The organism is Dinoroseobacter sp. S375 (assembly GCF_049800775.1).
GTDB lineage: Bacteria > Pseudomonadota > Alphaproteobacteria > Rhodobacterales > Rhodobacteraceae > Dinoroseobacter.
In genome coordinates this window covers 304,015-358,467 of the sequence record NZ_JBNAFR010000004.1, presented here as the reverse complement: position 1 = coordinate 358,467, position 54,453 = coordinate 304,015, and the positions used below count along the sequence as shown (strand labels likewise).

Genomic DNA, 54,453 nt, shown 5'->3' with positions numbered 1-54,453 from the left:
GCAGCTGCGCGCGCCGATCTTTGAAGACAAGGTCGTGGATTACGTGTTCGAGCTGGCCACGCTGACCGAGAAAGAGGTCACCAAGGACGAGCTGCAAGCGGCTGTCGAGGCGCTCGAAGACGACATCTGAGCCGAGCGCTCACATGAATGACAAAGGCCGCCCTTCGGGGCGGCCTTTTGCGTTTCTGAGCCGGTGCCGATGGATCAGAGCGAGATGCGGAACTGGGCGAACCCTTCGGGGCCTTCGCCCGCAGGCGAGATCTCGAGCCCCGTGATGTCATCGATATAGCCCGCGGCTTTTGGCCCGGTCTCGAACAGGACCGATGTGTCGGCCATCGGCGCAAAGCGCCAGTTGCCATCGGCGCGCGGGCTGATCGTGCCTTGCTCGACGATGTAGCGGACGATCACGTCGCGATTGGTGTCCGGCCCCTCGAAGATGATCGTGTCGCCCGTGCCCGGGAAGCTGCCGCCGCCCGAGGCGCGGTAGTTGTTTGTCGCGATGACGAACTTGGCCTCTGGATCCAGTGGCGCGCCCTGATAGGTCAGGTTGACGATCCGGCTCGCGGTCGGGTTGAGCGGCCCACCCTTGGCGTCAAAGCGCGAGGGCTGGCTCAGGTCGATCTCGTAGCTGACCCCGTCGATCACGTCGAAATTGTAGCTGGGGAAATCGGGGTTCAGAAGGGGCTGGTCGGCGGCGCCGGGCGTGATCTGGTTGAACATCCCCGCCGAGCGTTCCAGCCAATCCTTGACCTGTGCCCCGGTGACCAGCACCGCGCGGGCGGTGTTGGGATAGAGATAGAGGTCAGCCACGTTCTTGATCGCCACATCCCCGGCGGGAACATCGGTGTAATACTCCGGCCCGCCCCGGCCCCCGGCCTTGAAGGGGGCGGCTGCCGACAGGATCGGCAGGCCTTCATACTCGGTGCCCTTGAGCATCTCGGCGATATACCAGCTCTGCGCGATCGAGACGATTTGCACCGAGGGGTCATCGGCCACGAGCGCAAAGTAGGAATGCAGCGGCGCATCGGTCTTGCCCACGGCGCGCCGGACATAGGCGAGCGTGTCGTCATGGTCCTGTTGCACCGCATCGAGCACATATTGCTGGCTCTCCACCAGCGGCGTGATCGAGCGGTCCTCGTTGCGCTTGGAGATCGGGCGCGCCTCGGTCTCGGACGAGACCACGCGCCAGACACCGCCCTCATGCTCGAGCATCAGGTCGATCAGACCCATATGGGAGCCCCAGAACCCGCCCATGGTGGCGGGCTTGCCATGGATCGTCCCGGCCTCGGCATCCACGGCGGCGTAATCCGCATAGGTGGGCGAGGGGAAGACCAGATGGCTGTGCCCGGTGGCGATCGCGTCGATCCCGTCCAGCGCGGCCAGCGGCACCGAGGCGTTCTCCATCCCGTCGGTCTCACGTGCGGAGCCGATGCCGGAATGGCTCAGCGCGATGATGATATCGGCACCTTGCTCGCGCATCTGCGGGACATAGGCCCGCGCAGTCTCGAGGATATCGCGCGCCTGCACGTTGCCCTCCAGATGCTTGCGGTCCCAGTTCATGATCTGGGGCGGCACGAAGCCGATCAGCCCGATCTTGATCGCATGCTCTTCGCCCGCGCCGTCGGTCACCATCCGATCCAGGATCACGTAAGGCGGGATCAGCGTCTTGTCGGCGGTCGGGCTCGCGCCCATCTCGCGCACCACATTGGCCGAGATCACCGGGAAGTCTGCACCGGCGAGGGATTTCATGAGAAAATCGAGCCCGTAATTGAACTCGTGATTGCCAAGGGTCGAGGCGTCAAAGCCCACCGCATTCATGGCGGCGATGACCGGGTGCATGTCGCCTTCCTTCATGCCGCGCTCATAGGCAATGTAGTCGCCCATCGGGTTGCCCTGCAGGAAGTCGCCATTATCAACCAGCAGCGCATTCGTCGCCTCGGCTCTTATTCCGTCGATCAGCGCCGCCGTCCGGGCGAGGCCCACCGTGTCGCGCGGGCGGTCCGCGTAATAGTCGTAGGGAAACACATGCACGTGCAGGTCAGTGGTTTCCATAATCCGCAGATGCGCCTGATTTGCGGCGGCGCGGGCGGAATAGGGGTGCAAGGCGATCAAGCTGGCTCCAGCGGCTGTGCCGAGAAAACTCCGGCGGGAAAGTCGAGCAATCATAAGGTCGATCCTTTGGCTGTACTCGCCTGATGGTTGCACGAATTAACCCTTTGCCGTCATCAAAAAAGAGCCTCCTTCGGGAAAACTGTTACCAATGTGGCATCTATTCGCCCAAAAAAAACGCCGCCCGGAGACCGGACGGCGCGAATGCCTCGGAGGAGCGCCCGATCAGGGCTGCTCGTCCTCGCTCTCGTCGGCGGCCTTGTCCTCGACCGTCTCCACGAGATCGCTGTCCTCGGACGCGGCAGAGCCGATATCGTCGAAGAGTTCCGCGATCTCGAACTCGGCTTCGGCTTCCGCTTCGGCGGCGAGTTCCTGGATGGATTTGCCGGAGGCTTGCAGCTCGGCTTCCTCGGTGGAGCGGGCCACGTTCAGAACGATGTCCGCAGTCACTTCGGGGTGCAGGGTCACGTGCACGGTGTGCAGACCCAGATCCTTGATCGGGCGGGCCAGAGCGACCTGCTTGCGATCGAGGGAGAACCCGTCCGCGGTGGCGGCGTCGGCGGCGTCACGGGTGGTGACGGAGCCATAGAGCGCGCCGGAGTCGGAGGCGGAGCGAATCACGATGAACTGCTGTCCATCGAGCTTCTCGGCCAGATCCTCGGCTTCTTTCTTCGTCTCGAGATTCCGGGCCTCGAGCTGGGCTTTCTGGGCTTCGAACTGCTTGATGTTGGCGTCCGACGCGTTCAGCGCCTTGCCCTGGGGCAGCAGAAAGTTGCGCGCATAGCCGGGCTTGACGTCGACGACTTCGCCCATCTGACCAAGCTTGGCCACGCGTTCAAGAAGGATGACTTGCATGTGCTCGGCTCCTTATTTCACGGCGTAGGGCAGCAGGGCGAGGAAGCGGGCGCGTTTGATGGCACGGGCCAGTTCACGCTGCTTCTTGGCCGAGACGGCGGTGATACGGGACGGGACGATCTTGCCGCGCTCGGAGATGTAGCGCTGCAGAAGACGGGTGTCCTTGTAGTCGATCTTGGGTGCATTGTCGCCAGAGAACGGGCAGACTTTGCGACGGCGGAAAAATGGTTTTGCAGCCATGGGTTAGCGTCCTTTTCTCAAGCGTTGATCAGCGGCGTTCGCGACGGTTGTCACGCTCTTCGCGCTTCTGCATCTGGATCGAGGGACCCTCGGGATGCTCGTCGACCTTGATCGTCATGACGCGCATCACGTCATCATGCAGACGCATCAGGCGCTCCATTTCCTGCACGGCCGGCGCCGGGGCGTCGGTCTTGAGGAAGGCGTAGTGGCCCTTGCGGTTCTTGTTGATCTTGTAGGCCATGGTCTTGAGGCCCCAGTACTCGCTGTCGACGACCTTGCCGCCATTGTCTGCGAGGACGGTTCCGAAATGCTCAACCAGGCTTTCGGCTTGCGCGTTGGACAGGTCCTGACGCGAGATAAAGACATGCTCATAAAACGGCATGCGCTCTCCAGTTCTGATACGCGTGTTTCATAGGGCGGCTTGCGACGGTCCCGGGCCGCACACGAGAGGCCACGCAGGGTCATGTGATCGGGACCCGCGCCTTATAAGCCTTGTGCCTGTGAACGCAAGGGTCCGCGACGCCGCTGGGCCCCGCGTCGCGCGGGCAGACATCCACATGGTCCTTACACGGGCCAAGCCCGGCTGTCCGTCGCGAGATCTCTGCGCGCTGGTGCAGAGAAACTGTTGAGGTGGTTGGAATTGTCCCCGGGGCCGGGCGGGGCCATTTTCTGCGCATAACTCCATATCAAGGTGCTGACCATGAAACTCCTTTCCTCCACGATCGCTGCCGCCGCTCTGGCGCTGACCGCCGGTGTCGCCCATGCCGAGGCGCAGAAATACGTGCTCGACGCGAGCCACAGCCAGATCGTCTTCAGCTATAACCACTTGGGCTATTCGACGACCTATGGCATGTTCTCCGGGTTTGAGGGCGAGATCTCCTTTGACAAGGAAAGCCCCGAGAATTCGACGGTGAACGTGGCCATGCCCGTGCGCTCGATGATCACGGGTTGGGAGAAGCGGTTCGACCATTTCATGGCCGAGGATTTCTTCGGGGCGGATGATGACAGCGAGCTGGTGACCTTTGCCTCCACGGGCATCGAGGTGACGGGCGAGGATACGGCGCTGATCACCGGTGATCTCACCCTGAACGGGGTCACCCAGTCGGTCGTGCTCGATGCCAAGCTGAACGCCATGGGCGAGCATCCGATGGCCAAGACCGATTGGGCCGGGTTTGACGCGACCACCACGCTGGTGCGGTCCGATTTCAATGTCGGCGCCTTTGCGCCCTTCGTCAGTGATGAGGTTGAGGTTCTGATCTCGATCGAGGCGATGATCGCCCAGTAAGACCGGCTCTGCCGCAGGATCACAGGCGCGCCCCTCGGGGCGCGTCTTTGCGATTCAGAGGTCCAGAGCCGCGCGGGCCCGGTTCGCCTCCAGGAGCTTGTCGCGGATTTCATGGGAGAAGCTGAGCGACAGCATATGGTCGAGCCCCTGGGTCCGCCGGCAGAGCTGTCGCAGCCCGCGCGCATCGATCTGCATGACCCGCGCCGGGCCCCGCAGCACCACCGTGGCCGAGGCCGGGCTGTCGCGCAGGCAGCTGATCTCGCCGATCAAGGCGCCGGGCCCGAGCTCTGCGATGGGTTTGCCGTCAAGAAAGACGTCCGCCGTGCCGTCGACGAGATAGGTCAGGTGAGAGACCGGCTCGGCCTGGTGGGACAGGGTCGTGCCCGCGGCCATGTCGCGCCACTGGGCGAGGTTGAGCACGCGCCGGGCCCAATGGGGTGGAAAGCCGGGCAGCTTGCGGTCGAGAAACCCGCGCTCCTGCTCGGAGAAGCGGGTGTTGTGCGCGATCACATAGAGCCGGGTGATCCCCAAAAGGCTGATCGCGATCCAGCTGAGCTGGATCACGGCGGAGGCGAGGTTGAAATGGGTTTGCAGGCTGTAGAGCACGTATCCGGCCGCCAGCAGGTTGAGCACCGGATAGGTGTAGCGGTCGCTGGCCAGCACGCCGATCTGCAACAGGAAATAGGACAGGATATAGAAGAAGACGCCAGCCAACCCGGCCATGTCCGCAACGGCGAAAGTGGTAAAGTCATTCATGCCGATATGGCCAAGCCCCGAAAAATCGATTTTCGGAGTTTGGCGGGTCGGGTTGGGCGACGCTATCCAGTTTGCGACATGTCCAGCCGGGGGCGGAGGCGGGCGGGGTCAGCCCTCCTGCCGCCGTGCGGTCAGGGTCACGTCGATTTCGACCGCGAACCCGACGCTGGCCTCATCCGGATAGCTGGGCCCGATCCCGAAATCGAGGCGCTGCACCGTGGCTCGGCCCGTCATCTCGGCCAGCCCCTCGGTCACGCTCAGATCGAAGGGCAGGGCGAGGGGCAGTTCGACCCCTTTGAGCGTCAGAAGCCCCGTGGCCATAAGCGGTGCATCGGAGCCCTCCGGTGCCGGGGCGATGGTGGCCGTGTAGGTCGCGGTCGGATGGGCCGTCGCGTCGAAGAACTCTGCCTCCAGCGCCTGTCCCGTGACCGAGCCGAGCGTCAGGCTGGGAATGGCCACGGTCACAGTTGTCTCGCCGGTCCGGGTCTCGGGGTCATAGGCGATCTCGGCGGTCCAATCCTCGAACGCGCCGGTGACCGGGGCGCTCAGCTGCGACACGGTGATGGACAGGGTGCCCGTCTCGACCTGCCAATCCGACGCCACCGCGGCCAGCTCCGCCCGGGCCACGGGCGCGGCGTCCTTGCCGTGATAGATCCCGAGCAGGCTGCCGACCCAAATCGCGAGGGCAAAGCCGGCGATCGCGCCGAGCGGCGGCAGGATATGGGTTGCGCGGTGGCTCGGCGCGGTCGGGGCCGGTGCCACAGCGCCGCCGCCAGGCAGCATCCGCGCCAGCGTGCCGTCCTTGTCGATGATCCGATGCTTCAGCGCCCCGGCAATATGGAGGGCCAGCGCGATCACCAGCACCCGTTCGAACACGATATGCAGCCCGGCAAAGAGATGCGCGACAGTTTCGGATTTCGGCACCATCGGCAGGTTTTGCCCAAAGGGCCACCAGATCGGCGCAAAACCCGTGGTGGCCGCGTGGTGGATCCAGCCCGAGAGCGGGACCAGCACCAGCGCGCCATAAAGCGCCCAATGGACCATCTCGGCGGCGAAGGTTTCCAGCCGCCGCTCGGGATGCAGCGGCGCGGGCTTGGGCTGCCGGATCATCCACGCGATCCGCACAAGGGCGAGGAAGAACACCGTGACGCCTAGGGTCTTGTGCACCGAGAAGAGCAGGGCCTTGCGGGCCAGTTGCTCACTGGTGTCGAAGGGCAGACCGTTGGCGATGATGCCCAGGGGGATCAGGGCGAGGATCGACAGCGCGGTCGCCCAATGGAGGGCTTTGGAAAGGCTGCCGTAGCTCTGGGCGGTGTTGCTGAGGGCCATTGTCCGTGCTCCGTTTCTGACTTGGCGGCAACCTAGTGGCTGCACGGCGCGGGATAAACGCCGGTCAGGCACAGACATTGTGCGGCGATAGCGACCTGTCGCCACCGATTGCACCAGCGCACGGGCTCGGGTAAGAGGCGGGACGCCAAATTCAGGGCCACATTCAGGAGTTCCCATGAGCCGAGCCTTCGTTTTCCCCGGACAAGGGGCGCAGACAATTGGGATGGGCCGCGACCTCGCGGAGGCCTATCCAGCCGCCAAGGCGGTGTTTGAGGAGGTGGATGACGCGCTGGGCGAGGCGCTCAGCACGCTGATCTGGGAAGGTGAGGCCGAGACGCTGACCCTGACGGCCAATGCCCAGCCGGCGCTGATGGCGACCTCGCTGGCCGCGTTGCGGGCGCTGGAGGCCGAGGGGCTCGATTGGGCCGAGACCGGGTTTGTCGCAGGGCATTCGCTGGGCGAGTATTCCGCGCTGGCCGCGGCGGGCGCGCTGAGCGTCGGCGATACGGCCAAGCTGCTGCGCACCCGCGGTCAGGCGATGCAGGAGGCCGTGCCCGTGGGCGTCGGCGCCATGGCGGCGCTGCTCGGGCTCGATTTCGAGGCAGTGACAGAGGTGGCCGCCGAGGCTGCCCAGGGCGAAATCTGCGAAGCGGCCAATGACAATGATCCGGGCCAGGTCGTGGTCTCGGGCCACAAGGCCGCCGTGGAACGCGCGGTGGAGCTGGCCAAGGCAAAGGGCGCCCGGCGCGCGGTTCTGTTGCCCGTGAGTGCACCGTTCCATTGCGCCCTCATGGGGCCGGCGGCCGAGGTGATGGCCGAGGCGTTGACCGCCGTTGATATTCAGGCCCCCCGCGTGCCGGTCGTGGCCAATGTCCGCGCGGCGGGCGTGGCCGATCCGGCCGAGATCCGCGCGCTGCTGGTTGAGCAGATCACCGGCTCGGTCCGCTGGCGCGAAAGCGTGAGCTGGATGGCCGGGCAGGGCGTGTCCGAGATCTGGGAGATCGGGGCAGGCAAGGCTCTGATCGGGATGGTCCGGCGGATCGATCGCGCCGTGGCCACCAAGGCGATTGGCACCTCGGCGGATGTCGTGGCTGCCCTCGGCGACAAGAAGGAAGACGCATGATGTTTGATCTGACCGGAAAAGCGGCGCTGGTGACCGGCGCATCCGGGGGTATCGGCGGCGCGATCGCACGGGCTCTGCACGGGCAGGGCGCGGTGGTTGGCCTGAGTGGGACACGCACCGAACCGCTCGAGGCGCTGGCCGCCGAACTGGGCGAGCGCGCCCATGTGCTGCCTTGCAACCTGAGCGATGCCGAGGCGGTCGAAGCGCTGCCCAAGGCGGCGATCGCGGCCATGGGCTCGGTCGATATTCTGGTCAACAATGCCGGGATCACGCGGGACAACCTGTTCATGCGCATGTCCGACGAGGAATGGGCGACCGTGCTCGAGGTGAACCTGACCTCGACCATGCGCCTGTGCCGGGGCGTGATGCGCGGCATGATGAAGGCCCGCTGGGGCCGGATCGTGAATGTAAGCTCGGTGGTGGGCGCCACGGGCAATCCGGGACAGGCGAATTACGCGGCCTCCAAGGCGGGTATGGTGGGGATGTCGAAATCCCTCGCCTATGAGGTGGCCAGCCGCGGGATCACCGTGAATGCCATCGCGCCGGGCTTTGTCACCACGGCCATGACCGACAAGTTGACCGATGACCAGAAGCAGAAATTGCTGGTGCAGGTTCCCTCTGCGCGGATGGGCGATGTGGATGAGATTGCGGCCGCGGCCGTCTATCTCGCAAGCCCCGAAGCAGGCTATGTGACGGGCACGACCCTGCATGTGAATGGCGGTCTCGCGATGCTCTGACGCGGGCTGCCGGTCTCCTGCGAAAGCGTTTGCCTTTGCCAAGTCATGTGTTATAGGCGGCGCAGTTTCGGAGCGGGGAACCGATCCAGCCGCTCGCGCGGGCTACCATCGTCGCCGATCGAGCGACATTGACGACACCGGGCAAAGACCCAAGAACACGAATGAGGACTAGGACATGAGCGACGTTGCGGATCGCGTGAAGAAGATCGTTGTTGAGCATCTGGGCGTGGAAGAAGGCAAAGTTGTCGAGAACGCTTCCTTTATCGACGATCTGGGCGCAGACAGCCTGGACACCGTTGAGCTGGTCATGGCCTTCGAAGAAGAGTTCGGCATCGAGATCCCGGACGACGCAGCCGAGACGATCCAGACCTTTGGCGACGCTGTCGGCTTCATCAGCAAAGCCAGCTGATCCTGTCAGCACACCGAGTTTTTCGAAACGGCGCCCTTCGAGGCGCCGTTTTCCATTTTTGAAGCGGGCTCGGGGCCCGGTTTCGTTCGCGTGATACCGCTGTTGCGGCGGCTTGCGCCTTGCCCCTCGGGGGGCGGCACGTGTATCAGGTGGCGAAACGAGAACACCTTTGAGGAATGCGCATGCGTCGGGTCGTCGTCACTGGATTGGGAATGGTTTCACCGCTGGCCAGCGGGGTCGAAGAGACATGGACACGTCTTCTGGCCGGGCAGTCGGGGGCGGGCACGATCACGCGCTTTGACGCGAGCCATCTGGCCACCACCTATGCTTGTGAAGTCCCCCGGGGCGATGGCAGCGACGGCACCTTCAACCCTGACGACTGGATGGCGCCGAAAGAGCAGCGCAAGGTCGATGAGTTCATCCTCTATGGGATGGCCGCCGCGGATCAGGCCGTGGCCGATAGCGGCTGGGCCCCCGAGGACGAAGAGGGCAAGCTGCGCACGGGTGTGATGATCGGCTCGGGCATTGGCGGGTTGCAGAGCATTGCCGAGACGGCGGTTCTGTTGAAAGAGCGTGGTCCGCGCCGGGTGTCGCCCTTCTTTATCCCGGGCGCGCTGATCAACCTCGTCTCCGGGCAGGTTTCGATCCGGCACGGGTTCAAGGGGCCGAACCATGCAGTGGTCACGGCCTGTTCCACGGGCGCCCATGCCATCGGGGACGCGGCGCGGCTGATCATGCTGGACGATGCGGATGTCATGGTCGCGGGCGGCGCGGAAAGCCCGATCAGCGAGATCGGGATCGCCGGCTTCAACGCCTGCAAGGCGCTGAGCACCAAGCGCGGGGACAGCCCCGAGACCGCCAGCCGCCCCTATGACGCCGATCGCGACGGGTTCGTGATGGGCGAAGGCGCGGGTGTCGTGGTTCTGGAAGAATACGAGCACGCCAAGGCGCGCGGGGCCAAGATCTATGCCGAGATCGTGGGCTATGGCCTGTCGGGCGATGCCTATCACATCACGGCCCCCTCCGAAGACGGCGAGGGCGGCGAGCGGGCCATGCGCGCAGCATTGGCGCGGGCCGGGATCGACGGATCGAAGATCGACTATATCAACGCCCATGGCACCTCGACCATGGCAGATGTGATCGAGCTGGGCGCGGTGGAACGTGTGCTCGGCGATGCGGTTGGTTCGGCCACCATGAGCTCGACCAAATCCGCAGTGGGTCATCTGCTGGGCGCGGCGGGGGCCGTTGAGGCGATCTTCTCGATCCTGGCGATCCGCGATCAGGTGGTGCCGCCGACCATCAACCTCGACACCCCTGCGGTGGAGAGCGCGCTGGATCTGGCCCCGAACGTCAAGCGGGAGCGCAAGGTGGATTACGCCCTGTCGAACTCCTTTGGCTTCGGGGGCACGAACGCTTCGCTTGTGATGGCGCGGGTCACAGACTGATGTGGCGCGCCCTCGCGTCCAACATGATGACGCTGCTGATCGTGGCGGCGGTCATGCTGATTGCGGTGATCGGGTGGGGGCAGCGGAGCTATGTGAGCACCGGGCCTCTGGACGCGCCGATCTTCTTCGAGGTGCCGCGCGGCGCGTCCCTGACCCGTGTGGCGGATGCGCTGGAGGCGGAGGGGGCGATTTCCTCGGCCACGATCTTTCGCCTTGGGGCGCAATATACCGAGCAGGCCGGGGATCTCAAATTCGGGAATTACGAATTGCCGGCGGGGGCCTCCATGGCGGAGGTTCTGGATATCCTGACCACCGGCGGGGCGGCGTCGTTCCGCTATGTGGCGACCTATTTCATCCGGGTGGATAGCGCCGAGACGCGGCTGACCGAGCGCAGCGCCGGGGATGGCAGTGCGGAGTTGGTCGCGCGGTTCGCGCCCGAGGACCCCTTGCCGGAGCCCTATGCGGCGCTGGTCGCAGCGGGCACGCCCATGGCGCACCGGATCTCGATCGCGGAAGGGGTCACCAGTTGGCAGATCATGGATGCGCTGCAGAAGGCGGATTTCCTGACCGGTGAGATCGGCGCGGTTCCGGCGGAAGGTAGCCTTGCACCGGACACCTATGAAGTGGAGCGCGGCGCGTCGCGGAGCGCAATTGTTGCACGTATGGCTGAGGCGCAGACACGGATCCTCGCCGCGGCCTGGGAGGCACGTGACCCGGAGATCCCGCTGGAGAACGCGGAGGAGGCGCTGATCCTCGCCTCGATCATCGAGAAGGAAACCTCGGTGCCCGAAGAGCGCGATGTGGTCTCGTCGGTCTTCGTGAACCGGCTCAATCGCGGTATGCGCCTGCAGACGGACCCGACTGTGATTTACGGGATCACCAACGGTGTCGGCACGCTTGGCCGGGGTTTGCGGAGAAGTGAATTGCGTGGGGCAACGCCCTATAATACTTATGTAATTCCCGCTTTGCCGCCGACCCCCATCGCCAATCCGGGGCGCGATGCGATCTTGGCCGCAGTGCAACCGGCGGAGACCGATTACATCTTTTTTGTCGCCGATGGGACCGGCGGCCACGCCTTTGCCCGGACCCTCGTGGAGCACAATGAAAACGTTGCCCGGTGGCGGGAAATCGAGCGGAGCCGTCAGGCAAACTAGGGGTGTTGCGCCCGGATGCGTTCGGTGGTGTTGCTACAACCTAAAGCAGAGTGCTTGACTTTGCGAACGCTCGAAAGTATACATTGTGTCAAGCTAGAAAAAGTGGGTAAGCGATCGGAGCCATCTCCGGTCGCTTTTTCTTTTACTCGTGCGGAAAGCCTGAGAGGCCTTTCAGCATGTACCAAGACTCCGAAAGCGGAGCATGCCGACCCGGCAGCTTTCTTGACGCGGCAGCAGACGAAGTCGTCTACCTGCGAAACTGTGTTCAATGCGCGATCGCGAAGGTCGAGCAGATGACACATACCGGTGAGCCGGATGGGACAGTCACAAAAGAGTTGCGCATCGTCCTCAAGGACCTGCGCGAGATATCCAGGATTGCCCTGAAAGAGGAGGATCGTCTTGCAGACGAACTCGCAAAGACAAACGGTGGCCTCCATGCAGGTGCCCTCGATCTCGAAGCAGCCAACGCTGAGATTGGGCGCCGACTGGCTGAGCTCCGAAGAGCCCGAAGTTACGGAGACGTTCCTGTCGAGCCTGAGTGAGCATGCCATTGCGGCCTTGCCCTATCTGTTCGAATTCTGGGCGTTGCCCCATCAGTTGCCGCCAGCCGATGTCTGGCGGACTTGGGTCGTGCTTGGGGGGCGCGGCGCGGGCAAGACCCGCGCAGGCGCCGAGTGGGTGCGCCGCGAGGTGGAGGGTCCGCGTCCGCTGGACCCGGGCCGCTCGCGGCGCATTGCCCTGGTGGGGGAAACCTATGACCAGGTGCGCGACGTGATGGTGCAGGGGGAGAGCGGGATCCTCGCCTGCTGCCCGCCGGACCGGAAACCGACCTGGGTCGCCACCAAGCGCCAGCTGGAATGGCCCAACGGCGCCACGGCGAAATGCTATTCGGCCAATGATCCGGAGGCCTTGCGCGGGCCGCAATTCGATGCGGCCTGGGTTGATGAGTTGGCAAAATGGCCCAAGCCCGATGAGACCTGGGACATGTTGCAGTTTGCCCTGCGGCTGGGGGAGCGGCCACGTCAGGTCGTGACCACCACGCCGCGGGCGGTGCCTCTGCTCAAGCAGATCATCAACCTGACCTCGACGGTGATGACCACCGCGCCGACGGAAGCCAACCGCGCCTATCTGGCGGCGAGTTTCCTCGAAGAGATCCGGTTGCGCTACGCAGGCACGCGTCTGGGGCGTCAGGAGTTGGACGGGGTGCTGCTCGACGATGTGGAGGGCGCGCTTTGGACCAGCGAGGCGATCGAGGCCAACCGGGTCGAGACCGTCCCGGTTCTCGACCGGATCGTGGTCGCGGTGGACCCGCCGGTCACCGGTCACAAGGGCTCGGATGATTGCGGGATCGTGGTTGCGGGCCTGATGGCCCAGGGCGATCCGCGCAATTGGAAGGCTTATGTCCTGGAGGACGCGACCGTGTCGGCCAAGACCCCGCTGCAATGGGCCGAGGCCGCCGTTGAGGCCGCTGCGCGCCATCAGGCGGAGCGGGTTGTGGCCGAGGTCAATCAGGGCGGCGATCTCGTCGAGACCGTCCTGCGTCAGGTCGATGACCTGATGCCTTATCGCGCCGTGCGCGCCACCCGTGGCAAGGCCGTGCGCGCCGAGCCCGTTGCCGCGCTCTATGAGCAGGGGCGGGTGAAACATGTTCGGGGGCTGGGGGATCTGGAAGACCAGATGTGCCAGATGACCAATCACGGGTTCAAGGGCAAGGGCAGCCCGGACCGGGTCGACGCGCTGGTTTGGGCGCTGACCGAATTGCTGCTGGATGCGCCCAAGCCGAAAGCAGACCCGCAGATCCGCACGCTGTAGCCGCCTGTCGCGGCGCGGTCGCACTTCATAAATCCCGCTCGGCCTCGGCCCGATCCCCGCTTGGGGACCGGGGTGTCGCCCTGCGCGCTCGTAAAAGGGAGCATCCTCGATGGTGTTCAATCTGTTTCGACAAAAGCAAGGCGTTCCGGCGACGGACGTTGTTCCCGAGACCAAGGCCTCGGCCACCGGCCGTGTCGTGGCCATGGGCAATTCCGGGCGCGTGGCCTGGACGCCCCGGGATTCCGGGTCGCTGACACGAAACGGATTTGCCGGGAACCCGGTCGGGTTTCGCGCGGTCAAGATGATCGCCGAGGCGGCGGCGGCCTTGCCGCTGAGCTTTCAGGATGCGGAGCGCCGTTATGAGCAGCATCCGCTGGTCTCGCTGCTGGCCCGCCCAAACCCCGGGCAGGGGCGTGCGGAGTTCTTCGAGGCGCTTTACGCCCAACTGCTGCTGAGCGGTGACGGGTTTGCCGAGGCCGTGTTCGGCAGCGCCGAGCTTCCGGCGGAGTTGCATGTGTTGCGCTCGGACCGGGTGCGGATCGTTCCCGGCGCCGATGGCTGGCCGGCGGCCTATGACTATAGCGTGGGCGCGCATAAGCACCGCTTCAAGGTGGAAGAGGGGCGCACGCCGATCTGCCATCTGCGCGCCTTTCACCCGCTGGACGATCACTATGGTCTCTCGCCGATGCAGGCGGCCGCCAGCGCGCTGGACGTGCATAATGCGGCGACCGCCTGGTCCAAGGCGCTGCTCGACAACGCGGCGCGGCCCTCGGGCGCACTGGTCTACAAGGGCGTCGATGGCGACACGACCCTGTCGCCGGAGCAGTATTCCCGCCTCGTCGACGAGATGGACAGCTACCATATGGGGGCGCGCAATGCCGGGCGGCCGATGCTGCTGGAAGGCGGACTCGACTGGAAACCCATGGGGTTCAGCCCGTCGGATATGGAATTCCAGAAGACCAAGGAGGCCGCCGCGCGCGAGATCGCGCTGGCCTTCGGCGTGCCGCCCATGCTTCTGGGGATCCCCGGCGATGCGACCTATGCCAATTACCAGGAGGCGCACCGGGCCTTTTATCGCCTGACGGTTCTGCCCCTGGCGCAGAAGGTCACGGCTGGGCTGGCGAACTGGTTGTCGGATCTGTCCGGTGAGGCGATCGCGGTGGCGCCGGATCTCGACAAGATCCCCGCGCTGTCCGCGGAGCGCGACGCCCAATGGGCGCGCATCGGCAACGCGGATTTCCTGAGCGACGCGGAAAAGCGCGTCCTGCTGGGCCTGCCGGCGGAAACGGATAGCGCGTCATGACGGACCGGCCCAAATCCTTTTCGGGGTCGCGGTTTCTCTATGACGCTTTTGATTGCCGGGCGACCAATTGCGCGCCCTCGCACAAGATCGAGGCCAATGAGCGCGTCGCCCAGGAGCGTTGGGACGCGCTGGAATACCGGCTCAACGCCATGAACGCGCTGCTTGCGCGTCTCGAGAAACGGCTTTGGCTGACGATTGTGGGGGTGGCGAGCGCAGTTCTCGCGGATGCCGTGCAGTCGATCCTGAGCACGCAATAGGAGCACTCCATATGACGCATGCGGAAAACGGGCCGGAGCTGTGCTCCGGGCTGGAGATGAAGTTTTGCCAGTTCGGTGACAACCCGCAGGACGGGGCGGTCGCCGAGGGCTACGCGATCGAGGGCTATGCGAGCCTGTTCGGGGCCGTGGATCAGGGCAATGACATCGTCGAGCGGGGGGCCTATGCGGCCTCGCTCAAGAAGCTCGCGGCGGGTGGTCGGCAGGTCAAGATGCTCTGGCAGCATGACCCGGCCCAACCCATCGGGATCTGGGACGAGGTCCATGAGGACGAGACCGGGCTGTATGTCAAAGGTCGTCTTCTGCCCGAGATTGCCCGGGGGCGCGAAGCGGCCGAGCTGATCTCGGCCGGGGCCCTGGATGGTTTGTCGATCGGCTATCGCACCAAGCGCGCCAGCAAGGACGCGCAGGGGCGACGCCATCTGACGGAGGTGGAGCTTTGGGAGGTGTCTCTGGTGACCTTCCCGATGCTTCCGGAGGCGCGGGTCGGCCAGAAAGCGGATGAGCTTTCTGGCGACTGGCGGTCTTTGGCGAGCGCGCTGCGTGCCGCTCGTGTGGCGCTGGGTGATCCGATCCTGGCGGATACCGACTTCGAAAAGGAGTGAAGAATGAGCGACAGCAATCCTACTGCCGTTCGCGCAGGACAAGCGGCTTCGGACGCCGTGGCGGACGGGACTACTCCGATCGCTGAAGTCACCGCAGAACTGACCGCCTTTGTGCGCGAAGTGACGGCCCAGAAAGCCGAGTTGAAATCCCGACTGAAACAACAAGAAGAGCGTCTTCTCATGCTTGATCGCAAATCCATTTCGCCTGCGCGTCCCGCGCTGTCCGGTGCCATCGAAGAGGCGGCCCCCCATCAGAAGGCGTTCGACGCCTATCTGCGCTCCGGCGACGACGACGCGCTGCGCGGGCTCGACCTGGAAGGCAAGGCCATGTCCACGGCCGTGTCGGCCGATGGTGGCTACCTCGTCGACCCGCAGACCGCAGACACGGTGAAGGCCGTTCTGAAGTCTCAGGCATCGATCCGCAGCATCGCGCAGATCGTGACCGTCGAGGCCACCTCCTATGACGTGCTGGTCGACCAGACCGAGGTTGGCACCGGCTGGGCCAGCGAGACCGCGAACCTGACCGAAACCGACACCCCGCAGATCGACCGGATCTCGATCCCGCTCCATGAGCTGGCCGCACTGCCGAAGGTCAGCCAGCGTCTGCTGGACGATGCCGCCTTCGACATCGAAGCCTGGCTCGCAGAACGCATTGCCGACAAGTTCGCCCGGTCCGAGGCCGCGGCCTTTGTCACCGGTGACGGTCAGGATAAGCCGCGCGGCTTCCTCGATCACACCAGCATCGACAATGATGTCTGGGCCTGGGGCAATCTCGGTTACGTGGTCACCGGTCAGGATGGCGAGTTCGACGCGGTCAACCCCGCAGATGCCATCGTGGATCTGGTCTACTCGCTCGGTGCGCGCTACCGCGCCAACGCGTCTTTCGTGATGAACTCCAAGACCGCCGGTGTGGTCCGCAAGATCAAGGATGCGGATGGTCGCTTCCTGTGGTCTGACGGTCTGGCCGCGGCAGAGCCGGCGCGTCTGCTGGGCTATCCGGTTCTGATCTCGGAAGACATGCCCGACATCGCGGCGGATTCCACTGCCATCGCCTTTGGTGACTTCGCGGCTGGCTACACCATCGCGGAGCGTCCGGACCTGCGCATCCTGCGTGATCCGTTCTCGGCCAAGCCCCATGTCCTGTTCTATGCCACCAAGCGCGTGGGCGGGGATGTGAGCGATTTCGCCGCCATCAAGCTTCTCAAGTTTGCGGTCAGCTAAGGCCCTGCGGCCAGCACCGTAGTTCAGTTCCGCCTCTTGGGGCGGATCGGTGGGCGTGCGTGAAAGAGGCGGCGTTGTCTAGCTTTTTTCCTCCGTCCGAGTAGCGCCGTCGCGCACGTCCACTACCGACACTTGAAGCCCTGATGGGAGCGCGGAAAATGAATTTGACAGAAGTATCGCCAGTGCCTCTCGCGGCCCTGCCGCTCGAGGCTTACAGGGACCACCTGCGTCTCGGGCGCGGGTTCTCCGACGACGAGCTTCAGGATGCCGTTCTGGAAAGCACGCTGCTTGCGGCGGTCTCAGCGATTGAGACGAGAACCGGGAAGGCCTTGCTGCGGCGATCGTTTCGCCTGCGGCTCGACGACTGGGAGGCGCCGGGCGTTCAGTCCTTTCCGCGCGGGCCTTTGCAGTCAGTTGCCAAGGTCGCGCTGGTTCAGGCGGACGGATCGGAGACCATCCTGGCGGACGGGTCGTACTATGTGCTGGCTGACACGTTTCGGCCGGGGATCAAGGCGATCACCAGCTTTCCCAAAGTGCCCATGGGTGCTTTCGTGGAGATCCGGTTTGACGCCGGATACGGCGCCCAGTGGGACGCGATTCCGGACAGTCTGGCGCAAGCCGTTCTGATCCTCGCGGCTCATTTCTACGAGACACGGGACGGGCTCGGGACCCGCGGCCTGCCGCGCATGGTGCGCTCGCTGATCGAGATGTTCCGGGATGTCCGCATGTTCGGAGGGCGTCCGAGATGACGCCGAAACTGACCCGGAAGCTCACGCTTGAGGCGCGGGTGCAGACCTCTGACGGCGCAGGTGGGTTCACCGAGAGCTGGGAAGAACGCGGCACGCTCTGGGCCGAGGTCAAGCACCGGACGGGACGTCAGGTGCGGGGCCGTCCGGCGGCCTCGGTCTCGCTGACCTCCTATCGGATCCTTGTGCGCGCGGCGCCCTTCGACAGCCCGAGCCGCCCCAAGCCCGAGCAGCGCTTTCGCGAGGGGGCCCGGATCTACCGCATCCTTGCGGTGGCCGAGGCAGATCCGCAGGCGCGGTTCCTGACATGTTTCGCAGATGAGGAGGTTCCGGGATGAGTTATGCCTTGTCCAGCGCCCTGCAGGCGGCGGTCTATGGCGCGCTGATTGCGGATCCGGCTCTGCAATCGCTTGTGGGAGACGCGGTTTATGACGCGGTGCCCAAGGGCACGCTGCCCGCGACCTACATCACGCTGGGACCGGAGAATGCCGTGGCCCGTGCGGATCGCAGTTCGGCGGCCACGCGCCATGATTTCGTGGTGAGCGTGCACACGGAAGCGGACGGTTTCCAGACCATCAAGGATGTGGCGGCTAGTGTCAGCGACATTCTGGTCGATGCACCACTGGCCTTGAGCCGTGGATCGCTCAGCACGCTCGAGTTTCTGCGCGCCAAGGCGCGCCTCAGTACCAACGGTCAGATGCGCCAGGTGGACCTGTGGTTCCGCGCGCGTCTCGAAGATGACTAACCCCCAGATTTGGAGAGCCCAATGGCTGTGCAAAAAGGCAAAGACCTTCTGATCAAACTCGACATGACCGGAACGGGTCAGTTCGAGACCATCGCCGGTCTGCGGGCCACGCGGATCACCTTCAACACCGAGACGGTGGATGTCACCTCGCTGGAGAGCGCGGGCGGCTGGCGCGAGCTTTTGGGCGGCGCGGGCGTCAAGAGCGCGTCGATCTCGGGTTCGGGCGTGTTCCGCGACGAGAACACCGATGAACGCGCGCGGCAGATCTTTTTCGACGGTGAGGTGCCCAATTTCCAGGTGATCATCCCTGATTTCGGCATTGTCGAAGGGGCGTTCATGATCACGGCGATCGAATATGCGGGCAGCCAGAATGGCGAGGCCACCTATGAGATGACCATCGCCTCTGCCGGTCAGCTGACCTTCAACGCGATCTGATCCCCATGGCCAATCCCTATGCCGGAGAGGTGACGCTGACCGTGGATGGTGAGCGTCACGCCATGAAATTGACGCTCGGGGCTCTGGCCGAGCTGGAAGCGGATCTGGGTGCGGAATCCCTGATTGCGGTCGTGGACCGCTTCGAGGCAGGCCGCTACCGGGTGCGCGACGTGCTGCTTTTGCTGAATGCAGGTCTGCGCGGCGGCGGCTGGACAGGTCAGCTTGAGGATCTCGCAAATGCCGAGATCGAGGGCGGTCCGGTGCATGCGGCGCGCAGCGCGGCCCTTCTGCTCGCGCGGGCCTTTGCGGTCCCGCAAGGGACGGGCGCGCCATGACCGAGTTCGACTGGCCTGGATTGCTACGGCTCGGCCTGTCCGGGCTCAAGCTGAAACCGGATGAGTTTTGGGCGCTGACGCCAGTCGAACTCCTTCTGATGCTTGGAGCGGAGGGGGGCGGGGACGCACCGCTCGGACGCGCGCGTCTGGAAGAATTGGTCCGGGAGTTCCCGGACAGGACGGAGGACACCAAAGATGACGGATTTTGACGAGATCGAGGGCTTTGACGCGCGGATGGCCGAGCTGGAGCAGACGCTGGGCGATGCCACGGCGGTTGCCAGTGCCTTTGACGCGGAGATGACCCGGGTGCGCGACAGCATGCTCTATACCGAGCGTGAGGCCGCCTCGCTGGGCACCAGTATCGGCGGTGGCCTGCGCCGGGCCTTTGACGGTCTGGCGTTTGATGGCCTCAAGCTGTCCGACGCGCTGAAGACTGTCGCGCAATCCATGGTGGACGCGGCCTACAACACCGCGATGAAGCCCGTCCAGCAAGCGCTGGGCAACAGCCTGTCCTCAGGCATCAACAGTGTCTTGTCGGGGGTTTTGGGGTTCTCCCATGGCGGCAGCTTTTCGCAGGGGCGGGTGATGCCCTTCGCCAAGGGCGGTGTCGTGACCTCGCCCACGACCTTTCCGATGAAGGGCGCGACCGGCCTGATGGGCGAAGCGGGGCCAGAGGCGATCATGCCCCTGGCACGCGGCGCGGATGGCCGCCTCGGCGTACGCGCCAGTGGCACCAGCAACACTCGCCCGGTGCAGGTGGTGATGAACATCTCCACGCCCGATGTGGATGGGTTCCGTCGCTCGCGCAGCCAGCTTGCCGCCGATATGGGCCGCGCGCTGACCCTTGGCCAGCGGAACCGATAGGAGCCCGACATGCAGTTTCATGAAGTGAGATTTCCCGCCAATCTGAGCTTTGGCTCCACCGGTGGGCCGGAACGGCGCACCGAGATCGTTGCGCTGGCCAATGGATTTGAAGAGCGCAATACGCCGTGGTCCCAGTCCCGTCGCCGCTATGACGCGGGGGTGGGGATGCGGTCTCTGGACGATATCGAGCAGCTCATCGGGTTTTTCGAAGCGCGCCAGGGTCAGATGTATGGCTTTCGCTGGAAAGACTGGTCCGATTTCAAAAGCTGCGCTCCTTCGCAGGAGGTGCAGTTCGACGATCAGGTCATCGGCAGCGGCGATGGCGAGACCCAAGCCTTCCAGCTTGTTAAGAATTACCGGTCCGGGAGTCAGTCCTATGGACGAGTGGTCACCAAACCGGTGATTGGCTCGGTGCGGGCCGGGGTGGACGGCGTCGCCCTCTCGGAGGGTGTGCATTACGAGATCGATACGGCGCAGGGGCTAGTGATGTTTGCCGAGGCCCCGGCCACGGGCGCTGCGGTGACCGCCGGGTTCGAGTTCGACGTGCCGGTGCGATTTGACACTGACCGGATCCAGACCTCGGTCGCGTCGTTTCAGGCGGGGGATATCCCGTCTGTGCCGGTTGTGGAGTTGCGGGTATGAGCGGCGCGGACAGCGCGCTGCTCGCGCATCTGGCCACAGGGCTGACGACGGTGTGCCGTTGTTGGCGCGTGGCGCGTCAGGATGGTGTGGTCTTTGGCTTCACCGATCATGACCTGCCCCTGAGCTTTGAGGGCACCACCTTTGTGGCCGATTCCGGTCTGTCGGCGGCGGCACTGCAGCAATCCACAGGGCTGTCGGTGGACAATTCCGAGGCGATCGGAGCGTTGTCGGATGCTGCGATTTCAGAGGATGATATCCGGGCCGGCCGTTTTGATGGAGCCGGGGTCGAGATCTGGCTGGTCAACTGGACCAATCCCGAGGAACGCGCGGTGCAGTTTCGCGGGATCCTTGGCGAGGTGCAGCAGATCGATGGCGCGTTTCGTGCCGAGCTGCGCGGCTTGGCCGAGTTGCTGAACAAGCCCCATGGGCGGGTTTATCAGCGAGACTGTACCGCTGTGCTTGGCGATGCAGCCTGTGCGCTGGATGTGAGCGATCCGAAATTCTCTGTCGAGGCGGAGGTCACGGCCCAGAGTGAAGGCCGGGTGTTCTCCTTTGATCCGCTTGAGGCGTTTGACTTGAGCTGGTTCGAGCGCGGACGCTTCATCGTGCTCAGCGGGGCAGCGGCAGGTTTGCATGCGCTGATCAAGAACGACCGGTGGCTTGATGGGCGACGGGATATCGAAGTCTGGGAAGCGATCGGGCAATCCATTGTGCCGGGGGATCGTGTCCGCTTGATTGCCGGATGCGACAAGCGGCACGACACGTGCCGGTTCAAGTTCCAGAACTCCGAGAACTTTCAGGGCTTTCCCTACATTCCTGGGGATGACTGGCTTCTCAGCTATCCGGTCCAGGGTGGTCAGAATGACGGCGGGAGCCTGCGCGGATGAGCAATTCCGATCGCATCGTGGCGGAGGCCCGGCTTTGGCTCGGCACGCCCTATATCCATCAGGGATCCGTGCGCGGGGCCGGGGCCGATTGCCTGGGCCTGCTGCGCGGTGTCTGGCGCGAGGTTTACGGCGCGGAGCCGGAAGCTGTGCCGCCCTATACGGCAGACTGGTCCGAACCGCAGCGAGAAGAGATCTTGTGGGAAGGGGCCAAACGGCATCTGCGCCCGAAGCCTCTGGCGGATGCCGCCCCGGGCGATGTGCTGCTGTTTCGCATGCGCGCAGCGGGGGTGGCCAAACATCTGGGTATTCAATCCCGGGCCGGGGCCGCGCCGCGTTTTATCCACGCATATTCCGGGCATGGCGTGACTGAAAGCCCGCTCTCGGCGCCTTGGGCGCGCCGGATCGCGGCGCGATTTGCCTTTCCCGAAGGAGACTGAACATGGCCACACTTGTCTTATCCGCAGCCGGTGCTGCGATCGGGTCGTCGATTGGCGGGGCTGCGTTCGGCCTGTCGGCGACGGTGATCGGTCGGGCCATCGGGGCGACCATTGGTCAGGCCATCGATCAACGCCTGCTCGGCAGCGGCTCTGCCGCGATCGAGACTGGGCGGATCGACCGCTTTCGGCTCTCGAATGCCAGCGAAGGTGATGTGATCCCGGTGATCCATGGCAAGATGCGGGTGGCAGGTCAGATCATCTGGGCGTCGCGTTTCCAGGAGACGTCCACCTCGCGCGGGGGCGGCAAAGGCTCGCCCGCGCGTCCCAAAGTGACCAACTATACCTATACGGTCAGCCTAGCGATTGGTCTGTGTGAAGGCGAAATCCAGAGCGTGGGCCGGATCTGGGCCGACGGGGTCGAGATTTCGCAGAGTGACCTGAACCTGCAGGTCTACTACGGCACCCGCGATCAGGCCGTTGATCCGAAGATCGAAGCGGTGGAAGGCGAGGGGGCTCCGGCGTTCCGTGGCACGGCTTATGTCCTGATCGAGGATCTGGATCTCGGCCAATACGGCAACCGCGTGCCGCAATTCAGTTTCGAGGTCCATCGCCCGGCGCAGCCCGACAATGCCGAATTGCCGCTTGCCGCGCGTGTGCCGGGCGTCGCGATGATCCCCGGAACCGGTGAATACGCGCTGGCCACAACCCCGGTGCATTGGAGCGAAGGGCCGGGTGCCAACAGCTCGATCAACATCAATTCACCGGGCGGGGAGACGGATTTCAACGTCTCGCTGCAAAACCTCGAGCGGGATCTGCCGGCGTGTGACTCCGTCTCGCTGGTGGTGAGCTGGTTCGGGGATGACCTGCGCTGCGATACCTGTGAGCTGCGCCCCAAGGTCGATCAGAAGCGTTATGACGGGGTGCAGATGCCCTATCGCGTGGGCAATCGCTCGCGTTACGACCTTGAAGAGATCGTGCGGATTGACGACGCGCAGATCTATGGTGGGACGCCCTGCGACCAATCCGTGATCCAAGCCATTCGGGGCTTGCGGACTGCGGGCAAGAGCGTGGTTTTCTACCCGTTCATTCTCATGGATCAGGTGCCGGGAAATACGCTCCCGGATCCTTACAGCGGCGAGGAAGGGCAGCCGGTTCTGCCTTGGCGGGGGCGGATCACGACCTCTCGCGCGCCGGGTGTCGAGGGCTCACCGGACGGCACTGCGGCTGCGGAGGACGAAGTGGACGCGTTCTTCGGAACGGCGTCGGTCTCGAGCCTGTCGGTTGCCGACAATGGGGTGAATTGGAACGCGGTCGACTGGAAGTACCGTCATTTCATCCTGCACTATGCGACGCTGTGCAAGGCAGCGGGTGGGGTGGATGCGTTCTGTATCGGGTCGGAAATGCGTGCCCTCACGCAGATCCGCGGCGCCGACAATGCCTTTCCCGCGGTCGAGGCCTTGCGCACTTTGGCGGCAGATGTGCGCGCGATCCTCGGTCCAGAGACCAAGATCGGCTACGCGGCCGATTGGTCCGAGTATTTCGGGTATCACCCGCAGGACGGGTCGGGAGACGTGTTCTTCCATCTTGATCCGCTTTGGGCCGATGAGGATATCGATTTCATCGGCATCGACAACTACATGCCGCTGTCGGATTGGCGGGCGGGGATCGATCACCTCGATGCGGTTTACGGAAGCATCTACGACCAGGATTACCTTCAGGCAGGGGTCGCCGGTGGCGAGGGCTATGACTGGTATTACGCCTCGGAGTCGGACCGCAACGCGCAGATCCGGACCCCGATTGAGGATGGTCTGGCCGACGAGCCCTGGGTCTTTCGGTACAAGGATCTGGAGGGGTGGTGGTCGAACACGCACCATAACCGCGTGGCGGGCGTGCGGTCGGCGACCCCGACGGCTTGGGAGCCGCAAAGCAAGCCTTTCTGGTTCACCGAGATCGGCTGTGCCGCCATCGACAAGGGCACAAACCAGCCCAACAAGTTCATCGATCTGCGGTCGTCGGAATCCGCAAGGCCGCGCTATTCCGACGGACGTCGGGACGACATGGTGCAATACGCTTATTACGATGCGATCCTGAGCTACTGGAACCAGCCGGAGAACAACCCCAGTTCGACCCAGTATGACGGGCAGATGCTGGATACGTCCCGGATCCACGCATGGGCCTGGGACGCACGGCCCTGGCCCGCCTTTCCGAACAACAGCACGCTGTGGGCCGACTCGCCGAACTATGCCCGCGGTCACTGGATCGGGGGGCGGATCACGGCGCAAACTCTGGCCGAAGTCGTGCGGGAGATCTGCAATACCTCCGGCGTGACCGAGGTGGATACCTCTGAGCTCTTCGGGCTCGTTCGGGGATACATCGTCGACAACATCTCGACGGCGCGGGCGGCCTTGCAGCCACTGATGCTGGCCCATGGGTTCGAAGTGGTCGAGAAAGCGGGCAAGCTCGTGTTCCGCAGTCGGCGCGAGGAAGAACCGGCGGAGATCGATCCGGACCGTCTGGCGCTCGAAGGGGATGCGGAAGGCGTCTTGCAGCTGACGCGTGCACCGGATGCCGAGCTCGCCGGGCGGGTGCAGTTGCGCTACGTGGAAGAGGGGGGCGACTATGCCACTCGTTCTGCGGAAGCGGTCTTTCCCGATGACACGCTGCAGACGGTGTCCCAATCGAGTTTCCCGATGTCGCTGACCTATTCCGAGGGCAAGGCGATCGTGGAGCGATGGCTTGCAGAGTCGCGCGTGGCCCGGGATACGGCGCGTTTTGCCTTACCCATGTCGCGGTCCGACATTGCGGCAGGGGATACAGTCGAGTTGATGGGGGCCGAAGGCGCCCCGGCACTGTACCGGGTGGACCGGCTGGAAGAGGGCATCGTTCGCAGTCTTGATGCGGTGCGGGTCTCTGGTGCGGTCTACACACCCAGCGACTCCGTCGAGGAACTGCCGCCGGCGCGGAGTTTTGCCGCGCCTGTGCCAGTTTTCCCGGTCTTCATGGACCTGCCCCTGATCACGGGGGATGAGGTAGAGCATGCACCACGTCTGGCGATCACCGCCAAACCCTGGCCGGGCAGTGTCGCGGTTTATAGCTCGCCGGAAGATGCAGGCTATGAGCTGGAGCGCTTCATCGGGGATCCGGCGATGCTCGGGGTTACCCAAACGGTTCTGGAGCGGGCGGAGCCCGGCGTCTGGGATCGGGGACCGGCGCTGCGGGTGAAGCTGACCACAGGCCAGCTTTCCTCGGTGAGCCCGGAAGCGGTGCTGCGCGGTGCGAACCTGATGGCAATCGGCTCGGGTGAGCCCGGGGGTTGGGAGTTGTTCCAGTTCGCCGAAGTGGATCCGGTTGACCCGGGGGTCTTCGACCTGACCATGCGGTTGCGTGGGCAGCAGGGTACGGATGCGGATATGCCCAATGCCTGGCCCGAAGGCAGCCTGGTCGTTTTGTTGACGGAAGCTGTGGAGCAGATCACGCTCTCGTCGCAATCCCTTGGTTTGCCACGTCACTATCGGATCGGTCCCGCGCAGAGGCCCATCGATGACCCGAGCTACGTCTACCTCGCGCCGACCTTTGCGGGGATTGGACAGCGGCCCTATGCACCTGCTCATCTGAAAGCGACCCAAGGGACATCCGGCGTCGAGGTGAGCTTCATCCGTCGAACGCGGGTCGATGGCGACCGCTGGGATCTCAACGAGGTGCCCTTGGGCGAGAACCGCGAGCAATATGTCCTGCGGGTCAAATCGATGGACGAGGCGGTGCAGCGCGAGGTGACCCTGAGCGACCCGAGCTGGGTCTACACAACGGAAATGCAGGCTTCGGACGGGCTCTCGGCGCCCTTCATCATCGAAGTCGCACAGGTTTCGGACCGCTTTGGGCCGGGCGCAATTGGAAGGATGATCTTCGATGGTTAAGAGCGCAAATCTCGAACTGCCGCTCGTGGAAGCGGCGCAGGCGCAGAAGCACGTCACGGTGAACGAAAGCCTGATCCGGCTGGATGCGGTGGCACAGCTTGTTCTGCAGTCGATCAGCGAGATCACACCGCCGAGCGATGCGTCCGACGGGGAGGTCTATGCCATTCCCGCCGGGGCGGAGCCGCCCTGGAACGCAGCGACAGGGCAACTGGCTCTGCGCAGCAATGGCGGCTGGGAATACATCACCCCGCGCGCCGGTTGGCAGGCCTGGATCGTGGAGGAGCAGGGGATGTTCCGCTTCGATGGTACCGATTGGGTCGCTCTCAGCCTCGGGAGCGCGGTAGGCCCGCAGCTCAAGACGCTGAGCTTCGATCATGTGGTCACCGCGGGATCGAGCCAGCTGACCAGTGCACAGATCCCGGCCAATGCGTCGGTGATCGGTGTTACAGGACGTGTGATCTCCGAAATCACCGGGGATCTGACGTCTTGGCGTCTGGGGGTGAGCACGTCAGATAATCGGTATGGTTCAGGTCTTAGCACGGGTCTGAATGGATATGTTCATGGGCTCACCGGGCAGCCGCAGACTTACTATAGCGCGACACCCCTGCAGCTGACCGCAGAAGGGGGGGATTTCGCTGGAGGGACCGTGCGGCTCGTGGTGCATATGATCGAGCTGGGCATTCCTGCGCTGGTCTGATGCCTCCGGTAAGTCTTGAGGATCTGGTCGGGATGGCCATGCGATTGCCTGCGCTGTCCCGGCCGTCCCGACATGCGCTGTGTCTCAACCTGTTTGAGGCGCGCCATATCCGGCACAAGATCCGCAAGAAACTGGGGCCGCGCGCCGCTACGAGGGTGTCCTTGCCGGTTTTGCCTATCGGGACTGTTGTGCCAGTTCAGCATGGGATGACAGAACCAGTTCTTGAAAATCTATCTATTGTGATCAATGCCTTGTCGCACTGGCGTGCGGCCCAGGCTGCGCGCGGAAACCCGCGCTGTTCTTCGGGGTCCTTGTATGAGCAGGGCAAAATCCCTAAACCATTAAGGAGACAGACCCGGAGATCGCGTCATGCCAGAAACGTCAACAACCCTGAAAGCCATCGATCCGGTTTGGGATCGCATTGGGGATGAAGCCCGCCTTGCGGTGCAGGACGAACCGCTTTTGGGCGGGTTGGTGCATTCGAGCATTCTCCATCACAAGACATTTGAGGACGCGTTGTCCTTTCGGATCGCGCTGAAGCTGTCCTCTGGTGAGATGTCCGAGCAGATGATGCGCGAGTTGGCCGATGCGGCTTATCGGGACGACCCGAGCCTGGGGGCTGCGGCGCGTGCGGATGTGGTGGCGGTGTATGAGCGTGACCCTGCATGCCATCGCTTTCTGCAGCCGCTGCTCTTTTACAAGGGGTTTCAGGCAGTGCAGGCGTATCGGGTGGGCCATTGGCTTTACCGGCAGGGGCGTCGCGACCTGGCCTATTTCGTGCAGATGCGCGTGAGCGAAGTGTTCGGTGTCGATATTCACCCGGCGGCCCGGATCGGGCAGGGGATCATGATCGACCATGCCCATTCCATCGTGATCGGGGAGACGGCCGTGGTCGGCGACAATGTCTCCATGCTGCACTCGGTGACACTGGGCGGAACCGGCAAGGAAGATGACGACCGTCACCCGAAAATCGGCGATGGTGTTCTGATCGGGGCCGGGGCCCATGTGCTGGGCAATATCTCTATCGGCTATTGCTCGCGGATTGCCGCGGGTTCGGTTGTGCTGCGCGACGTGCCCCCTTGCAAAACAGTAGCGGGTGTTCCGGCTAAGATCGTCGGGGAGGCCGGGTGTTCCCAGCCTTCCGTGACGATGGATCAATTGATCGGAGCGTCCTGACTCAAGCGAGCAGCAGGAGCGGGGCCTCGAGGCCCTGCACGATTGCGCCGAGCAGATCCGCACCGACGGGTCCGTCGATGACGCGGTGATCCACGGAGAGTGTCAGATCCATGATTGTCGCCGTGCCCAAAGCGCCGTCTTCGGCGATGATGGGCCGCTTCGTGCCCGCACCCACGGCCAAGATCGCACTGTGGGGCGGGTTAATGACTGCGTCGAAGTTCTCGATGCCGAACATGCCGAGATTGGAAATCGCGAAAGAGCCTCCACTGTATTCCGCAGGCGCGAGCTTGCGGTCGCGGGCACGGCTGGCGAGGTCCTTCATTTGCTCTGAAAGCGCCGAGATCGATTTCTGATCCGCGTTCTGGATCACGGGCGTAAAGAGACCGCCCTCAATTGCAACGGCCACGGCCACATCGGAACGCTCGAACTGCAGAACCCGGTCCTGAGCCCAGATCGCGTTGGCGCTTGGCACGGATTGCAGAGCGTTGGCGCAGGCCTTGATCACAAAATCATTCACGCTGAGCTTGCGACCGGAGGCGGCGAGTTCACCATTGAGCTGGCTGCGCAGGGACAGGAGCGCGTCGAGACGCACGGAGCGGCGCAGGTAGAAATGCGGGATGCTCTGTTTGGCTTCGGTCAGACGGGCCGCAATAGTCTTGCGCATGCCGTCGAGTGCGACCTCGGTGAAAGGGCGGTCGGCATAGGCTGCTGCCACATCGGATGTCGGTGAAGGCGTGACAGGGGCAGCCGCACTCGCCGCTGCGGGGGCGGTCGGTGCGGGTGCGGGGCTGGAGGCTGGACCTGCCGCTTTGGCGGCGAGGATATCGGCTTTTACGATCCGCCCATGGGGGCCTGTCCCGGAGATCTGCGTGAGGTCGAGCCCCGCTTGAGCGGCGAGGCGCTTGGCGAGCGGGCTGGCGAAGACGCGGCTCCCTGATTTTGGGGGCGGCGCGCTGGCCGTGACCGGAGCGGCGGTGGCGGTTTCGACCGGCGCGCTTACGGGGGCCGGAGGTGCGCTGGCGGGACTGTCCGACAGCTCTTCGCCGTCTTCCAGAAGGATCGCGATAGGGGTGTTCACGCGCACCTCGTCGGTTCCGGCGGCTACGAGCAGCTTGCCCACGACACCTTCATCAACCGCTTCGAACTCCATCGTGGCCTTGTCGGTCTCGATCTCGGCCAGCAGGTCTCCGGCTGAGACCTGATCCCCTTCTTTCACGAGCCATTTGGCGAGGGTGCCTTCCTCCATCGTGGGGGACAGGGCCGGCATCAAAATCTCGGTCGCCATGATCTCTCTCCGGTTAGCGGTAGGTGACGGCATGAACCGCGGCGACCACCTCGTCAGTGGTCACCAGCGCCAGCTTCTCAAGATTGGCGGCATAGGGCATGGGCACATCTTTCCCCGTCAAATTGATGACCGGTGCGTCAAGATAGTCGAACGCCTCCTGCATCAGGACGGCGGAGATGTGGTTGCCGATGGAAGCGACGGGGAAGCCCTCTTCGATGGTCACACAGCGGTTCGTTTTCTGGACAGAGGCGATCACCGTTTCCGTATCGAGCGGACGCAGGGTTCGCAGGTCGATCACCTCGGCGCTGATCCCATCCTTTGCGAGACGGTCGGCGGCCTCCAATGCGTAGGTCATGCCGATCCCGAAGCTCACCAGTGTCACGTCAGACCCTTCGCGCCAGACACGTGCCTTGCCAAAGGGCACGGTGTAGTCGTCGAGCATCGGCACTTCGAAAGAGCGGCCATAGAGGATCTCGTTTTCGAGGAAGATCACCGGGTTCGGGTCGCGGATCGCGGATTTCAGCAGGCCCTTCGCGTCCGAGGCCGAATAGGGCATCGCGACCTTCAGGCCCGGGATATGCGCGTACCATGCGGCATAGTCCTGGCTATGTTGCGCGGCCACTCGGGCAGCCGCCCCGTTCGGACCGCGAAAGACGATGGGACAGCCCATCTGGCCGCCAGACATGTAGAGGGTCTTGGCTGCGGAGTTGATAATCTGATCAATGGCTTGCATGGCGAAGTTGAACGTCATGAATTCAACGATCGGGTTCAAGCCGCCGAAGGCTGCGCCCACGGCGAGCCCGGCAAATCCGTGCTCGGTGATCGGGGTGTCGATCACGCGGCGCGAGCCGAACTCCTCCAGCAGGCCCTGACTGATTTTGTAGGCGCCCTGGTACTCGGCCACCTCTTCCCCCATCAGAAACACGTTCTCATTGCCGCGCATCTCTTCGGCCATGGCGTCGCGCAGCGCCTCGCGGACGGTCATCGACTTCATCTGCGTGCCAGGCGGCAGGTCCGGCTCATCCGGTATGACGATCTTGGCCGGTGTGACAGGCGCAGCCGGTGCCTCGGAGGGGGCGTCCGGCGTCGCAGCAGCGGCGGCCGGTAGATCCGTCAGCGTCTCACCATCCTCGATCAGCACCGCGATGGGCGTGTTGACGGCCACATTGTCAGTGCCGGCCGCGACCAGCAATTTGCCGACAATCCCCTCATCCACGGCTTCGAACTCCATGGTGGCCTTGTCGGTTTCGATCTCCGCCAGGATATCGCCCGAAGCGACCGCGTCGCCCTCTTTCACGAGCCATTTCGCGAGCGTGCCTTCTTCCATGGTGGGCGAAAGGGCGGGCATCAGAATTTCAGTGGACATGCGTTACTCCCCTCTCACAGCTCTGCGTAGATATCGGTCCAGAGCTCGGAGACATCCGGCTCGGGACTGGTCTTGGAGAACTCGGCCGAGGCGTTCACGATGGCCTTGATGTCCTTGTCGATCGCCTTGAGGTCATCCTCGGCCGCGTGACCTCCGCTCAGCAGCATCTCGCGCACATGCTCGATGGCATCGCGCTGTTCGCGCATCTTCTGCACCTCTTCCCGGGTCCGATACTTGGCGGGATCGGACATGGAGTGGCCGCGATAGCGGTAGGTTTTGACCTCGAGGATATAGGGGCCCTTGCCCGCGCGGCAGTGGGCGACGGCCTTCTCGCCAGCTGCTTTCACAGCCAGCACATCCATGCCGTCCACTTCCTCGCCGGGAATACCGTAGGCCGCGCCCCGTTCCCAAAGGGAAGGGGACTTGGTGGAGCGCGCCACGGAGGTGCCCATGGCGTATTGGTTGTTTTCAATGACAAACACCACCGGCAGCATCCAGAGCTCGGCCATGTTGTAGGTCTCGTAGACCTGGCCCTGGTTGGCGGCGCCATCGCCGAAATAGGCGAAGGTCACCCGGTCGTTGCCCTTGTACTTGTCAGAAAAGGCGAGACCCGCGCCAATGGGCACCTGCGCGCCCACGATGCCATGGCCACCATAGAAATGCTTCTCTTTCGAGAACATGTGCATGGAGCCGCCTTTGCCCTTGGAATAGCCGCCCTCGCGCCCCGTAAGCTCGGCCATCACGCCGTTGGGATCCATCCCGCAGGCCAGCATATGACCATGGTCGCGGTAGCTGGTGACGCGCTTGTCCCCTTCGCTGGCCGCAGCTTCGAGCCCGACGACCACGGCTTCCTGACCGATATAGAGATGGCAGAACCCGCCGATCAGGCCCATGCCATAGAGCTGCCCGGCCTTCTCTTCGAAGCGGCGGATCAGCAGCATCTGGCGGTAGTATTCCAGAAGCTCTTCTTTAGAGACGTTGGATTTCTTTGCAGCACGGCGTGCAGCCATGGTCGCTCCTCCCAGATGCGGCCTCGGATAGTTTAGAGTTAAACTAAGCCAGACTCTCCCAGCGGTCAATCAAGCCCGCATGGGACCATGGGATCAGCGGATAATGACCTCGTTCGGGCGGGCATAGCCGAGGATCTTGCGGGCCTGCTCGTCCAGCAGATCAAGGTCGAGATAGCCATCGGACAGGCGCTGTGTCCGGTTCTTCAGATCGTCGAGCTCATGCTGCAACAGCGCCAGCTCGGCGCGCAGCCGGGTTTCCTCGGCTTCGATCTGCACGCGGTTGAACAGACCGTAATCGCCCTGCACCGCGTGAAACACGAAATAGGTGCCCACCAGAAAGGCCCCCAATGTTACGAGGGCGCCATGGATGGCGGATCGTTTCTGGTGCTTGTTCATTGCTGCCTCATCTCCGCGTCTGACGCGCGGTAGCAGCACCATGACACAAGCGCGACTCCCTGTGAATCCCCCAAAGGCAAAAAGCCGCGCTCAAGTCAAGTTTTGGGTGTCTAGCCCGCGATGGAGGCGGAATAGATCCCGTCGATGGTCTCGGCGATGGTGGCGTTGAAGTCTTCATCGCTCTGCTGGGCGGACAGCCCCTCGGTCAGTGCGCGCGAGAACGAGGCGATCACGCCGGTATTCTGCGACAAAAGCCCGTTCGCCTCTTCGCGGCTATAGCCCCCGGAGAGGGCGACAACCTTCATCACCTTCGGATGCTCGACCAGCGACGCGTACTGGTTGGCCTTGGTCGGCAGGCTCAGCTTCAGCATGATCTGCTGGCCCTCGGGGACGCTGTCGAGATGGGCGGTGATCTCGGCGAGCAGCATATCCTCGGCCTCAGCCTTGTCGGCGATGGTGATGGTCACTTCGGGTTCGAGGATTGGGATCAGCCCGTGGGACAGAACCTGTGCGCCGATCTCGAATTGCTGAGCGACGATTGCCTTGATGCCCTCGGCATTGGCCGCAGAGATCACCGAACGCTCCTTGGTGCCGAAGATGCCCTTCTTGGCCGCGCGGGCCAGCAGGTCGTCGAGACCGGGCATCGGCTTCATCAGCTGGACGCCATCGGCCTCGGCCTCAAGCCCCTTGTCGATTTTCAGGAAAGGCACGACGCCCTTGTCTTCCCACAGAAAGCTCGGGGCAGGCTTGCCGCCGAACTCGCGATCCATGGTCATCTCGAACAGGATCGCGCCGATGACCTTCTCGCCGGTAAAGGCCGGGGCGGCCACGATCCGGGCGCGCATCCCGTGGATCAGGTCGAACATCTCGGCCTCGGAGCCATAGGCATCCTCTTCGACACCATAGAGCCGCAGGGCCTTGGGGGTGGAACCGCCCGATTGGTCGAGGGCAGCGATAAAGCCTTGGCCGGAACGAATCTGGTCAGCTTGGGACATGGGGGAACTCCGCGGAAATCAGGATGCTTGATCCGGATCTATCCGAGCCCGGATCAAGCTGCAATTCTGCTCGCGCTAACAGTGGCGCAATAGCTCAGGCTGTTAACCTTCCAGCGCGGCCACACCGGGCAGGGTCTTGCCCTCCATCCATTCGAGAAACGCGCCTCCGGCGGTGGAGATATAGGTGAACTTCTCGGCCGCACCCGCCTGGTTCAGGGCCGCGACCGTGTCGCCCCCGCCGGCCACGGTGACCAGCGTGCCCGCTTCGGTCGCATCGGCCGCGGCCTTGGCGGCTGCATTGGTCGCCATATCGAAGGGCGCGATCTCGAACGCGCCGAGCGGACCGTTCCAGATCAGGGTCTTGGCCTGGGCAAAGACCTCGGCCACCGCCGCGACCGTCTCGGGGCCCGCGTCGAGGATCATCGCATCGCTCGGGCAGGCATTCGCAGGCAGGGTCTCGGACGCGGCCCCGGCCTTGAATTCCCGCGCGACCACGATGTCCTTGGGCAGATGGATGGTGCAGCCCGCCGCCTCGGCCTTGGCGAGGATCTCGCGGGCGGTATCGGCCATATCATGTTCGGCCAGGGACGCGCCCACATCAATGCCCTGCGCCGCGAGGAAGGTGTTGGCCATGCCCCCGCCGATCACCAGATCATCGACCTTCTCCACCAGATTGCCCAGAAGCTCGAGCTTGGTAGACACCTTCGCCCCGCCGACCACGGCCACGACCGGACGGACCGGATCGCCGAGCGCCGATTGCAGCGCCTCAAGCTCGGCCTGCATCAGCCGACCGGCACAGGAGGGCAGGCGGCGCGCAACCCCCTCGGTCGAGGCATGGGCCCGGTGGGCTGCCGAGAAGGCGTCATTGCAATAGACATCGCCGAGGCTCGCGAGGAAATCCGCCATTTGCGGGTCGTTCTTCTCTTCGCCAGCCGCAAAGCGCGTGTTCTCGACCAGCACGACACTGCCCTTGGGCAAGGCGGCCAAGGCATCCCGCGAAGGGCGCTCGACGAAGGTCACGGGCTGGCCGAGCGCCGCTTCGAGCGCGGGCTGCACGATCCGCAGGGACATCTCGGGCACGACCTGTCCCTTGGGGCGCCCGAAATGCGCCAGCAGCACCGGTACGCCGCCCTTGGCCACGATATCCTGAATGGTCGGGATGATCCGGGTGATCCGCGTGGCATCGGTGACCTGGCCATCGGCCACGGGTACGTTGATATCCACCCGGGTCAGAACGATCTTTCCGTCCAAATCCATGTCATCGAGGGTTTTCCAGCTCATATCGGCCTCCATCTGCGCGTGCGCTCGTTCTGCCAGAGCCGTGGCAAAGGTCAACCTGTCGCCGCGTCGCGCAGGGCAGGCCGCCGGGCAGGTGTGCCTTTGCCGTTCCGCGCCGCTCATGCGTTTGTGGGGTTTCCCATCCGGCACGCGCCGCCTAGGTTGCGCGGGACAGATGCAGGAGGATGCCAGATGGCTGAGATCAAAGACCCCGAAAACACCATTCTGATGGAACTCAAGGATGGCACCGTCACCATCGAGCTGTTGCCCGATGTGGCCCCCAAACATGCCGAGCGCATGAAAGAGCTGGCCCGCGCCGGCGCTTATGACACCGTGATCTTCCACCGGGTGATCGACGGCTTCATGGCTCAGACCGGCGATGTGGCCAACGGCAATGCCTCCAAGGATCTCGACATCCGCCGCGCAGGCACCGGCGGGTCGGACCTGCCGAACCTTCCGGCGGAATTCTCGTCGCTGCCCCATGACCGTGGCACGCTGGGCGCTGCGCGCTCGGCCAATCCCGACAGCGCGAATTCGCAGTTCTTCATCAACTTCACGGACAACCACTTCCTGAACGGGCAATACACGGTCTATGGCCGCGTCATCGACGGGATGGAGCATGTGGACAAGATCGTCCGGGGCGAGCCGCCGATGAACCCCGACCAGATGATCTCCGTCAAGGTGGCCGCCGATGCGTAAGCTTGCGCTTGCCCTGAGCCTGCTGGCCAGCCCCGCGCTGGCCACCGGCCTGCAGATCGAGGTGGCGGGCGAAGCCAATGGCACGATCACGATCGACCTGCGTGAGGATCTCGCCCCGCAGCATGTCGAACAGATCGCAGCCCTGGCCGCTGAAGGCGCCTATGATGGCGTGGTGTTCCACCGCGTGATCGAGGGCTTCATGGCCCAGACCGGGGATGTGGAACATGGCAAGCTCGGGTCGGACCTGCGCCGCGCGGGCACGGGGGGCTCCAGCCGTCCGGACCTGCCGGCGGAGTTCAGCGACGTGCCCTATGACCGCGGTGTCGTCGGCATGGCTCGGAGCCAGAACCCGAACTCGGCCAACTCCCAGTTCTTCATCATGTTCGATGCAGGCCATTTCCTGAATGGCCAGTATACGGTCGTCGGTGTGGTCACCGACGGCATGGATGTGGTCGACGCGATCAAGCGCGGCACGGGCCGCAACGGCGCCGTGATCGGCGAGCCGGATCGTATGGTGAAGGTCACCGTCACCGAGTGATCGCACCCGCGGCCTGTCTTTATCAAACTGTTACAACGCCCCCGTACCCCGGGGGCGTTAACTTTTTGAAGGACAGCGCCCATGCTTCGGATGTCATTGATCGCCCTCTTGGCCACGGGGGCCCTGAGCAGCGCCGCCCATGCGGATTGCTCGGCTGTTTCGGGGATCTCCGCCGGCGATACCGTAACCTGCGATGCGGTCTCGGTGGTCGATGGCCCCGATGCGACCGAAACCCGCGGCATCGAGGACGGCAGCGACCAGATCACGATCAACGTGCTCAGCGGGGCGACGCTCGACACAACGCTCAGCGGCGAGAGGACCATCAACCTCAAGGACAGTGTAGACAGTGTCGTGACCAATGACGGGGCGATCCTGTCCGGCGATGAAGGGATCCAGGGCGGCGACGGGCTGAAGGTCACGAATGGCGGTATGATCGAGGCGGTTGAGAAGGCCATCGATGCCAATGGCGACGGGGTCGAGGTGACCAACGCGCTTGGTGCGCGCATCACCTCGAGCGCCAATGAAGGGATCGAGACTGGCGACGACGCCAAGATCCTCAATTTCGGAACGGTCGAGGCCTTTGATGACGCCATTCAGGTGGGCGAAGGCGCGGTGATCGAGAATTACGGGATCATCCGGAACACGCAGACGGCGGCCGATCTGGTCGGCACTGTCGAAGCGCAGGACGCCATCGACATCGATTCCGGAACGGTGCGGAACGCCGCCGGGGCCGAGATCACCTCGGGGACAAATGCGGCCATCGATTTCGATCCGGGCGCGGGGCCGTCGCTGATCGAGAATGGGGGCCTGATCGCGGGCACGCTGGCGGTCACCGTGGATGCGGACGATGCTGCGGACCAGCAGGTGGTGAATTCCGGCACGCTCAAGGGCAGCTCAGGCGTCGCGCTCAATCTCGGCATGGGCGACGACGCGGTGACGCTGGCCGCGTCGAGCATCGTGATGGGCGACATCCTTCTGGGCGATGATGCGGATCTGTTGATCTTCGACGGGACCGGGTTTGCCGGGCTCTCGACCTCGGATCTCTATGCCGGGGGGGATGGGGTCGATAAGGTGATCTTCGCCGATTTCGCCGAGACGGACATCTTTGACGTCGTGCTGTCCGGCCTGAATGTGGAGCTTTCCCTGATGCGCGGTGGGGACAGCCTCGCCGTGACCCTGAGTGGCTTCGAACAGGTCCTGTTCGGCACCGGCAGCACCCAGACCACGCTGAGTTTTGACGCGCTCGCAGAGCTTGCGGCGATCCCGCTTCCGGCGGCAGGCTTGCTGATGCTCGGGGGCCTGGGGCTCCTCGCGGGGACGCGCGCGCGTCGGCGGCGGCGCTCGCTCTGCGTCACCTTGCCGTGAGGCGGGCTAGCGCGATCCGGTTTCCCTTGGCAGTTTGGGGTCCAACCGACAGGAGGGCCCAAAGTGTTCAAACACATGATGACCGCGATGGTTGCGACCTGCCTCTGGGGCGGGGCAGCCGCTGCGGATCCGCAATTCTGGAAACATGAATGGCCCAACACGGATTTCTCGATCAGTGCGGTGCCCTTTGTCGAGATCCTCTCCGGCGGGCCACCCAAGGATGGCATTCCCGCCCTGAGCAACCCGAGCTTCATTCCAGTCGATGCCGAGAGCCGTCTGGGCGCGATGGAGCCGGTGATCGCGGTGGAGCTTGGGGAGGCCACGCCCCGGGCCTATCCGGTGCGCTACCTGACCTGGCACGAGATCGTGAATGACGAGGTGGAGGGTCTGCCCATCGCGGTGACTTTCTGTCCGCTGTGCAATTCCGCGATCACCTTTGACCGGCGCGTGAATGGGCAGGTCCTGACACTTGGGGTCAGCGGCAAGCTGCGCAAATCGGATATGGTGATGTATGACCGCGAAACCGAAAGCTGGTGGCAGCAGGCCATCGGCGAGGCCATCGTTGGAGTGCAGACCGGGCAGATGCTGACCCAATTGCCGACCTGGATGGAAAGCTGGGAGGCGTTCTCGACCCGCAATCCCGATGGTCTGGTCATGGATGAGCCCGCCTGGCGGCGCGATTACGGGCGCAATCCTTATGAGAATTACGACAGCTCGCACCGGCCGTTCCTCTATTCCGGCGACCCGCCGCCCCATGGCATTCCGGCGCTGGCAAGGGTGATCCGGGTGGGCGACAGGGCTTGGCCGCTGGAGCGGTTGCGCGTGGCCGAAGAGGTGACCGAGGCGGGCGTGACGATTACCTGGAAGGCGGGCAAGGCCTCGGCGCTGGACACGGCGCGCATCGCGGACGGGCGGGATGTCGGTGCGATCCGGGTGCGCGATGCCAATGGCGCGGATCTGCCCCATGACGTGATGTTCGCCTTTGCCTATGACGCGTTCTGGCCCGAGGGCGTATGGATGCTCGGCGACGGGTGATCCAAAGGCGCGGGCTGACGCCCGCAAGACATGTTTGGGGGCGCGGGCCGAGAGGTCAGCGCCCTTTTTTCGGGCCGGGCTGTTCGAATGGTTGGGGGAGGGGAGCGCGCGGAGGTGCTGTGCCTCCGGCACTGCGGCTTTACCGGCGGGTCTGAGCGGGCAGGTTGCGCAGGGTGATCTTGCTGAGAGAGCCGTGTTGGGATGCTGCGCGGAGACGGGAACGGCGCGCCTTTTGAGGGGGCGCGCCGCGTTTAGATTAGCTGTCGAGCTTGATCAGCGCGTGGCGTTTTTTGCCGGCGCTGAGCTTGATCGGGCTGGCGAGCCGGGCCGCATCGATCATAAGGCCCGCATCCGAGAGGGGGGCGTCGTCGATTTTGGCGCCATTCTCGGCGATCAAGCGCTTGGCCTCTTTGCCGGATTTTGCGAGGCCCGAGCGGGTAATCAGCTGCACGATGGAGATGCCCTCGCCGATCTCCTCCGCCGTCAGGCTCAGGGTCGGCAGGTCATCGCCCGTGCCGCCTTTTTCAAACACTTCGCGGGCCGTGGCCTCGGCCGTAGCAGCCGCCTCCGCCCCATGTGCGAGGGTGGTCACCGCATTGGCGAGCGCGATCTTGGCGCTGTTGATCTCAGCCCCATCGAGCGCACCGAGCCGGGCGCAGTCGTCCAGGGGCAGTTCCGTGTAGAGCTTGAGGAAGCGTTCCACATCCGCATCCGCCGTGTTGCGCCAGAACTGCCAGAACTCGTAGGGCGAGAGCATATCCGCATTGAGCCAGATCGCACCGGACTGGGACTTGCCCATCTTCTTGCCATCCGCCGTGGTCAGCAGCGGCGAGGTCAGGCCGAACACCTCGTGGTCGAGGATCCGGCGTGTCAGATCGATCCCGTTGACGATATTGCCCCATTGATCCGAGCCGCCCATCTGCAACCGGCAGCCGTAGCGGCGGTTCAGCTCCATGAAGTCATAGGCCTGCAGGATCATGTAGTTGAACTCGAGAAAGCTCAGGGATTGTTCGCGGTCGAGCCGGGATTTCACGCTCTCGAAGCTGAGCATCCGGTTGACGCTGAAATGGCGGCCCACATCGCGGAGAAAGTCGAGATAGTTCAGCCCGTCCAGCCATTCGGCATTGTTCAGCATCAGCGCGTCCGTGGGCGCCTCGCCAAAGCTGACATAGGCCGAGAAAACCTGCTTGATACCCGCGATATTCGCGTCGATCTGGTCCGGCGTCAGCAGCGGACGCTCATCGGCGCGAAAGCTCGGATCACCCACCTTGGTGGTGCCGCCGCCCATCAACACGATGGGTTTGTGCCCGGTCTTTTGCAGCCAGCGCAGCATCATGATCTGGATCAGCGACCCCACATGGAGCGAGCTGGCGGTGGCGTCGAACCCGATATAGGCCGGGACCACGCCGGTGCTCAGGGCCTCGTCCAGCGCCTGGTAATCCGTGCAGTCGGCGAGAAAGCCGCGCTCCATCATCACGCGCATGAAGTCGGATTTGGGCTGGTAGGTCATTGCCGGATCGGTCCATCTTGAAGTGTCGCGAGGTCTATATCGGGGACGGGAATGAAGGGAAAGCCGCTTTGGGCGCTGGGCTGCATGTCGGGCACCTCTCTGGACGGGGTGGATGCCGCCCTGATCCGCACGGATGGGATCCGGGTGCTGGAGCAGGGCCCCGCCACCTATCGGCCCTATACCGAGACCGAGCGCGCGGCCTTGCGCGCGGTGCTCGGGCGCTGGCCGGGGCCGGGGCTGGAGGCGGCGGCCGAGGTCGTGGCGCGCGCCCATGCGGAGGTGATTGCCCGGTTCGATACGCCGGATGTCGTCGGTTTCCACGGCCAGACCCTCGCCCATGCCCCGCGCGCAGAGGGCACGCACCAGCTGGGCGATGGGGCGGCGCTTGCCCGGGCGGTGGGCTGTCCCGTGGTCTGGGATTTCCGCAGCGTGGATGTCTCGCTGGGCGGAGAGGGTGCGCCACTCGCGCCGATCTATCACTGGGCCGTGGCGCAGGGCGCGGGGCTCACGCGGCCTGCCTGTTTTCTCAATCTCGGCGGGGTCGGGAACGTCACCTATGTGGACCCGGAGGCCGGGCCCGAAGCGCTGGTGGCCTTTGACACCGGGCCTGCGAATGCCCCGATCGATGATCTGGTGCGCATCCGCACCGGTGCGCGCTTCGACGAGGGCGGCGCGCTGGCGCAGGCGGGCCAGGTCGCGCAACCCGTGCTCGACCGCTTGCTCAGCGACCCGTACTTCCTGCGCCCGGCGCCGAAATCCCTCGACCGGGATGCTTTTGACTGGCTGGCCGGGGCGGTGGCCGATCTCGAAACCGCCGATGCGGTGACCACTCTGACCGCGGCCTCGGCAGCCTCGGTGGCGGCGGGGCTCGCGCTTTTGCCCGGGGCGATCGATCAGGTCATTTTATGCGGGGGTGGTCGCAAAAATACTTCTTTGAAACAGTTTATTGAGCGGTTTTCCTCATGTCGTGTCGCGCCTGTGGAAACCCTCGGATTCGATGGGGACATGATCGAGGCGCAGGCCTTTGCCTATATGGCGGTGCGGGTGCTCAATGGTTTGCCGACTTCCTTTCCCGGAACGACCGGGGTCACGACCCCCGTGGGCGGTGGTGTGACCAGCGCGCCGGGGGGATGACCCTGTCCGGGGCCTAGCCCGCGCGGGGGATGTCGAAGCCTTCGGGGGCCAGCTCGAACCCTTCAAAGCGGAAGGCGGGCGAGACCGTGCAGCCCACAAGCGTCCAGTCGCCGGTGCTCTCGGCGGCCTGCCAATGGCCCTTGGGCACGATCACCTGCGGGACGGCCCGGCTGAGATCAGGTCCCAGCGGATGCCGGGTTGCGGGACCCGCCTCGGTTTCCGCCATCCACAGGTCGAGCGGCGCGCCCCCGTACCAGTGCCAGATCTCCGCCGCGTCGACCCGGTGCCAGTGACTACGCTCCCCGGCTTTCAGGAGGAAATAGATCGCGGTTCCCGCAGGGCGCGCGTCGCCCTCTGCTTCGGCGATCCAGGTTTGGCGGAACCAACCGCCCTCGGGATGAGGGGCCAGTTCGAGCCGGGCAATGATGTCATCTGCGGTCATTCTGTCCTTTCCAGCGCGCTTGGGCGGCCCCCGGTGCACCCCCCCCCAGGACAGCTCTCCGGGCGGCGCCTCTTTGCTGTCCGGCAGGCTAGCCTCCCGATGCCGGCAGGTCACGCGCCCTTAGATGGCCCGGGGGGACTACCACGCGCCAAAGGTGCTGCTCACGCGATGTCACGGCCCTTTGCCAAGAACGTGATGGACAGAAAATCAAGGGGTTACGCGCCGCTCGCGCGGAGGTGAGCGGCCGTGTGCTTGTGCGGTTTACCAAACTGCTCCTCCGTGAAGGCGGCACCGATTGGGTGGTGCCGCACTTTCAGGAGACTAGAATTATGAAGACAATGATCAGAGCAGCGCTGCTGGCAAGCGCATGCAGTCTGACAGCAGGGATGGTGCACGCGACGTCAGTGCAGGTGACCATTGAGAACCTGAGTGACGAGAACGGTCTGTATCTCACGCCGTTCCTCAACGTATTCCACGATGGCAGCTATGCCGGCTTCCAGGAAGGCTCCGCTGCCTCGACGCAGCTTGAGGCGATTGCCGAGGAAGGTCAGGTCGGGGCCGAGATCGAGCGGATCAACGGGCTGGGCATTGGCGCACAGACTGCCGTGGCGACCGGGCCTCAGGGGTTCGGGTCGCAGCCGGGGCAGCCGCCGGTTCTGGATGCGGGCGAGGTGACGACCTTCGTGATCGAGCTCGACCCGTCGGACAACCGGTATTACTCGTTCCTGTCCATGGTGATCCCGTCCAATGACACCTTTGTCGGCAACGGCAACCCGCTGGCCTATGAGCTGTTCGACGATCAGGGCGCCTTCACGAACCTGTCCGAGATTCTGGTCGATGCCAACGACATCTGGGATGGCGGCACCGAGGAAAATGACGGGCTGGGCGCGGCCTTCTCTGCGGCGGGCGGCACGGCGACCGACACGGTCGGTGGCGTCGTGACCCAGAGCGGTGTGGATTTCCTCTTTGGTCAGCCCACCGTGGCGGGCTTTGTGGTCGATGGCAACGATGTGGGCCGGGCTCTGGCGTCGATCAGCTTCGAGGAAGTGGCACCCATTCCCCTGCCAGCGGCCCTGCCGCTGCTGCTCGCGGGTCTCGGGGCGATGGGCCTGACATCCCGTCGTCGCACTTAGCGCGCCAAGGGCTGAGCTTGCGCGTCCGCGCGGCCTGCCTTGGCAGGTCGCGCCATGGATCACCCAAGGGTCTCGCGGGGCACGCCCTCGCGCCGCGGGACCTGCGCGGGGGCGCATCAGAGCGGCGGCGGCACCGGGGTCGGGGCCCGCGCCGTGCGGCGCTCCCGACAGATCACGTAGAGCCCAGTGGCCACGGTCACGGCGATGCCCAACACGGCAATCCCGTTGGGCAGGTCCCGGAACATCAGCCAGCCGAGCAGGGTGGCGATAGGGATCTCGAGATATTGCATCGGCGCCAGGGTCGCCGAGGGCGCCAGCCGCAAGGCCCAGGTCATGGCCAGATGCGCCAGGGTTCCGACCACGCCGAGCAGCCCCATCAGGAGCAGGCTCTCCCGGTCCGGCCAGAAGGTCCGCAGCCCAAGCGCATCCCCCCAGAACAGTAGCGCCGCCCCCAAAACGATGCTCGCCATGATCCCCGACAGGGCCTGCAACCGCAGCGGCGAGACCTCCTGCGCCAGCTGCCGCGTCACCAGCATGAAGAGCGCGAAGCACACGGCCACCCCCACGGGCAGCAGGGCGGGCCACCCCACCTCGGCAAAGCTCGGCTGCATGACAAGCAAGGTGCCCAGAAACCCAAAGGCGCAGGCGACCATACGATGGGGGCCCACGGCCTCGCCCAGCACGAAATGCCCCAAGAGGAGCATGATGAAAGGCATCACGAAGGCGATCGCCACCGCGTCGGCCAGGGGCAGGAAGCGCAGCGCGGTGAACATCAGGCCGATGCCCGCCATGTGCAGGCCCGTGCGCAAGGCGATCAACCGCCATTGCCGGGGGCTGAGCGGCGGGGCAGGGCGGCTCAGGACCGGGCTCAGCAGCACGGCCTGCGCCCCGAAACGCACCAGCAGCAGGATCACCAGCGGCACGACCCCGCCCAGCAGCTTGGCCAGACCATCGCCCAGAGGGGCGAGGGCGCAAAAGAGCAGCATCAGCCCCATCCCCGCAAGCGGGCGGTCGGCATATGAGGCGGGCTTTTCCATGGGAACAGTCTAGGAAGAGTGCCGGGTCAGGTCTATCGCCACCGCACCCCTGCGTCACGGGACGGTCCGTGCCGCCCCCTGAGCGCAAGGCCGGCATTAAAAAACCCGCCGCAGGATCCTGCGGCGGGTAACGGTTGTCCGGGGGGCGGGCGTCGCTTAGCGCAGGATCGACTTGCCCGCATAGATCGCCGTCTCGCCCAGCTCGTCCTCGATCCGGATCAGCTGGTTGTATTTCGCCAGCCGGTCGGACCGCGCCAGAGAGCCGGTCTTGATCTGCCCACAATTGGTGGCCACCGCGAGATCGGCAATGGTCGCGTCCTCGGTCTCGCCCGAGCGGTGCGACATCACGCAGGCCATCCGGTTGCGATGGGCCAGATCCACGGCGGCCAGAGTCTCGGTCAGGGTGCCGATCTGGTTCACCTTCACCAAAAGCGCGTTGCCGCAGCCCTTCTGGATCCCCTCGGCCAGACGCTCGGGATTGGTCACAAAGAGATCATCGCCCACCAGCTGCACCCGGTCGCCCAGACGCTCGGTCAGCAGGGCCCAGCCCTCCCAGTCGTCTTCCGAGCAGCCATCCTCGATGGAGAGGATCGGGTAGTCATTCACCAGCGCCTCGAGATAGTCGACATTGGCCTCCGGCGTGAGGGTCTTGCCCTCGCCCTTCATCTCGTAGCGGCCATTCTCGAAATACTCGGTCGCGGCGCAATCGAGCGCGAGATAGATGTCCTCGCCGGGCACATAACCGGCCTTCTCGACCGCCTTCAGCACGAAATCCAGCGCATCGCGAGTGGAGCTGAGGTTCGGTGCAAACCCGCCCTCATCGCCGATCCCGGTGCTGAGCCCGGCTGCAGAGAGCTCTTTCTTCAGGGTGTGGAACACCTCCGCGCCCATGCGCACCGCCTCGGCGATGCTGTCGGCGGAGACGGGCATGATCATGAATTCCTGAATGTCGATCGGATTGTCCGCATGCTCGCCGCCATTGATGATATTCATCATCGGCACCGGCAACACGCGCGCGGAGGTCCCGCCCACATAGCGATAGAGCGGCTGGCCCGTGGCCTCGGCCGCCGCCTTGGAAACCGCGAGGGACACGCCGAGGATCGCATTGGCGCCCAGACGTCCCTTGTTCGGCGTCCCGTCAAGCTCGATCATCGCGGCATCGATGCCCACCTGATCCGTGGCATCCGTGCCGACAAGCGCTTCGGCGATCTCGCCATTCACGAAGGCCACGGCGTTGCGCACGCCCTTGCCGAAATAGCGCGCCGTATCCTTGTCGCGCAGCTCGACCGCCTCATAGGCGCCGGTGGAGGCACCGGAGGGCACAGCCGCCCGCCCCAGCGTGCCGTCATCGAGGGTGACATCGACCTCGACCGTCGGGTTGCCCCGGCTGTCGAGAATTTCGCGGGCATAGACATCAACGATCATGGACATGGGGTCGTTTCCTTTGGTGCGTCGGACTTGGGGCCGTGCTTAGCAGGGGGGCGGCGGGGATTGAACTGCTGAAATACCTTGTGAGCTGGCCCGGACGGCGCATTTTCTGTCGCAGATGGCCTTTCGGCGACAGTTCAGACGGGGATAGAAGGGGGCAACACCCCAGAACAGGCAGGGAGGCGCGTCATGGTGCTCTATTCGGGATCCTTCGCGGCACAGGACGTGCTGTGCGATTTGCGCTCGGACACGGTCACGAAACCCTGTGCAGAGATGCGCGCGGCCATGGCCGGGGCCGAGCTGGGCGATGACTGCTATGGCGATGACCCGACCGTCGCCCGCCTCGAGGCGCAGCTGGCCGAACGCATGGGCAAGGATGCGGGGGTCTTCTTTCCCACGGGCTGCATGAGCAATCTCGCCTGCCTGATGGCCCAATGCGCCCGGGGCGACGAGGTGATCACCGGGCGGGACTACCACGTCTACGCGGATGAGGCGGGCTCGCCCAGCGTGCTGGGCGGGCTCTCGCTCGAGCCGCTGCCCGTGGCCGAAGACGGCGCGCTGGAGCCCGGCGACATTCGTGCCGCGCTCAAGCCCGATGACCAGCATTACGCGGTCTCGCGCCTGCTCAGCCTCGAGAACACCGTGGGCGGGCGCGCGATCCCGCTGCCCCGGATGCAGGCGGCGGCAGCGGCCGGGCGCGAGGCTGGCCTCGCCCTCCATCTCGACGGCGCGCGGTTTTTTAACGCCATCACGGCCCTTGGCTGCACGGATACGGATCTGGCCGGGCTGGCGGACACGGTCTCGCTCTGTCTGTCCAAGGGTGTGGGCGCACCGGCAGGGACGGTCCTCGTGGGACCGGCGCCGGTCCTGGCCAAGGCCCGGCGCGCGCGCAAGCTGCTGGGCGGCGGTATGCGCCAATCCGGGGTGCTGGCCGCGGCGGCGCTTTGGGGGCTGGAGCATGTGGTGCCGCGCATGGCCGAGGACCATGCCCGCGCGGTCGACCTGGCCGAAGCATTGCGCCCGCTGGGGCAGGTGCGGCAGGCGACCAATATGGTGTTCTTCACCCCGGCAGACGCCGTGGCCGCCGAGATCGGCCCACGCCTCGCCGCGCAGGGCATCCGGATCAGCGCGGGGGGCCCCGAGATCCGCCTCGTGCTCCACCGCGACGTGGATGATGCGGCCTTGGCTAGCGCCATCGCAGCCTTCCAAAGCCTCGGCTAGCGGCATACCGCGCGCCTGCCTTCGGCGAGGGTATTTGGAGACTTAAGACAGACAGGACGCGCCCAAGCTCCGACCGAAGGAGGGCGGCTGGCCCTTCTTAAGTCCGGAAATATCCCCGCCGGAGGCACAAAATCTCTTTTGGGGGTCGGGTGCCGCCTAGACCGCCGGTTTGATGAAGGTCCCGTTATTCAGGTCCTGCATCGCCTGCTGCAACTCGGCCCGGGTGTTCATCACGATGGGGCCATGCCAGGCCACGGGTTCCTGGATCGGACGACCTGAGACCAACAGGAACCGCGCGCCTTCGGGACCGGAGGTCACCGAGATCTCGTCGCCCGTATCAAACCGCACCAGCGTGCGGTTGCCGGACATGTCCCGGATATTCAGCTCCGCGCCCGCGACCTCCTTCTCGACGCGCACACCAATCGGCGCCGAGGCATCGCGGAAATTGGCGGAGCCGGCAAAGACATAGGCGAATGTGTTGGCATAGGTGTCCACCGGCAGGCTGCGCCGCGTGTTAGGCGGCATCGAGATGTCGAGATATTGCGGCTCGGCTGCGATGCCGTCCACCGGCCCCCGCACGCCCCAGAACGCGCCGGTGATCACCCGTGCCTTTGTGCCGTCATCCTCGATCACCTCGGGAATGTCGTGGCCCGTGATGTCCTGATAGCGCGGCGCGGTCATCTTCTGCGCCGCGGGCAGGTTCGCCCAAAGCTGGAAGCCATGCATCTGCCCGGCAGCATTGCCGCGCGGCATCTCCTGATGCAGGATCCCGGACCCGGCGGTCATCCATTGCACCGATCCCGCGCCGAGCGTGCCCTGATTGCCGAGACTGTCGCCGTGATCAACCTCTCCTTCGAGCACATAGGTGATCGTCTCGATCCCGCGATGGGGATGCCAGGGAAAGCCCTTTTCATAGGCACGCGGATCGTCATTCCGGAAATCATCGAGCAGCAGGAACGGATCGCTCTCGCCGGGATCGCCAAAGCCGAAGACACGGTGCAGATGCACGCCTGCGCCCTCCATGGTGGGGTGGGCCATCTGGGTGGATGTCACGGGACGGAAGGTCATCTGTGCTCTCCTCTGATCTCACCTGAGGATGCCGGTCTCAGCCGGCGCACACAACGGCCTGCGCCGCACAGGATCTGTGCGTAGATCAGCCCTTCTTGATCGGCACGCCGTACAGCTCGAGCTTGTGCCCCTTCAGGCGGTACCCCAGCTTCTCGGCGATTTTTTCCTGCAAGGCTTCAATCTCGGGGGAGACGAACTCGATCACATGGCCGGAATTCAGGTCGATCAGATGGTCGTGATGGTCCCGCTCCGCATCTTCATAGCGGGCGCGGCCATCTCCGAAATCGACCTTCTCGAGGATACCGGCCTCTTCGAAGAGCTTGACCGTGCGATAGACCGTGGCGAGCGAGATGCTGGGATCGACCGCCGTGGCCCGGGCATAGAGCTCTTCCACATCCGGGTGGTCCTTACTCGAGTCGAGCACAGTGGCGATCACCCGGCGCGGACCGGTGATGCGCAGGCCTTTGGCCTCGCAGCGGCTCAGGATCGTGTCGGGCATGGTCCCCCCAGAAGTCGTGTCCCGACTGATACGCAATCAGGACGGACAGATCCAGAGCCAAGGGGGCGCGGATCGGGGCAGGGGATGCCGCAGGGATCAGACAAGGACGGCGTCGCTTGCCGGTGCGGGCGGCGTCTCGCGGACTGTCGCTTCCGTCAGGGTCACGGCGTCGGAATGCGCCGTCTCGCTGCTGCATCCGAAGCACTGGCGCCCGAGGAATAGGACGGGATTGTCACGGATTTGAGCTTGATCTTCCGCGCGGCACCGTCCGCGTCCAGAGGGCCGGTTTTGCGGATGTCGAGCTCATCATTCCAGGTGGGGGTGCTACAGGCCCCAAACAGCTTTCTGTCGGCATGATCTCGGCTGCGCTTTAGGGGTGCGGATCCGGCGTCGCACCCTACGTATGGGACGCGTGCCGGATCCGCTCGCTGCGGTCTGTCACTTGGACCAACAAGCCCGCCTCAGGAATAGAGCGTCGGGGCCCCCATCTGCCGGTGCAGATCATCGATCTGGGACGGGGCCAGACCCAGCGCCTGACCGAGCTCGGCGAGAAACTGCGCCTCGGCCTCATTGTCGAGCTTGATGGTCATCAGCGCGGTCGAATAGACCTGATCGCGCAGGGAGGCGGGCGTATCCGCGGCCAGACCTTCGGGGTCGAGCGGGGCCTGCATCTCGGCGGTGACAAAGCTGATCTCGCCGGGCGTGGCTTCGCCGACCGTGTCCAGGATGCGCTGCTTTTCCTGCATGTCGATCCCGCCATCGGATTTCGCCGCCTGGATCATCGTCCGCAGCAGCAGCTTGGCCTTTTCCTCTTCTTCGAGCGGCTCCGCGCCGTCATTGATATTGCCCGACAGGATGTCACCAAGGCTTGTGGTCGCCGCCGCAGCGCCTCCGGCAAGACCCAGCGCGCCCGCGATGCCAGCAAGGCCGAGCATGCTGCCATCCCCATCGCCGCCCGCGCCATCGCCGAGATTGCCCAGCAGCGCGCCAAGCCCGCCGCCCGTCTCGCCATCGCCCGTGATGTTGCCCAGAAGCCCGTCGAGCCCGCCGCCCTCGGCCCCGCCCAGATCGCCCAGCATGGATTGCAGACCTTCGCCCTCGGCACCGCCCAGAAGCCCGGCGATCCCTTCGCCGCCCGACAGCTTGTCGACGCCCCGCGCCGCCGCATATCCGATGGCCACCTTGGCCAGGGTTCCCATGAAACTCATCTTGTCCTCCCAAATCATACGGCGCGAGCCTGCCACAGCCCAGAAGGCGGGTCACCCCGCATACAAGCCGGGCGCGGTTTTGTGCTCAGATCCGCGCGAGCCAGCGCATGAGCGGCGGGGCCAGCGCGCCCGAGCCCAGAAGGAGGCGGAGCATCACCGGATAGACCGCCTCGTAGCGGGGCTTTTGCGCGAGCCGGACAAGCCGCGCAGCACAGGCCTCGGGGGTCAGGGTCGGCAGGATCCGGTCGAGGCCGGGCATCCGCTCGGCGACGCCGGGATTGTGGTCGAAATATTCCGAGCTGATCTTGCCAAAGATCACATGGCAGCTGTGCAGCCCCGTGCCATGCAGGTCCTGGGACAGCGCGGCATGGAACCCGCGCAGGGCCGCGCGGGCCGCCGCGTAGCCCACGCTGGAAGGCCAAGGCGCGATGCAGGCCGGGGAGTTGACGTGCAAAAACGTGCCGCGGCCCTTCTCCAGCATGCTGGGCAGGAAGGCCTTGGTGGTATGCAGGGCGGCGAAGTAAGGCGCGCCCATCATCGTGGCGGCCTCCTCGGCGGAGGTGTCGGGCAGGGTCTTCCATTGGCCCGCACCCGCGCAGTTGATCACGACATCGGGGGTGCCGTAATTGTCGAAAACGTCCCCGGCCATGCGGTCCACGGCCTGCCAGTCGCTGGCGTCGCAGGGCTCGACAACGGCGGCCTTGCCGATCTGCCCGGCGATCCGGCGCAAGGCCTCGGCATTGCGCGCCACAAGGACAACCTGCGCGCCGGTCCCGGCCACGGCCCGGGCCGCGGCAGCGCCGACGCCGCTGGAGGCCCCTGTAATGACGACAAGTTCCATCTTCCCCCCGTTTTGACCTGAGCGTCGCGTGGGGGCGCGCGTTCTGTCAAGCGTGGGCTCAGTCCCGGGGGGGCTGGGGGGCGTCCGGGCTGTCCTCTGTGTGAGGGGGCATTGGGGGCTGTTGCGCTGCCACCGGCGCGGGATGTGCGGGATGGTGCCGGCTCAGCCAGCGGGCCAGCGGCGCCACGGTCAGCCCCTGCACGATGATCGAGAAGACCACGACCACATAGGTCGCCGTCAGCAGAAGCGTGGACCACTCGCTCTCGGGCAGGGACAGGACCAGCGCGACCGAGATCCCGCCCTTCAGCCCGCCCCATGTCATGATCGGGATCACCTCCGGGGTGATCGGTTCGGACTTGCGCATCATCAGGCTCGGCAGGATGACCGCCGCCAGCCGCGCCACCAGCGACAGCCCCACGGCGATGATCGCGATCTCGATCGAGGCCTGGGTGAAGGTCACGGCAAAGATTTCGAACCCGATCATCAGGAAGAGGATCGCGTTCAGCACCTGATCGATGATGTGCCAGAAGGTATCCACGTGGCCGCGGGTCTCTTCGGACATCACGTGCTCGGTCATGGCCTCGCCGATCATCAGCCCGGCCACCACCGCCATGATGGGCGCCGACACCCCGAGGGTTTCGGCCAGCGAATAGCCCCCCAGCGCCAGCGCCAGCGTCAGCAGCACCGCCACCGAAGTGTCATCGACCCGGGCCATGAGCTTGAAGACCAGCCATCCCAGCACACCACCAATCAGTGCGCCGCCCCCGGCCTCGCGGACAAAGAGCAGAAGGGCGTTGAGGATGCCGCTTTCGGTATGGGCCTCGGCCGGGAAGGCCAGCCCCACGAGCAGCAGGAAGACCACATAGCCCACCCCATCATTGAACAGGCTCTCGCCGGCGATCTTGGTCTCGAGACTGCGCGGCAGGTTCGTGCTGTGCAGGATGCCCAGCACCGCCACCGGATCCGTCGGCGAGATCAGCGCGCCGAAGACCAGCGCGATCAGGAGCGGCGCGCCGACCAGCCACCACAGGCCCAGCCCGGCCACGAGGGTCGAGATCAGCACCCCTAGCGTCGCCATCAGAAAAACGATCCGCCCCTCGACCCGCAGATCCGAGATCTTCACATGAAGCGCCCCGGCAAAGAGCAGCAGCCCCAGCATTCCGTCGAGCAGCGCATCCGAGAAGTTGAACGCCGTGACCGCGCCGCGCATGGTCTCGGCCATCACGCTCTGGGGCAGCATGGCATCCACCCCCAGCACCGCCATGGAGGCCAGCAGCGCCACCACGAGCACTCCGATCGCGGGGGGCAGCCTCAGGAACATGTAGTTCAACGTGCTGAACAGTGCCGCAAGCACGATCAGAAGAGAGGTGATCTCGACAAAATCCATAGGGTTTCTCGCAGCTTGGTCCGGGTTGCGTGCAGCCTATCATGGGAGTACCGAAGGCGGTAGCAACCCCGGAGAGCCTCATGCCCAGCCGCGACAGTGTAGACGCCCTCGGCGCGGTGGCCCTGATCGGCTTCGCGCTCTTGATGGGGATCAATCAGGTGGCGATCAAGGTCGTGGGCGAGGGGCTGCAACCGGTCTTTGCCGCGGGGCTGCGCTCGCTCGGGGCGGTGGTCTGCATCCTGATCTGGATGCGGTTGCGGGGTCTCAAGCTCGAGATTGCGCCGGGCACGGTCAAGGCGGGGCTCGGGATCGGGGCGCTGTTTGCGCTGGAATTCGTGTTCCTCTTCAACGCGCTGGATCTGGGGAATGTCACCCGGGTGAGCGTGATCTTCTACTCGATGCCGGTCTGGCTGGCGCTGATCGGGCATTGGGTGCTGCCGGGGGAGCGGATGAGCCCGGTGAAACTGGTCGGGCTGGCCCTGGCCTTTGGCGGTGTGGCGCTGGCCTTTGCCCTGCGCGGCGATGGCATCGGGGCCGGGACCCTGCTGGGCGATCTGCTGTCTCTGGGGGCGGCGATCTGCTGGGCGGGGATCGGGCTGATGGCCAAGGCCTCGGCCCTGCGGCGGGTGCGGCCCGAGATCCAGCTGCTCTGGCAGGTGGCGGTGTCGGCGGTGGTACTTCTGGCCATAGCGCCCCTTTTCGGGCCACTGGTGCGCGAGCTGGCCCCGATCCACCTGTGGAGTCTCGCGTTCCAGATCGTGGTGATCGTGACGATGGGCTATATCTTCTGGCTTTGGCTTCTGTCGATCTACCCGGCTAACGGGGTGGCGAGTTTCGGGTTCCTGATGCCGTTGAGTGGGTTCGGATTCGGCTGGCTCTTGCTCGACGAGCCCTTGGACGCAGGCCTCTGGGTCTCCATGGGGATGCTGTTGGTGGGGCTGGTGCTGATCAATCGGCCAAGCCGGCGGTGACATGGGACAAGGGCGCGGTTCGCATGCGAACCGCGCGGACGCTCCCTGCGGCCCGCAAGAGGACATGAGGGCGAGGGTCAGGGCGATGCGGGTCCGCGCCGTTCACATGTGAACGGCGTTTGGTCGCAAGCTAGCCCCGGGACGGCCTCAAGACTGTGGTCAGTTCAGATAGGGCACCGGATCGACGCTCTCGATCCCCTCGCGGATCTCGAAATGCAGGAAGGACGGATCCCCGGGCGCGACGGCCGCGACTTGCTGGCCCCGTTTGATCGTGTCGCCCTTTTCCACGGCGATGTCGCCCACATTGGCATAGACCGTCAGCAGGTTGCCCGGGTGCCGCAGCACCAGGATCGGCACCTGATCCGTGTCCCGCGTGATCGCCGCGACCTCGCCATCTCCCGCGGCGACAACCGGTGTTCCGGGATTGGCGGCGATGCCGATCCCGTCATTCTTGCCCTTGTCATAATCGCGAATGATTCGCCCTGCCACCGGGAAGGCAAAGCTCGCCGTATCCGAGGCGCCGGTCTGGAACTGTCCGAGCTCCGGGGCGTCTGGCACGGCGGCCACGGGCTCCGGCTCCGGCAGGGCTGTGCTGGAGCTCGGGGGCAGGGGCGCCACGCTGCCCTCGCCGGGCGCGGTGGTCGCCGCAGCCGGAGCCACGGCGGCAGCCTGGGTCTCGGCGGCCAGCGGCACCAGCAGGACCTGACCCTCGCGCACGACCAGATCCGGCCCGAGCCCGTTCCAGTCCGCGAGGGCGCGAACTGAGACATCATAGAGCCGCGCCACGGAATAGGCGGTCTCGCCGCGCTGCACCTTGTGCTGCTGAGGCGTGGCACCGGGCAGGGGCGCAGACGGGGTGGCTTGCGCGACCGGGGCGGCATCGCTGGCGGTGTCGGGCAGCTCCGCGCGATCGATCGCGCCAGTGGCGATGGCGGCAATATCCACGCTGCCCGGGGCCTCGGCGACGCGGGTCGGCAGGGCCAGGACCTCTCCCTCCCGCAGGACCGTATCCGGGGACAAGCCATTGAACCGGGCCAAGGCTCCGGCATCCACGCCGAGCCGGGCCGCGATGCTCGCGGCCGTGTCGCCATTGCGCGAGACCACCACCTGGTAATCCGTGTAGGAGATCACACCCCGGTCATCGGTCGCCGGTCGGGCCGCGCTGGCATTGCGCGCCGCCTCGCTGGTCGAGAAGGGGCCGCCAAAGGCATCCCGCATGTCGAAATCGAGATTGGTATCGGCGCAGCCGGCCAAGGCCAGCGCGCTGCACAAGAGGAGCGTCGCTCCGCGGGGTCGCCCCAGGGGGGGCGCATATTTCGGAAATGGGGTCATGACATTCGCCTCTGCTCTGGGCCGGGGCGCCTCTTGTCGGGTCGCATCCTCCGGCAATCGATCCTCGGACCGGGGTCCTCGGCCTGTCTCTCTCAATCTCCCGGCGGCGCTGCGCCCGGGACCGCGTTCAGGTCCCGCCCTCGCTGGCGATGCCTTCGACCAGTGGCACGAAGCGGACGCTGCGCAGTTCCTCATATTCGAACCCATCGCCGGTCCGTGTCACCTTGATCAGGCTCTGGACCGCATCCGACTGCCCCACGGGCACCACCATGATACCCCCGTCGCGCAGTTGCGCCAAGAGTGGACCGGGCGGATCTTCGGCAGCGGCGGTCACGACGATTCGGTCGAAGGGCGCCTGATCGGGCAGACCGAAGCTGCCATCACCGCTGATCACGGTCACATTGGTCAGATCCAGGGTCTTGAAGCGCCGCTCTGCGGCCCGGCTCAGGGGGCGGTGACGCTCCACCGTCCAGACGCGGCGCGCGAGCTGGCTGAGGATCGCGGCTTGATAGCCCGCGCCGGTTCCCACCTCGAGCACGTGGTGCCGCGGCCCGATCTCGGCGGCCTGGGTCATCAGCCCGACGATGGAGGGCTGGCTGATGGTCTGGCCGCAGGCGATGGGCAGCGGCACATCTTCATAGGCGCGGTCCGAGAAGACGCCTTCGACGAACAAGCCCCGGTCGACCTTTTCCATCGCTGTCAGGACAGCGCGATCCCGCACCCCGCGCGAGCGCAGGGCGTAGAGGAACTGCATGACCTGCTCCGGCGTCGGGCTCATGCCAGGGCGGCCTCCAGCGGGGCGAGCAGGTCGTGGGCGGTCAGATCCGCGCGCATGGGCGTGACCGAGATGTACCCGTCGAGATTGACCGTGACATCCGTGTCGGGCTGCGAGGGGACGTTCTGCGGGCTGCCCTTGACCCAGAGAAACCGCCGCCCGGCGGGGGAGAGCTGCGCCTCCATCTGGAACCGGGCATGGGAGCGCAGGCCCTGGGCCGCGATCTTCGTGCCCTTGACCCCGTCCGCCAGAACCGGCGGGAAGTTCACATTGTAGAAGGTCCGGTAATCAGGGCCGGTCCATTGGTCGGCCTCCAGCAACTTGCGGACCACCGCGGCGCCATGCTGGCGCGCGGCGGAAAACGGATCCTCGGCGCCCGCCATGGCCGGACCGTAATACTGGGACAGGGCGATGGCCTTGTGGCCCTGCAGCGCGCCTTCCATCGCACCGCCCAGAGTGCCGGAATAGAGCGCGTTCTCGCCGGAATTGTTGCCCCGGTTGACGCCGGAGAGGATCAGATCCGGCGCGCTGTCCGTCAGCACGTCATAGAGCCCGGCCATCACGCAATCGGCCGGGCTGCCCTCGGCCGCAAAGCGGCGCGGGCCCAGCTCGGCGATCATGGTGGGCTGGGTGTAGCTTATGCAATGGCCGACGCCGGATTGCTCGAAGGCGGGGGCGACGGTCCAGACCTCGCCGTCGGGGCCGGCGATCTCGGTCGCAATCTCTTCGAGAACTTGCAGTCCCGGCGCATTGATGCCGTCGTCATTGGTGATGAGAATGCGCATTTCCGCCCCTGTATCCTGCTTTCAACCCTGTTAGCGGCGAGGCGCGCCGGGGTAAAGCGCAGAGGACGGCGGCCAAGGGGGCGAGGCCGCATCCACATGTGGATGCGGCGGACGCGCGTGGCCTGACCGGGGTCTTTGCGGACAAACGGTCTGATCGAGGCGGGTCCGCGCCGGTCGCA

Annotated in this window: 57 protein-coding genes (1 of these 57 only partly in view); 33 read left to right on the top strand and 24 right to left on the bottom strand. The window is 64.9% G+C overall.

The annotated features are described in order from the left end of the window. On the top strand, nt 1–130 hold the 3' end of the coding sequence (gene tig, locus ACP150_RS12405; protein ID WP_424966951.1) for a trigger factor. The gene continues 1,199 nt to the left of window position 1, outside the view; only the last 130 of its 1,329 coding nucleotides appear in the window; the start codon falls outside the window, past its left edge; the stop codon is at nt 128–130. A 74-nt stretch (nt 131–204) separates the two neighbouring features. On the opposite strand, the gene ACP150_RS12400 is transcribed toward tig, so the two are convergent. The 4 genes from ACP150_RS12400 to rpsF all read right to left on the bottom strand — a co-directional run bounded on the left by ACP150_RS12400 (nt 205) and on the right by rpsF (nt 3,586). Beyond that, nucleotides 205–2,166 carry a bifunctional 2',3'-cyclic-nucleotide 2'-phosphodiesterase/3'-nucleotidase gene (locus ACP150_RS12400; protein WP_424966950.1) on the bottom strand — a complete coding sequence of 654 codons (1,962 nt, stop codon included), beginning with the start codon at nt 2,164–2,166 and terminating at the stop codon, nt 205–207. Nucleotides 2,167–2,334: 168 nt separating this feature from the next. Next, entirely contained in the window at nt 2,335–2,964 is a 630-nt protein-coding gene (gene rplI / locus ACP150_RS12395; protein ID WP_424966949.1) for a 50S ribosomal protein L9, read from the bottom strand. Nucleotides 2,965–2,976: 12 nt separating this feature from the next. Then, nucleotides 2,977–3,204, bottom strand: a complete 228-nt coding sequence (gene rpsR / locus ACP150_RS12390; RefSeq protein ID WP_005982441.1) for a 30S ribosomal protein S18 — start codon at nt 3,202–3,204, stop codon at nt 2,977–2,979. 28 nt (nt 3,205–3,232) lie between these two features. Continuing rightward, a complete protein-coding gene (rpsF, locus tag ACP150_RS12385) occupies nt 3,233–3,586 on the bottom strand; it encodes a 30S ribosomal protein S6 (protein ID WP_424966948.1) in 354 nt (117 codons plus the stop codon). A 318-nt stretch (nt 3,587–3,904) separates the two neighbouring features. Between rpsF and ACP150_RS12380 the strand changes: the two genes are divergently transcribed. Further along, complete coding sequence (locus tag ACP150_RS12380) at nt 3,905–4,489, top strand: YceI family protein (RefSeq protein WP_424966947.1); 585 nt, start codon at nt 3,905–3,907, stop codon at nt 4,487–4,489. A 54-nt stretch (nt 4,490–4,543) separates the two neighbouring features. Here ACP150_RS12380 and ACP150_RS12375 read toward each other — a convergent pair whose 3' ends face one another. Together ACP150_RS12375 and ACP150_RS12370 are read right to left on the bottom strand one after the other, a co-directional pair. Continuing rightward, nucleotides 4,544–5,245 (bottom strand): cyclic nucleotide-binding domain-containing protein, encoded by a 702-nt coding sequence (locus tag ACP150_RS12375; protein ID WP_424966946.1) that lies wholly within the window; start codon nt 5,243–5,245, stop codon nt 4,544–4,546. A gap of 108 nt (nt 5,246–5,353) precedes the next feature. Next, a complete protein-coding gene (locus ACP150_RS12370; protein ID WP_424966945.1) occupies nt 5,354–6,574 on the bottom strand; it encodes a cytochrome b/b6 domain-containing protein in 1,221 nt (406 codons plus the stop codon). 175 nt (nt 6,575–6,749) lie between these two features. Here ACP150_RS12370 and fabD point away from each other — a divergent pair, with 175 nt between their 5' ends. From fabD to cysE, 23 genes are all read left to right on the top strand, one after another. Continuing rightward, the gene (fabD, locus tag ACP150_RS12365; RefSeq protein ID WP_424966944.1) at nt 6,750–7,697 is read left to right on the top strand and encodes an ACP S-malonyltransferase; all 948 of its coding nucleotides are present in this window, start codon (nt 6,750–6,752) and stop codon (nt 7,695–7,697) included. Further along, nucleotides 7,697–8,434 carry a 3-oxoacyl-[acyl-carrier-protein] reductase gene (fabG, locus tag ACP150_RS12360; protein ID WP_424966970.1) on the top strand — a complete coding sequence of 246 codons (738 nt, stop codon included), beginning with the start codon at nt 7,697–7,699 and terminating at the stop codon, nt 8,432–8,434. Before fabD ends, fabG begins: the two co-directional genes overlap by 1 nt. A 175-nt stretch (nt 8,435–8,609) precedes the next feature. Next, on the top strand, nt 8,610–8,843 hold the full coding sequence (locus tag ACP150_RS12355; RefSeq protein ID WP_424966943.1) for an acyl carrier protein: 234 nt from the start codon (nt 8,610–8,612) through the stop codon (nt 8,841–8,843). 182 nt (nt 8,844–9,025) lie between these two features. Then, nucleotides 9,026–10,288 carry a beta-ketoacyl-ACP synthase II gene (gene fabF, locus ACP150_RS12350; RefSeq protein WP_424966942.1) on the top strand — a complete coding sequence of 421 codons (1,263 nt, stop codon included), beginning with the start codon at nt 9,026–9,028 and terminating at the stop codon, nt 10,286–10,288. Beyond that, nucleotides 10,288–11,442, top strand: coding sequence for an endolytic transglycosylase MltG (gene mltG, locus ACP150_RS12345; protein ID WP_424966940.1), 1,155 nt, complete (start codon nt 10,288–10,290; stop codon nt 11,440–11,442). The genes fabF and mltG overlap by 1 nt, the downstream gene beginning before the upstream one ends. Before the next feature lie 435 nt (nt 11,443–11,877). After that, nucleotides 11,878–13,254, top strand: coding sequence for a DNA-packaging protein (locus ACP150_RS12340; protein WP_424966969.1), 1,377 nt, complete (start codon nt 11,878–11,880; stop codon nt 13,252–13,254). A 109-nt stretch (nt 13,255–13,363) separates the two neighbouring features. Continuing rightward, nucleotides 13,364–14,557, top strand: coding sequence for a phage portal protein (locus ACP150_RS12335; RefSeq protein WP_424966939.1), 1,194 nt, complete (start codon nt 13,364–13,366; stop codon nt 14,555–14,557). Then, nucleotides 14,554–14,814, top strand: coding sequence for a GTA head formation protein, RCAP_rcc01685 family (locus ACP150_RS12330; protein ID WP_424966938.1), 261 nt, complete (start codon nt 14,554–14,556; stop codon nt 14,812–14,814). Before ACP150_RS12335 ends, ACP150_RS12330 begins: the two co-directional genes overlap by 4 nt. Nucleotides 14,815–14,870: 56 nt before the next feature. Next, nucleotides 14,871–15,437: an HK97 family phage prohead protease gene (locus ACP150_RS12325; protein ID WP_424966968.1), complete on the top strand. Its 567-nt coding sequence runs from the start codon at nt 14,871–14,873 to the stop codon at nt 15,435–15,437. A 3-nt stretch (nt 15,438–15,440) separates the two neighbouring features. Next, entirely contained in the window at nt 15,441–16,658 is a 1,218-nt protein-coding gene (locus ACP150_RS12320; protein WP_424966937.1) for a phage major capsid protein, read from the top strand. Between the two features lie 158 nt (nt 16,659–16,816). Next, a complete protein-coding gene (locus ACP150_RS12315) occupies nt 16,817–17,407 on the top strand; it encodes a head-tail connector protein (RefSeq protein ID WP_424966936.1) in 591 nt (196 codons plus the stop codon). Continuing rightward, nucleotides 17,404–17,742: a phage head closure protein gene (locus tag ACP150_RS12310; protein WP_424966935.1), complete on the top strand. Its 339-nt coding sequence runs from the start codon at nt 17,404–17,406 to the stop codon at nt 17,740–17,742. Before ACP150_RS12315 ends, ACP150_RS12310 begins: the two co-directional genes overlap by 4 nt. Then, nucleotides 17,739–18,149: a DUF3168 domain-containing protein gene (locus tag ACP150_RS12305; RefSeq protein WP_424966934.1), complete on the top strand. Its 411-nt coding sequence runs from the start codon at nt 17,739–17,741 to the stop codon at nt 18,147–18,149. Before ACP150_RS12310 ends, ACP150_RS12305 begins: the two co-directional genes overlap by 4 nt. A gap of 21 nt (nt 18,150–18,170) precedes the next feature. After that, nucleotides 18,171–18,584: a phage major tail protein, TP901-1 family gene (locus ACP150_RS12300; protein WP_424966933.1), complete on the top strand. Its 414-nt coding sequence runs from the start codon at nt 18,171–18,173 to the stop codon at nt 18,582–18,584. Between the two features lie 5 nt (nt 18,585–18,589). After that, nucleotides 18,590–18,919, top strand: a complete 330-nt coding sequence (locus ACP150_RS12295; RefSeq protein WP_424966932.1) for a gene transfer agent family protein — start codon at nt 18,590–18,592, stop codon at nt 18,917–18,919. Beyond that, the gene (locus ACP150_RS12290) at nt 18,916–19,128 is read left to right on the top strand and encodes a rcc01693 family protein (protein WP_424966931.1); all 213 of its coding nucleotides are present in this window, start codon (nt 18,916–18,918) and stop codon (nt 19,126–19,128) included. The genes ACP150_RS12295 and ACP150_RS12290 overlap by 4 nt, the downstream gene beginning before the upstream one ends. After that, the gene (locus ACP150_RS12285) at nt 19,115–19,783 is read left to right on the top strand and encodes a phage tail tape measure protein (protein ID WP_424966930.1); all 669 of its coding nucleotides are present in this window, start codon (nt 19,115–19,117) and stop codon (nt 19,781–19,783) included. Before ACP150_RS12290 ends, ACP150_RS12285 begins: the two co-directional genes overlap by 14 nt. 9 nt (nt 19,784–19,792) lie before the next feature. Continuing rightward, a complete protein-coding gene (locus tag ACP150_RS12280) occupies nt 19,793–20,425 on the top strand; it encodes a phage distal tail protein, Rcc01695 family (RefSeq protein ID WP_424966929.1) in 633 nt (210 codons plus the stop codon). Further along, nucleotides 20,422–21,312, top strand: coding sequence for a DUF2163 domain-containing protein (locus ACP150_RS12275; RefSeq protein ID WP_424966928.1), 891 nt, complete (start codon nt 20,422–20,424; stop codon nt 21,310–21,312). Before ACP150_RS12280 ends, ACP150_RS12275 begins: the two co-directional genes overlap by 4 nt. Beyond that, nucleotides 21,309–21,749 carry an NlpC/P60 family protein gene (locus ACP150_RS12270; RefSeq protein ID WP_424966927.1) on the top strand — a complete coding sequence of 147 codons (441 nt, stop codon included), beginning with the start codon at nt 21,309–21,311 and terminating at the stop codon, nt 21,747–21,749. The genes ACP150_RS12275 and ACP150_RS12270 overlap by 4 nt, the downstream gene beginning before the upstream one ends. Nucleotides 21,750–21,751: 2 nt before the next feature. After that, nucleotides 21,752–25,663 (top strand): baseplate multidomain protein megatron, encoded by a 3,912-nt coding sequence (locus tag ACP150_RS12265; RefSeq protein WP_424966926.1) that lies wholly within the window; start codon nt 21,752–21,754, stop codon nt 25,661–25,663. Next, complete coding sequence (locus ACP150_RS12260; protein ID WP_424966925.1) at nt 25,656–26,360, top strand: DUF2793 domain-containing protein; 705 nt, start codon at nt 25,656–25,658, stop codon at nt 26,358–26,360. Before ACP150_RS12265 ends, ACP150_RS12260 begins: the two co-directional genes overlap by 8 nt. A 369-nt stretch (nt 26,361–26,729) precedes the next feature. Further along, nucleotides 26,730–27,536 (top strand): serine O-acetyltransferase, encoded by an 807-nt coding sequence (gene cysE, locus ACP150_RS12255; RefSeq protein ID WP_424966924.1) that lies wholly within the window; start codon nt 26,730–26,732, stop codon nt 27,534–27,536. 1 nt (nt 27,537) lies between these two features. Here cysE and ACP150_RS12250 read toward each other — a convergent pair whose 3' ends face one another. The 6 genes from ACP150_RS12250 to ACP150_RS12225 form a co-directional block, all read right to left on the bottom strand. Beyond that, entirely contained in the window at nt 27,538–28,821 is a 1,284-nt protein-coding gene (locus tag ACP150_RS12250; protein ID WP_424966923.1) for a pyruvate dehydrogenase complex dihydrolipoamide acetyltransferase, read from the bottom strand. Nucleotides 28,822–28,834: 13 nt separating this feature from the next. After that, complete coding sequence (locus ACP150_RS12245) at nt 28,835–30,187, bottom strand: pyruvate dehydrogenase complex E1 component subunit beta (protein ID WP_424966922.1); 1,353 nt, start codon at nt 30,185–30,187, stop codon at nt 28,835–28,837. A 14-nt stretch (nt 30,188–30,201) separates the two neighbouring features. Then, nucleotides 30,202–31,197, bottom strand: a complete 996-nt coding sequence (gene pdhA, locus ACP150_RS12240; RefSeq protein WP_424966921.1) for a pyruvate dehydrogenase (acetyl-transferring) E1 component subunit alpha — start codon at nt 31,195–31,197, stop codon at nt 30,202–30,204. 93 nt (nt 31,198–31,290) lie between these two features. Next, the gene (locus ACP150_RS12235) at nt 31,291–31,593 is read right to left on the bottom strand and encodes an FtsB family cell division protein (RefSeq protein WP_424966920.1); all 303 of its coding nucleotides are present in this window, start codon (nt 31,591–31,593) and stop codon (nt 31,291–31,293) included. A gap of 110 nt (nt 31,594–31,703) precedes the next feature. Next, a complete protein-coding gene (locus ACP150_RS12230; RefSeq protein ID WP_424966919.1) occupies nt 31,704–32,588 on the bottom strand; it encodes a fructose bisphosphate aldolase in 885 nt (294 codons plus the stop codon). A 102-nt stretch (nt 32,589–32,690) separates the two neighbouring features. Further along, nucleotides 32,691–33,869 (bottom strand): phosphoglycerate kinase, encoded by a 1,179-nt coding sequence (locus ACP150_RS12225; protein WP_424966918.1) that lies wholly within the window; start codon nt 33,867–33,869, stop codon nt 32,691–32,693. A 189-nt stretch (nt 33,870–34,058) separates the two neighbouring features. On the opposite strand from ACP150_RS12225, the gene ACP150_RS12220 reads away from it, so the two are divergent. From ACP150_RS12220 to ACP150_RS12205, 4 genes are all read left to right on the top strand, one after another. Continuing rightward, nucleotides 34,059–34,565 (top strand): peptidylprolyl isomerase, encoded by a 507-nt coding sequence (locus ACP150_RS12220; RefSeq protein ID WP_424966917.1) that lies wholly within the window; start codon nt 34,059–34,061, stop codon nt 34,563–34,565. Beyond that, nucleotides 34,558–35,103, top strand: coding sequence for a peptidylprolyl isomerase (locus tag ACP150_RS12215; RefSeq protein ID WP_424966916.1), 546 nt, complete (start codon nt 34,558–34,560; stop codon nt 35,101–35,103). The genes ACP150_RS12220 and ACP150_RS12215 overlap by 8 nt, the downstream gene beginning before the upstream one ends. Nucleotides 35,104–35,193: 90 nt before the next feature. Continuing rightward, nucleotides 35,194–36,468: a hypothetical protein gene (locus tag ACP150_RS12210; RefSeq protein ID WP_424966915.1), complete on the top strand. Its 1,275-nt coding sequence runs from the start codon at nt 35,194–35,196 to the stop codon at nt 36,466–36,468. Nucleotides 36,469–36,543: 75 nt separating this feature from the next. Beyond that, on the top strand, nt 36,544–37,503 hold the full coding sequence (locus tag ACP150_RS12205; protein ID WP_424966967.1) for a DUF3179 domain-containing protein: 960 nt from the start codon (nt 36,544–36,546) through the stop codon (nt 37,501–37,503). Between the two features lie 256 nt (nt 37,504–37,759). On the opposite strand, the gene tyrS is transcribed toward ACP150_RS12205, so the two are convergent. Beyond that, nucleotides 37,760–39,013: a tyrosine--tRNA ligase gene (gene tyrS / locus ACP150_RS12200; protein ID WP_424966914.1), complete on the bottom strand. Its 1,254-nt coding sequence runs from the start codon at nt 39,011–39,013 to the stop codon at nt 37,760–37,762. Nucleotides 39,014–39,064: 51 nt separating this feature from the next. Between tyrS and ACP150_RS12195 the strand changes: the two genes are divergently transcribed. Beyond that, on the top strand, nt 39,065–40,147 hold the full coding sequence (locus tag ACP150_RS12195; RefSeq protein WP_424966913.1) for an anhydro-N-acetylmuramic acid kinase: 1,083 nt from the start codon (nt 39,065–39,067) through the stop codon (nt 40,145–40,147). Nucleotides 40,148–40,160: 13 nt separating this feature from the next. Here ACP150_RS12195 and ACP150_RS12190 read toward each other — a convergent pair whose 3' ends face one another. Then, nucleotides 40,161–40,589 carry a cupin domain-containing protein gene (locus ACP150_RS12190; RefSeq protein WP_424966912.1) on the bottom strand — a complete coding sequence of 143 codons (429 nt, stop codon included), beginning with the start codon at nt 40,587–40,589 and terminating at the stop codon, nt 40,161–40,163. A gap of 410 nt (nt 40,590–40,999) precedes the next feature. Between ACP150_RS12190 and ACP150_RS12185 the strand changes: the two genes are divergently transcribed. Next, complete coding sequence (locus ACP150_RS12185; protein ID WP_424966911.1) at nt 41,000–41,722, top strand: spondin domain-containing protein; 723 nt, start codon at nt 41,000–41,002, stop codon at nt 41,720–41,722. 116 nt (nt 41,723–41,838) lie between these two features. On the opposite strand, the gene ACP150_RS12180 is transcribed toward ACP150_RS12185, so the two are convergent. Both ACP150_RS12180 and eno read right to left on the bottom strand, forming a co-directional pair. Beyond that, the gene (locus ACP150_RS12180) at nt 41,839–42,759 is read right to left on the bottom strand and encodes a DMT family transporter (protein WP_424966910.1); all 921 of its coding nucleotides are present in this window, start codon (nt 42,757–42,759) and stop codon (nt 41,839–41,841) included. Nucleotides 42,760–42,915: 156 nt separating this feature from the next. Then, complete coding sequence (gene eno / locus ACP150_RS12175; protein WP_424966909.1) at nt 42,916–44,190, bottom strand: phosphopyruvate hydratase; 1,275 nt, start codon at nt 44,188–44,190, stop codon at nt 42,916–42,918. 186 nt (nt 44,191–44,376) lie between these two features. Between eno and ltaE the strand changes: the two genes are divergently transcribed. After that, nucleotides 44,377–45,408: a low-specificity L-threonine aldolase gene (ltaE, locus tag ACP150_RS12170; RefSeq protein ID WP_424966908.1), complete on the top strand. Its 1,032-nt coding sequence runs from the start codon at nt 44,377–44,379 to the stop codon at nt 45,406–45,408. 156 nt (nt 45,409–45,564) lie between these two features. Here ltaE and ACP150_RS12165 read toward each other — a convergent pair whose 3' ends face one another. The 5 genes from ACP150_RS12165 to ACP150_RS12145 form a co-directional block, all read right to left on the bottom strand. Further along, nucleotides 45,565–46,476 (bottom strand): pirin family protein, encoded by a 912-nt coding sequence (locus ACP150_RS12165; protein ID WP_424966907.1) that lies wholly within the window; start codon nt 46,474–46,476, stop codon nt 45,565–45,567. 85 nt (nt 46,477–46,561) lie between these two features. Then, on the bottom strand, nt 46,562–46,975 hold the full coding sequence (locus ACP150_RS12160) for a Fur family transcriptional regulator (protein ID WP_424966906.1): 414 nt from the start codon (nt 46,973–46,975) through the stop codon (nt 46,562–46,564). 461 nt (nt 46,976–47,436) lie between these two features. Then, complete coding sequence (locus ACP150_RS12155; RefSeq protein WP_424966905.1) at nt 47,437–48,183, bottom strand: DUF533 domain-containing protein; 747 nt, start codon at nt 48,181–48,183, stop codon at nt 47,437–47,439. Nucleotides 48,184–48,268: 85 nt separating this feature from the next. After that, a complete protein-coding gene (locus tag ACP150_RS12150; RefSeq protein WP_424966904.1) occupies nt 48,269–49,024 on the bottom strand; it encodes an SDR family NAD(P)-dependent oxidoreductase in 756 nt (251 codons plus the stop codon). A gap of 58 nt (nt 49,025–49,082) precedes the next feature. Continuing rightward, nucleotides 49,083–50,411, bottom strand: a complete 1,329-nt coding sequence (locus ACP150_RS12145; protein WP_424966903.1) for a cation:proton antiporter — start codon at nt 50,409–50,411, stop codon at nt 49,083–49,085. Nucleotides 50,412–50,491: 80 nt separating this feature from the next. Here ACP150_RS12145 and ACP150_RS12140 point away from each other — a divergent pair, with 80 nt between their 5' ends. Further along, nucleotides 50,492–51,382: a DMT family transporter gene (locus ACP150_RS12140; RefSeq protein WP_424966902.1), complete on the top strand. Its 891-nt coding sequence runs from the start codon at nt 50,492–50,494 to the stop codon at nt 51,380–51,382. Between the two features lie 159 nt (nt 51,383–51,541). Here ACP150_RS12140 and ACP150_RS12135 read toward each other — a convergent pair whose 3' ends face one another. The 3 genes from ACP150_RS12135 to surE form a co-directional block, all read right to left on the bottom strand. Then, nucleotides 51,542–52,714 (bottom strand): LysM peptidoglycan-binding domain-containing protein, encoded by a 1,173-nt coding sequence (locus tag ACP150_RS12135; protein WP_424966901.1) that lies wholly within the window; start codon nt 52,712–52,714, stop codon nt 51,542–51,544. Between the two features lie 127 nt (nt 52,715–52,841). Further along, nucleotides 52,842–53,492: a protein-L-isoaspartate(D-aspartate) O-methyltransferase gene (locus ACP150_RS12130; RefSeq protein WP_424966900.1), complete on the bottom strand. Its 651-nt coding sequence runs from the start codon at nt 53,490–53,492 to the stop codon at nt 52,842–52,844. Next, nucleotides 53,489–54,274 (bottom strand): 5'/3'-nucleotidase SurE, encoded by a 786-nt coding sequence (gene surE / locus ACP150_RS12125; RefSeq protein WP_424966899.1) that lies wholly within the window; start codon nt 54,272–54,274, stop codon nt 53,489–53,491. The genes ACP150_RS12130 and surE overlap by 4 nt, the downstream gene beginning before the upstream one ends. Nucleotides 54,275–54,453 lie beyond the last annotated feature (179 nt).

What these genes read in the sequence shown, in the direction of transcription:
- ACP150_RS12400 (WP_424966950.1), bottom strand. Translation starts at nt 2,166, where the DNA reads ATGATTGCTCGACTTTCCCGCCGGAGTTTTCTCGGCACAGCCGCTGGA.
- rplI (WP_424966949.1), bottom strand. Translation starts at nt 2,964, where the DNA reads ATGCAAGTCATCCTTCTTGAACGCGTGGCCAAGCTTGGTCAGATGGGC.
- rpsR (WP_005982441.1), bottom strand. Translation starts at nt 3,204, where the DNA reads ATGGCTGCAAAACCATTTTTCCGCCGTCGCAAAGTCTGCCCGTTCTCT.
- rpsF (WP_424966948.1), bottom strand. Translation starts at nt 3,586, where the DNA reads ATGCCGTTTTATGAGCATGTCTTTATCTCGCGTCAGGACCTGTCCAAC.
- ACP150_RS12380 (WP_424966947.1), top strand. Translation starts at nt 3,905, where the DNA reads ATGAAACTCCTTTCCTCCACGATCGCTGCCGCCGCTCTGGCGCTGACC.
- ACP150_RS12375 (WP_424966946.1), bottom strand. Translation starts at nt 5,245, where the DNA reads ATGAATGACTTTACCACTTTCGCCGTTGCGGACATGGCCGGGTTGGCT.
- ACP150_RS12370 (WP_424966945.1), bottom strand. Translation starts at nt 6,574, where the DNA reads ATGGCCCTCAGCAACACCGCCCAGAGCTACGGCAGCCTTTCCAAAGCC.
- fabD (WP_424966944.1), top strand. Translation starts at nt 6,750, where the DNA reads ATGAGCCGAGCCTTCGTTTTCCCCGGACAAGGGGCGCAGACAATTGGG.
- fabG (WP_424966970.1), top strand. Translation starts at nt 7,697, where the DNA reads ATGTTTGATCTGACCGGAAAAGCGGCGCTGGTGACCGGCGCATCCGGG.
- ACP150_RS12355 (WP_424966943.1), top strand. Translation starts at nt 8,610, where the DNA reads ATGAGCGACGTTGCGGATCGCGTGAAGAAGATCGTTGTTGAGCATCTG.
- fabF (WP_424966942.1), top strand. Translation starts at nt 9,026, where the DNA reads ATGCGTCGGGTCGTCGTCACTGGATTGGGAATGGTTTCACCGCTGGCC.
- mltG (WP_424966940.1), top strand. Translation starts at nt 10,288, where the DNA reads ATGTGGCGCGCCCTCGCGTCCAACATGATGACGCTGCTGATCGTGGCG.
- ACP150_RS12340 (WP_424966969.1), top strand. Translation starts at nt 11,878, where the DNA reads ATGCAGGTGCCCTCGATCTCGAAGCAGCCAACGCTGAGATTGGGCGCC.
- ACP150_RS12335 (WP_424966939.1), top strand. Translation starts at nt 13,364, where the DNA reads ATGGTGTTCAATCTGTTTCGACAAAAGCAAGGCGTTCCGGCGACGGAC.
- ACP150_RS12330 (WP_424966938.1), top strand. Translation starts at nt 14,554, where the DNA reads ATGACGGACCGGCCCAAATCCTTTTCGGGGTCGCGGTTTCTCTATGAC.
- ACP150_RS12325 (WP_424966968.1), top strand. Translation starts at nt 14,871, where the DNA reads ATGAAGTTTTGCCAGTTCGGTGACAACCCGCAGGACGGGGCGGTCGCC.
- ACP150_RS12320 (WP_424966937.1), top strand. Translation starts at nt 15,441, where the DNA reads ATGAGCGACAGCAATCCTACTGCCGTTCGCGCAGGACAAGCGGCTTCG.
- ACP150_RS12315 (WP_424966936.1), top strand. Translation starts at nt 16,817, where the DNA reads ATGAATTTGACAGAAGTATCGCCAGTGCCTCTCGCGGCCCTGCCGCTC.
- ACP150_RS12310 (WP_424966935.1), top strand. Translation starts at nt 17,404, where the DNA reads ATGACGCCGAAACTGACCCGGAAGCTCACGCTTGAGGCGCGGGTGCAG.
- ACP150_RS12305 (WP_424966934.1), top strand. Translation starts at nt 17,739, where the DNA reads ATGAGTTATGCCTTGTCCAGCGCCCTGCAGGCGGCGGTCTATGGCGCG.
- ACP150_RS12300 (WP_424966933.1), top strand. Translation starts at nt 18,171, where the DNA reads ATGGCTGTGCAAAAAGGCAAAGACCTTCTGATCAAACTCGACATGACC.
- ACP150_RS12295 (WP_424966932.1), top strand. Translation starts at nt 18,590, where the DNA reads ATGGCCAATCCCTATGCCGGAGAGGTGACGCTGACCGTGGATGGTGAG.
- ACP150_RS12290 (WP_424966931.1), top strand. Translation starts at nt 18,916, where the DNA reads ATGACCGAGTTCGACTGGCCTGGATTGCTACGGCTCGGCCTGTCCGGG.
- ACP150_RS12285 (WP_424966930.1), top strand. Translation starts at nt 19,115, where the DNA reads ATGACGGATTTTGACGAGATCGAGGGCTTTGACGCGCGGATGGCCGAG.
- ACP150_RS12280 (WP_424966929.1), top strand. Translation starts at nt 19,793, where the DNA reads ATGCAGTTTCATGAAGTGAGATTTCCCGCCAATCTGAGCTTTGGCTCC.
- ACP150_RS12275 (WP_424966928.1), top strand. Translation starts at nt 20,422, where the DNA reads ATGAGCGGCGCGGACAGCGCGCTGCTCGCGCATCTGGCCACAGGGCTG.
- ACP150_RS12270 (WP_424966927.1), top strand. Translation starts at nt 21,309, where the DNA reads ATGAGCAATTCCGATCGCATCGTGGCGGAGGCCCGGCTTTGGCTCGGC.
- ACP150_RS12265 (WP_424966926.1), top strand. Translation starts at nt 21,752, where the DNA reads ATGGCCACACTTGTCTTATCCGCAGCCGGTGCTGCGATCGGGTCGTCG.
- ACP150_RS12260 (WP_424966925.1), top strand. Translation starts at nt 25,656, where the DNA reads ATGGTTAAGAGCGCAAATCTCGAACTGCCGCTCGTGGAAGCGGCGCAG.
- cysE (WP_424966924.1), top strand. Translation starts at nt 26,730, where the DNA reads ATGCCAGAAACGTCAACAACCCTGAAAGCCATCGATCCGGTTTGGGAT.
- ACP150_RS12250 (WP_424966923.1), bottom strand. Translation starts at nt 28,821, where the DNA reads ATGGCGACCGAGATTTTGATGCCGGCCCTGTCCCCCACGATGGAGGAA.
- ACP150_RS12245 (WP_424966922.1), bottom strand. Translation starts at nt 30,187, where the DNA reads ATGTCCACTGAAATTCTGATGCCCGCCCTTTCGCCCACCATGGAAGAA.
- pdhA (WP_424966921.1), bottom strand. Translation starts at nt 31,197, where the DNA reads ATGGCTGCACGCCGTGCTGCAAAGAAATCCAACGTCTCTAAAGAAGAG.
- ACP150_RS12235 (WP_424966920.1), bottom strand. Translation starts at nt 31,593, where the DNA reads ATGAACAAGCACCAGAAACGATCCGCCATCCATGGCGCCCTCGTAACA.
- ACP150_RS12230 (WP_424966919.1), bottom strand. Translation starts at nt 32,588, where the DNA reads ATGTCCCAAGCTGACCAGATTCGTTCCGGCCAAGGCTTTATCGCTGCC.
- ACP150_RS12225 (WP_424966918.1), bottom strand. Translation starts at nt 33,869, where the DNA reads ATGAGCTGGAAAACCCTCGATGACATGGATTTGGACGGAAAGATCGTT.
- ACP150_RS12220 (WP_424966917.1), top strand. Translation starts at nt 34,059, where the DNA reads ATGGCTGAGATCAAAGACCCCGAAAACACCATTCTGATGGAACTCAAG.
- ACP150_RS12215 (WP_424966916.1), top strand. Translation starts at nt 34,558, where the DNA reads ATGCGTAAGCTTGCGCTTGCCCTGAGCCTGCTGGCCAGCCCCGCGCTG.
- ACP150_RS12210 (WP_424966915.1), top strand. Translation starts at nt 35,194, where the DNA reads ATGTCATTGATCGCCCTCTTGGCCACGGGGGCCCTGAGCAGCGCCGCC.
- ACP150_RS12205 (WP_424966967.1), top strand. Translation starts at nt 36,544, where the DNA reads ATGATGACCGCGATGGTTGCGACCTGCCTCTGGGGCGGGGCAGCCGCT.
- tyrS (WP_424966914.1), bottom strand. Translation starts at nt 39,013, where the DNA reads ATGACCTACCAGCCCAAATCCGACTTCATGCGCGTGATGATGGAGCGC.
- ACP150_RS12195 (WP_424966913.1), top strand. Translation starts at nt 39,065, where the DNA reads ATGAAGGGAAAGCCGCTTTGGGCGCTGGGCTGCATGTCGGGCACCTCT.
- ACP150_RS12190 (WP_424966912.1), bottom strand. Translation starts at nt 40,589, where the DNA reads ATGACCGCAGATGACATCATTGCCCGGCTCGAACTGGCCCCTCATCCC.
- ACP150_RS12180 (WP_424966910.1), bottom strand. Translation starts at nt 42,759, where the DNA reads ATGGAAAAGCCCGCCTCATATGCCGACCGCCCGCTTGCGGGGATGGGG.
- eno (WP_424966909.1), bottom strand. Translation starts at nt 44,190, where the DNA reads ATGTCCATGATCGTTGATGTCTATGCCCGCGAAATTCTCGACAGCCGG.
- ltaE (WP_424966908.1), top strand. Translation starts at nt 44,377, where the DNA reads ATGGTGCTCTATTCGGGATCCTTCGCGGCACAGGACGTGCTGTGCGAT.
- ACP150_RS12165 (WP_424966907.1), bottom strand. Translation starts at nt 46,476, where the DNA reads ATGACCTTCCGTCCCGTGACATCCACCCAGATGGCCCACCCCACCATG.
- ACP150_RS12160 (WP_424966906.1), bottom strand. Translation starts at nt 46,975, where the DNA reads ATGCCCGACACGATCCTGAGCCGCTGCGAGGCCAAAGGCCTGCGCATC.
- ACP150_RS12155 (WP_424966905.1), bottom strand. Translation starts at nt 48,183, where the DNA reads ATGAGTTTCATGGGAACCCTGGCCAAGGTGGCCATCGGATATGCGGCG.
- ACP150_RS12150 (WP_424966904.1), bottom strand. Translation starts at nt 49,024, where the DNA reads ATGGAACTTGTCGTCATTACAGGGGCCTCCAGCGGCGTCGGCGCTGCC.
- ACP150_RS12145 (WP_424966903.1), bottom strand. Translation starts at nt 50,411, where the DNA reads ATGGATTTTGTCGAGATCACCTCTCTTCTGATCGTGCTTGCGGCACTG.
- ACP150_RS12140 (WP_424966902.1), top strand. Translation starts at nt 50,492, where the DNA reads ATGCCCAGCCGCGACAGTGTAGACGCCCTCGGCGCGGTGGCCCTGATC.
- ACP150_RS12135 (WP_424966901.1), bottom strand. Translation starts at nt 52,714, where the DNA reads ATGACCCCATTTCCGAAATATGCGCCCCCCCTGGGGCGACCCCGCGGA.
- ACP150_RS12130 (WP_424966900.1), bottom strand. Translation starts at nt 53,492, where the DNA reads ATGAGCCCGACGCCGGAGCAGGTCATGCAGTTCCTCTACGCCCTGCGC.
- surE (WP_424966899.1), bottom strand. Translation starts at nt 54,274, where the DNA reads ATGCGCATTCTCATCACCAATGACGACGGCATCAATGCGCCGGGACTG.